At 43.2% G+C, this 40,597-nt stretch carries 35 protein-coding genes (1 of these 35 running past the window's edge); 27 read left to right on the top strand and 8 right to left on the bottom strand.

The genetic code is table 11. The features are described 5' to 3' along the window. Positions 1-188: the 5' portion of a nuclear transport factor 2 family protein gene (locus tag CWO08_RS10000; protein ID WP_017633307.1), read on the bottom strand. It extends 187 nt beyond the left edge of the window; only the first 188 of its 375 coding nucleotides appear in the window; the start codon lies at positions 186-188; its stop codon lies off the left edge, out of view. Between the two features lie 142 nt (positions 189-330). On the opposite strand from CWO08_RS10000, the gene CWO08_RS10005 reads away from it, so the two are divergent. Continuing rightward, positions 331-1,197, top strand: a complete 867-nt coding sequence (locus CWO08_RS10005) for a LysR family transcriptional regulator (protein ID WP_108020369.1) — start codon at positions 331-333, stop codon at positions 1,195-1,197. Between the two features lie 28 nt (positions 1,198-1,225). On the opposite strand, the gene CWO08_RS10010 is transcribed toward CWO08_RS10005, so the two are convergent. Continuing rightward, positions 1,226-3,085, bottom strand: a complete 1,860-nt coding sequence (locus tag CWO08_RS10010; protein ID WP_108020370.1) for a helix-turn-helix transcriptional regulator — start codon at positions 3,083-3,085, stop codon at positions 1,226-1,228. Positions 3,086-3,391: 306 nt separating this feature from the next. Between CWO08_RS10010 and CWO08_RS10015 the strand changes: the two genes are divergently transcribed. The 3 genes from CWO08_RS10015 to CWO08_RS10025 all read left to right on the top strand — a co-directional run bounded on the left by CWO08_RS10015 (position 3,392) and on the right by CWO08_RS10025 (position 18,363). Then, positions 3,392-13,783: a DUF11 domain-containing protein gene (locus CWO08_RS10015; protein WP_108020383.1), complete on the top strand. Its 10,392-nt coding sequence runs from the start codon at positions 3,392-3,394 to the stop codon at positions 13,781-13,783. 27 nt (positions 13,784-13,810) lie between these two features. Next, positions 13,811-17,326: a hypothetical protein gene (locus CWO08_RS10020; RefSeq protein ID WP_108020371.1), complete on the top strand. Its 3,516-nt coding sequence runs from the start codon at positions 13,811-13,813 to the stop codon at positions 17,324-17,326. A gap of 62 nt (positions 17,327-17,388) precedes the next feature. Next, positions 17,389-18,363 (top strand): OmpA family protein, encoded by a 975-nt coding sequence (locus CWO08_RS10025; RefSeq protein ID WP_102478576.1) that lies wholly within the window; start codon positions 17,389-17,391, stop codon positions 18,361-18,363. Positions 18,364-18,446: 83 nt separating this feature from the next. On the opposite strand, the gene CWO08_RS10030 is transcribed toward CWO08_RS10025, so the two are convergent. From CWO08_RS10030 to CWO08_RS10040, 3 genes are all read right to left on the bottom strand, one after another. Beyond that, on the bottom strand, positions 18,447-18,866 hold the full coding sequence (locus CWO08_RS10030) for a BLUF domain-containing protein (RefSeq protein WP_102478575.1): 420 nt from the start codon (positions 18,864-18,866) through the stop codon (positions 18,447-18,449). Between the two features lie 165 nt (positions 18,867-19,031). Further along, on the bottom strand, positions 19,032-19,772 hold the full coding sequence (locus CWO08_RS10035; protein ID WP_102478574.1) for a hypothetical protein: 741 nt from the start codon (positions 19,770-19,772) through the stop codon (positions 19,032-19,034). A 319-nt stretch (positions 19,773-20,091) separates the two neighbouring features. Further along, positions 20,092-20,283, bottom strand: coding sequence for a hypothetical protein (locus CWO08_RS10040; protein WP_240698015.1), 192 nt, complete (start codon positions 20,281-20,283; stop codon positions 20,092-20,094). 526 nt (positions 20,284-20,809) lie between these two features. Here CWO08_RS10040 and CWO08_RS10045 point away from each other — a divergent pair. From CWO08_RS10045 to CWO08_RS10085, 9 genes are all read left to right on the top strand, one after another. Continuing rightward, entirely contained in the window at positions 20,810-21,238 is a 429-nt protein-coding gene (locus CWO08_RS10045) for a hypothetical protein (protein ID WP_102431628.1), read from the top strand. Between the two features lie 106 nt (positions 21,239-21,344). Further along, the gene (locus tag CWO08_RS10050) at positions 21,345-22,130 is read left to right on the top strand and encodes a hypothetical protein (RefSeq protein WP_102431641.1); all 786 of its coding nucleotides are present in this window, start codon (positions 21,345-21,347) and stop codon (positions 22,128-22,130) included. A gap of 64 nt (positions 22,131-22,194) precedes the next feature. Beyond that, complete coding sequence (locus CWO08_RS10055; protein WP_102441929.1) at positions 22,195-22,716, top strand: GNAT family N-acetyltransferase; 522 nt, start codon at positions 22,195-22,197, stop codon at positions 22,714-22,716. Between the two features lie 113 nt (positions 22,717-22,829). Beyond that, entirely contained in the window at positions 22,830-23,081 is a 252-nt protein-coding gene (locus CWO08_RS10060) for a TIGR03643 family protein (RefSeq protein ID WP_063522405.1), read from the top strand. Positions 23,082-23,144: 63 nt separating this feature from the next. Beyond that, entirely contained in the window at positions 23,145-23,633 is a 489-nt protein-coding gene (locus CWO08_RS10065) for a hypothetical protein (RefSeq protein WP_102478300.1), read from the top strand. A gap of 201 nt (positions 23,634-23,834) precedes the next feature. Continuing rightward, positions 23,835-24,482, top strand: a complete 648-nt coding sequence (locus tag CWO08_RS10070) for an HAD-IA family hydrolase (protein ID WP_102478301.1) — start codon at positions 23,835-23,837, stop codon at positions 24,480-24,482. A gap of 39 nt (positions 24,483-24,521) precedes the next feature. Continuing rightward, complete coding sequence (locus tag CWO08_RS10075) at positions 24,522-25,040, top strand: GNAT family N-acetyltransferase (RefSeq protein ID WP_107898783.1); 519 nt, start codon at positions 24,522-24,524, stop codon at positions 25,038-25,040. Positions 25,041-25,078: 38 nt separating this feature from the next. Then, positions 25,079-25,627: a GNAT family N-acetyltransferase gene (locus CWO08_RS10080; protein WP_108020372.1), complete on the top strand. Its 549-nt coding sequence runs from the start codon at positions 25,079-25,081 to the stop codon at positions 25,625-25,627. Beyond that, positions 25,617-26,150 (top strand): GNAT family N-acetyltransferase, encoded by a 534-nt coding sequence (locus tag CWO08_RS10085; RefSeq protein ID WP_102478303.1) that lies wholly within the window; start codon positions 25,617-25,619, stop codon positions 26,148-26,150. Before CWO08_RS10080 ends, CWO08_RS10085 begins: the two co-directional genes overlap by 11 nt. A gap of 82 nt (positions 26,151-26,232) precedes the next feature. Here the strand turns inward: CWO08_RS10085 and CWO08_RS10090 are convergent, their stop codons facing one another. Further along, entirely contained in the window at positions 26,233-26,754 is a 522-nt protein-coding gene (locus CWO08_RS10090; RefSeq protein WP_102478304.1) for a prepilin-type N-terminal cleavage/methylation domain-containing protein, read from the bottom strand. Positions 26,755-27,005: 251 nt separating this feature from the next. Here CWO08_RS10090 and CWO08_RS10095 point away from each other — a divergent pair, with 251 nt between their 5' ends. The 5 genes from CWO08_RS10095 (at position 27,006) to CWO08_RS10115 (ending at position 30,830) form a co-directional block, all read left to right on the top strand. Beyond that, positions 27,006-27,770: a carbon-nitrogen hydrolase family protein gene (locus tag CWO08_RS10095; protein WP_102478305.1), complete on the top strand. Its 765-nt coding sequence runs from the start codon at positions 27,006-27,008 to the stop codon at positions 27,768-27,770. Continuing rightward, a complete protein-coding gene (locus CWO08_RS10100; protein WP_102478306.1) occupies positions 27,754-28,515 on the top strand; it encodes a nucleotidyltransferase domain-containing protein in 762 nt (253 codons plus the stop codon). The genes CWO08_RS10095 and CWO08_RS10100 overlap by 17 nt, the downstream gene beginning before the upstream one ends. A 61-nt stretch (positions 28,516-28,576) precedes the next feature. Beyond that, on the top strand, positions 28,577-28,969 hold the full coding sequence (locus CWO08_RS10105) for an NUDIX hydrolase (RefSeq protein WP_102431636.1): 393 nt from the start codon (positions 28,577-28,579) through the stop codon (positions 28,967-28,969). A 388-nt stretch (positions 28,970-29,357) separates the two neighbouring features. Continuing rightward, a complete protein-coding gene (locus tag CWO08_RS10110; RefSeq protein WP_010434910.1) occupies positions 29,358-29,567 on the top strand; it encodes a hypothetical protein in 210 nt (69 codons plus the stop codon). Next, positions 29,568-30,830, top strand: a complete 1,263-nt coding sequence (locus tag CWO08_RS10115; protein ID WP_052879911.1) for an integrase — start codon at positions 29,568-29,570, stop codon at positions 30,828-30,830. A 96-nt stretch (positions 30,831-30,926) separates the two neighbouring features. Here CWO08_RS10115 and CWO08_RS10120 read toward each other — a convergent pair whose 3' ends face one another. After that, complete coding sequence (locus tag CWO08_RS10120; RefSeq protein WP_017106003.1) at positions 30,927-31,886, bottom strand: nuclease-related domain-containing protein; 960 nt, start codon at positions 31,884-31,886, stop codon at positions 30,927-30,929. A gap of 427 nt (positions 31,887-32,313) precedes the next feature. Continuing rightward, complete coding sequence (locus CWO08_RS10125; protein ID WP_017106002.1) at positions 32,314-33,288, bottom strand: integron integrase; 975 nt, start codon at positions 33,286-33,288, stop codon at positions 32,314-32,316. Positions 33,289-33,587: 299 nt separating this feature from the next. Here CWO08_RS10125 and CWO08_RS10130 point away from each other — a divergent pair, with 299 nt between their 5' ends. The 9 genes from CWO08_RS10130 (at position 33,588) to CWO08_RS10175 (ending at position 40,301) form a co-directional block, all read left to right on the top strand. Beyond that, positions 33,588-34,445, top strand: a complete 858-nt coding sequence (locus CWO08_RS10130; RefSeq protein ID WP_108020373.1) for a tyrosine-type recombinase/integrase — start codon at positions 33,588-33,590, stop codon at positions 34,443-34,445. Beyond that, on the top strand, positions 34,442-35,533 hold the full coding sequence (locus CWO08_RS10135) for a transposase (protein ID WP_108020374.1): 1,092 nt from the start codon (positions 34,442-34,444) through the stop codon (positions 35,531-35,533). Before CWO08_RS10130 ends, CWO08_RS10135 begins: the two co-directional genes overlap by 4 nt. Positions 35,534-35,818: 285 nt before the next feature. Beyond that, the gene (locus CWO08_RS10140) at positions 35,819-36,280 is read left to right on the top strand and encodes a hypothetical protein (protein ID WP_017105999.1); all 462 of its coding nucleotides are present in this window, start codon (positions 35,819-35,821) and stop codon (positions 36,278-36,280) included. A 135-nt stretch (positions 36,281-36,415) separates the two neighbouring features. After that, positions 36,416-37,009, top strand: coding sequence for a hypothetical protein (locus tag CWO08_RS10145; protein WP_108020375.1), 594 nt, complete (start codon positions 36,416-36,418; stop codon positions 37,007-37,009). Positions 37,010-37,152: 143 nt separating this feature from the next. Further along, on the top strand, positions 37,153-37,575 hold the full coding sequence (locus CWO08_RS10150; protein ID WP_181360044.1) for a DUF6678 family protein: 423 nt from the start codon (positions 37,153-37,155) through the stop codon (positions 37,573-37,575). A gap of 135 nt (positions 37,576-37,710) precedes the next feature. Beyond that, positions 37,711-38,067, top strand: coding sequence for a hypothetical protein (locus tag CWO08_RS10155; protein ID WP_146161758.1), 357 nt, complete (start codon positions 37,711-37,713; stop codon positions 38,065-38,067). A 151-nt stretch (positions 38,068-38,218) separates the two neighbouring features. Then, entirely contained in the window at positions 38,219-39,049 is an 831-nt protein-coding gene (locus CWO08_RS10165; protein WP_108020378.1) for a hypothetical protein, read from the top strand. Positions 39,050-39,173: 124 nt separating this feature from the next. Then, positions 39,174-39,770 carry a hypothetical protein gene (locus CWO08_RS10170; RefSeq protein WP_046224727.1) on the top strand — a complete coding sequence of 199 codons (597 nt, stop codon included), beginning with the start codon at positions 39,174-39,176 and terminating at the stop codon, positions 39,768-39,770. A gap of 138 nt (positions 39,771-39,908) precedes the next feature. Then, positions 39,909-40,301 carry a hypothetical protein gene (locus CWO08_RS10175; protein ID WP_108020379.1) on the top strand — a complete coding sequence of 131 codons (393 nt, stop codon included), beginning with the start codon at positions 39,909-39,911 and terminating at the stop codon, positions 40,299-40,301. The last annotated feature ends 296 nt before the right edge of the window (positions 40,302-40,597 follow it).

The raw sequence follows: 40,597 nt of genomic DNA on the forward strand, positions 1-40,597 counted from the left end.
TGGTCAATGATGTTTTGCCAAAATGCTTGAATCGCTTCACGGCCTTCAAAAGTGCCGAATGGACGAGCTTCCATCACACAAGCCTCTGTGTATTGGTCGGCACAACCTTTAGCATCTTGGCTATTGAATGCTTTTTGCCACGCGTTAATGCCTTGCTTACATGCTTCTAATACTTGGTTGTTTAACATTGTTTTCTCTCCATAGCAGTCTTCTTTCAAACACTGTTTCTTTGATTAGGTATCTCGATAAGTTGGATTCAGTTTAGTCTTGGAAATTAATTTGAAAAACAGAGATAATAGAAAATACTGTTTGTAAAAAGAGAACAATAAAATGAGTAAGCTAAAGCAGATGTCGATTTTCGCTCATATTGTAGAGCAAGGCTCAGTATCGGCTGCGGCTGAAAAGTTAGAGTTGTCTAAATCTGTCGTCAGTCAGCACCTAAAAATTCTGGAACAAGAGCTTGGTGCTTCGCTTCTTAAACGAACAACGCGAAGACAAACCTTGACTAGTATGGGAGAGCGCTTCTATCTAAGTTGTAAGGATATTAACGTGATCGCTGAATCGGCATGGGATATGGCGAAATCGGAGTTGGAAGAGCCACAGGGACGGATTCGCATCACGGCTCCTAATGCGTTGATGGATTTGCTGGTTGCGCCTGTTATTGCCGATCTGATGAAACAGTATCCAAAATTAAAGCCGGAATTGATCAGTGATGATCAACACTTAGATTTCATGGAGCATGATATTGATCTTGCGGTACGAGTTGGCAGTTCACGTGACAGTAATCTAAAACAGAAGCGATTAGGTGAGTTTAAAGATGTGTTGTGTGGCGTCACAAGCATGCGGGAACGCGACCTTGAGTCAATCCCTTATATTGCAAACTCTTGGCAGGGAAAGCAGGTGACTCACCATTTTAGTTCCCAAACTGAAGAGGGCTTTGTCTATCAACAACAAGCTAACTGCGTCACCAATTCGTTTCACAGTTGTCTTGCTTTGATCAAATCTGGCGCTGGTATCGGTGTGATTCCAAATTTCTACCTCTCTCAGTTATCCAATGAAGTCGTCGACATGATGCCAAGCTTCCAACTACCGACTAACACGGTTTATGCGCTAAACCCATTCGCTTCAAATATGCCTATCGCCATTAAGCTATGTATTCAAGCGTTGGAAGAGAAGCTTAAGAAGAATTTAGTATAAGCTTTCTATAGTTAGTAAAATCAGGTGCTTAACCATGTTTACTAATAAAAGAAATAACATGTTTATTGCTAAGTAATTCAATCTTGTCGATAGTCAGTACGCAATAGCGGTAGTTTTTTTTCTTGAAGGTAATGTTCGATTTTTCTTTTGTTGGTTCTGAGAATTTATAGATTTCAAACCCAAGGTTTTTCATCAGCTCCAGTGCATTTGGATTTTTGATCATCATAGAGAATTTCTTGATCTTAGTATTTCTTGCAAGAAGCTTCATATCGGAAATCAGGTTCGCAATAGATTGTTCGCGTTTCTCAGAGTGACCGCTAACGACTAGATAATTTAAGTCCTGATTAGAATCTAAAGAGCAGGCTTGCTTAATATGCAGATGCTTATTTTGGTATTGCTCGAATACCTCTTCGTTGAAGAAAAAACCTAGGCTATGACTAACAATATCGCCATTAACATCGACCATTTTTCTGCCATGCGCCTTTTTTTCACTGCAATAGAGGAACAGGTCGATAGTATCAAGAGCTGAAGGATCCACCTTTGTATATTGCGAAATCAGCTTAATTCTATCTATTACTGCTTTGTCATTCTGATCTGTCATCAATGGCATGATCTGACAGTCGCAGCCTTCTTCTATCTCCCCTTTAGTGATAGACGATACTCGGCTTTGAAACGAAAAGAACCTCTCACGAAGGAAGTCTTCAAGTAGTGCACTGTCTTCGTTATCTTCTGAATCAAAGGATTTCAACGTTGTATACAAGTCCAGACCAAGGCAGTCCAATAGCTTTAGGGCTTTGTAATTACTTGGCTTTACTTTGCTATTTTCCCATCGATTTATCGTTACGACATCTACAGAGCTGAATTCATCATCTAAGTGATTAATGTATGCCGCAAAGTCCTTTTGCGTTAACTTCAATTTCTTGCGCGCTTCGCGCAGTAATTGCGGAAATTTCATCATGGTAGAATATTCATCTTTGATTAGTGACATTACGTTCCGATTCGTCAGATAGTCTATTTTATCAATCGTTAATATACAGTAGCTATAATGTTTATTTTTGAATGTGATATTACATTTTTTAGCAGAAGGTTCTGAAAATTTAAATACTTCAAACCCCACGCCCTTCAAGAGTTTCATCATGTTGGGGTCTTTAACTAAAACAGAATATTTTTTAATGTTTTTGTTCTGAGAAAGTAACTTTATATCTGAAACTATATGCTCAATAACATGATTTTTTGTCTCTGAGTGTGAGCTTATATTAAAATAATTTATGCTTTTGCTTGAATTTAAAGAGCTGGCCATTCTTAGATCTAGCTCTTGAGTTTTTAATGTCTCAAATTGATGGTCTTCAAAGAAAAAGCCTACGTTGTGACTCACAATGTCGCCATCTGTATTGATGAGCTTGTGACCATGTGCTTTTTTCTCACAGTAATAGAGATATAAATCAATTTGGTCCAGTGGCGAAATATCGACTTTTGTGAATTTAGAAAGTAGTTTGATTCTGTCGATAACGCCAGTGTCGCACGGCTCTGACATTAAAGGCAGTGACTTAAAGTTGCGTTCGCCTTGTTGTTGATTCAGGCCTGATAGAGCTGAAATTCTACTTTGAAATGAGCCATAGGATTCGTTTAAAAACAGTTCGATTAGTGTGTCTTTTTGTTCGGACTTAAAGCTCTTTATTGTCTCAAACAAATCTCCGCCAAGGTACCGTAAGATCTTGAGTGCTTTGTATGTACTAGGCTTTACCTTACTGTTTTCCCAACGATTTATCGTTACGACGTCAACCGCATTAAACTCATCGTCTAGCTGATTTAAGTAGGTTGCAAACTCTGTTTGTGTAAATTGAAGTTCCTTTCTGAAGTTACGTAACAACTGTGAAAACTCACTCATTAAAACATTAACCTTCTGATAATTAACTCAATGTCTTGATTCTAATTTAGACATCAGACTCTATATTTAACATCTTCAGTAATTTGTTTTTCACGGATGTTAATTGTTCGGGTTGATTGAACTGTATGTTGCGCATGTCCCTAATAGGCTAAGTGCCAAATTGGTGACGTCAAATCTATGGCATTTAGCCTGGAGACTTGTCAATCTACTGTGAAGTACGCGTTAATGTTCAGATACAACCTTGCCTTTTTCTTATCTATTTTATTGTTTCCATTCTCCGTCCAAGCTGAAACAGCGGGGCTAAAAATGGATCTGTCCGTTGATAGTGCGTCTTATGACAATGGGCAAAAGGTCGTTTATACGCTTGTTCTTACGAATGAGTCGGATAAAACCATTGCAGGGTTGGATGTTAAAGATGATCTGTTAAATATCTTAACGACAGACGATGAAGGGAATGATGTTAACGCCTTTACTCAAGCATCGATCCAAGCGGAGGCGACGATTCTTTCATCGCCGGGTACTTACAACCGTCTTGGTAGTTTAGAGGCGACTGACGTACGTATTACTGTGGGTGGCTCGGTGACCTATACCATGACCGCCAAAGTTTCTGGTGACGCAGCCGATACGATTGATAACGTCGCAAGCGCGAGCGCTGGGCCTCTTTCATCTGCTGAATCAAATACGGAATCTATTCAACGAGGTTTGTACGAACACGATATTCTGGTGTCGGTAGATAAGACAAACTACCAACTGAATAAAGAACTCACGTACTCGATTAAGGTATCAAATACTGGCGATATGGTGATTCGAAGCCTTGATGTTCAAGATGCTATTTCAGATATCAAGACACTCGACATTGATGGTGTTCTTCAACAGGCCTTCACAAACAATGTGAACTCAGCCGAGGTACAAGGCGGTGAAAGTGATGCAGGTAAATTCAACTCTTCAGGGGATTTGTCCGTCACTGATGCGTCGATAGATATTGGTGGATCTATCACCTACACAATTCGAACGACCGTTGCCGACAAACTCGTCGGCGATATTGTTAATGACAACATAACGGTAGAAACACGAGATGCGCAAGTCACTGGGAATGAAATCACTACGCCCCCCACAGCGTCTAATGTCACTCTTAAACATACCTTGAACCAAACAGAGAACTATGTTGTTGATGATGAGTTCTCTTACACGGTTACTGTAACCAACCAAGAAAATTCCGGTATCGCTTATCGCTATTCTGTTCAGCAGTTACTTGCTGACTTAGAGACCGACTTAGGTAACGACATCAGCAATGATAAAAATGCTACCGATACCAAGGGGAATCCTTACGAATCTTGGACCAATCAAGTTATTACTATTGGGCCTAACAGTACCTCTCAACTGGCTGATAGCGGCGTAGAATCCAACCATTCACTGGATGATGTAGTCTCTATTTACCCTGGCGAAGAGATCCTTTACTCGGTTGAAGTCGATGTAAGCCCTGTTTCAATTGGCGAAATTCCTAAAGTTATCGCACGTGTAGTGAATGCCGAAGGCACGGCTGATTCTGCTGATGTGGTGACTAACCCTCTAGATACACAAGAAGTCCTAAACTCTTCATCAAGCCAGATTACCCGCAACAAGAACACAACAGATACCACTTATGTACCTGGGATATCGGGTGAAAATGAAGTGGTCTACGACATTGTTATCTCCAACAAAGACACTGAATTTTTCGCGAACGATGTTGAAGTGATCGACAAATTCTCTTGTATCGTGACAGAGCAAGCCGATGGTACTACCGATTCTGCGTTTTCCGAGTGGAAGTTGGAAGTGGATGAAAGCAGCGGTGAGGGTTCTAACTATGGCTCATTTAATTATGGGGCTTGGACTACGAACGACATCAACCTAAAAGTCGATCTTGCTCCTGAGGGCTTTGTTCACTACAAACTGACAGCCAAAGTAGCAGATACCAGTGTGGGTCAAATTGTTGATGATGGTACCGATGCAGGTTTGTGTTTGGGAGATAACCTGGGTGAGGCGGGTTCTGGCGTGCAAATGCCAAACTCCAAGTTAAAAGTACAGAAGGAAGTGGATTCTCGCTACTACTCTGCAGGTGGCACACTCAACTATGAAATTACGGTAGAAAACAACGGTGACGGTTACGCGATTGATGTACCTGTTTATGATGACATTGCATCAATCATGACCAAATCAATCACGGATGAGCCAACTAAAGCGTACTTGAGCTGGGTTGTGACGGCAAAATCTTATGGCTCTGATGACTTAGTCTCAATAAACAGTGATCCCGGTTTTAGCGGTGAAATTTCAGGTAATCAGAGTAATAAGAACATCTTAGATGTGAAGGCGAAGCTAGCCCCGCACGACAAAATCATCTATAGCATTGCAGCGGTGGTAAACCCGATTGCCGATGATGAGATTCGAAATGAAGTGACGGTAGATAGCGTGCTTTATTCCGACAGAGGTTCATACCCACGAGATTACTACTTAGTATTGGATAAGCGTGTTGATGGTCATAACGAACAGAACGCGTATACCGACACCACAAATACTGTCACTTATACAATCAGCGTTACCAACCCTGAAGGGAATGGTTTCGCGTCTAACATCAATATTAAAGATGAAATCAGCACGATAGAGGCTGAGTTACTGCATGAGCCGGGTGAAACCAAGCCTGTGTTTAAATCTTGGACGATCACTGCTGACAGAGATGCGGCTTCTCCTTGGGTCAAAGCGGTCACCGATCCTGGAGAATTCTCAGATAATACTGACCTGAATGCCACGGCACAAATTCCACCAGGTGCAACTATCACCTATACCGTTGTTGGGACACTCGATCGCGACGTAGACAGTGAGATTCTTTGGGGAGCATTCACCAATACCGCAACAGTGACGGGACCAGATACTAATCTATCGGATACGGTACGTACCTATCCTAGCGAACCGAATCTTGTAGTCGCTAAGACTGCTCGACATACCGACTTTGTGGTCGGAGAGCGTGCTACGTTCGATATTGATATCTATAATCGCGGAGCTGGTTACGCGAACGACGCAACGGTAAAAGACAGCATTTCAGCACTCATGTTCTTCGATAGCTGGACGATTGTCGGATCGACTAACACCGATAAGCCGGGGTCTCGCTACGGTGATATTACTGATAATACAGACATCAACACTGATGTTGATATCACTCCAGGAGGTTGGGTTCGTTATGAGGTGAGTGGTATTGTTAATGCTGATTATCCACATGATCAAGTATCCAACCGTGTAGATGTCTATGACCCTATTACAGACAGAGAGCACAGTTCTTCCGCGCAAATTAATAACGCAGATAGCCTTTTTGATATCAATGTTTCCCTTACAAAGACGACGGATGTAGTCCGCTATACACCAGGTGAATACGTTGAATACACCATTTTGGTTAAGAACAATGATGAAGAAAGCTTCGCTGAAGTTGAGCTCAAAGACGAACTGACGAAGGTCTTCACAACACTTGCCAATGATAAAGATGCGTATGTTGAGGATGTCGAAAACCAGTCTGCATTCGAGCATTGGTTGATAGATACTGGGAGTGGCTATGGAAGTCAATCTACCCATGATGTAAGGATTCCGTTGTCACTTGCTCCCGGTGAATTGAAAACCATAAAGATTAAGGCCCTTGTTAAAGATAATGCGGTGTCAAATGGGGTTGACGCGGATGGGCTAAATGTTATTCGGAATGAAGCTTTACTCCTCGATAGTAGAGACTCTGGGTGTATGACAGATTGCGAATATTTTAAGCGTGCCGTGGCTGAAAACCATCAAGTTCACAATAACGGTACCGTGGTTCGTACAACCAACATCAACCGCTACTCTCCGGGCGATGAACTGACTTACACCATCAAATACAACTCTCAGGATGGTCACGGCTATCGCAACAACGTTGACGTTAATGAACTGATCAATGATATCTCTGTTGAGTTACAAGATGGCACATCAGGCAATCCATTCTTCGACGATGCGGTGGGTACCAACAAGTTTACGGTGGTAGTTGCTAAGAGCGATCCTGCAAACGCGGGTACAACCGATGGTACCAAAGACGGTGATGTTGCGAACGACACTGACATTGTGACTTCGATTGATATCGATGCTGGTGAAGACGTGATTTACACAGTAACAGGTACCGTAAGACCGGATGCGGTCGGTGATATTCATTACCGAGATACCGTCGTGATTCCCGATGATTACCATTTAGATTTTGATAAAACGACTGATGAAGTGGTGTACGAGCCAGCTCAAACCGTGACCTATCACTTGGTGATTGAGAATGACGGTAAAGGCAATGCTCACGACATTCCAATTGTCGATAACCTCAAAGATATTACCGTCGATCTCGTAGACGGTACAACTGGACCTGCGTATTCAACATGGACCATTACCTCTATCGCAACGGGCACTGATTCTGAGTATGTCGATGCAGGTGCGGGTGCAGGTAAGGTTTATACATCAACAGACAACAACCTAAACGAAGAAGCCGATATTCCGATGGGAGCAACGCTTGAGTACCAAGTAGTGGCAACCATTAACGATAAAGCCAATGGCGATATTATCAATGTACTGACTGTTGATGGAGATACGATCTCTCATGATATCTCGCAAGCTGGTCGTCAAATTGATTACGAAAAAAATATTCTGGACTACTACGATGCTGATGGAAACAAGATTCCGGGTGCAACGAGCTACATGCCTGGTGGTTACATCGAGTATGAAATCTATATCGAAAATATCGCAACTGCGCACGTTGATGATATCAGCCTTCGTGATGACATCGACCAGATAACGACTCAATACTACGACGGAACTCGCGGTCCGGCGTTTGATAGCTGGACTATTGAAACGTCTGAAGACAGTTTAGGGATCTCTGACCCTGATGTTGATAACTCGATCAAAGACAATCAACCGATCGATACGCACTTTGATATATCGGCAGATAACTTTGGCCGTGCAGTATCGTCACCGTTTGTACGTTATGTCATCAAAGCCAAAATCAGTCCCAAAGCAGTAGGTTCTTTCACTAACCGAGCGTATATCGATGAAGATGATGGCAACCAGTTAATTGCTGTTTCTCCCCCAACGTCGATGTCAGAGCCAGAGATAACATTCTCGAAAAAGGCGTTCTATGACGCAGGCTTCTCTTCGGCAAAGACAAAGTACTCTCAAGCTGCGGGTGAGAGTGAAGTTTATTACCGAGTTCAAATTAAGAACACGGGCAACGGAATTGAGTATGGTTCTCGCCTTGAAGATACCATTTCTGCAATTCAGACTCGCATTGCAGAAGATGCTTCGACGTCTGGCGCTGACCCTGTCGGGCAACCATTTTTATCTGGTTGGGAAGTGCAGCTAGAAAAAACGGCAGCGGTAGGTTCGATCACGGACGCGGTTGACTTTGTTTCTGGTAACAACGTTGATATTGATAACGACATTGTTATCGCGCCTCAAGAAAGCCTAACGTTCACCATCCATGCTGAGATTCGTGAGGATGCGTTGGGCGATATTCAAAACAAAGCGAATTATGACGGTATGGTTCGTACTGCGACTCTAATGCCACTAGGAAGTAATATCAGTGTTGAAAAACGCGTGGTGTCGATTAACGGCAACCCGTTCAATGATGGGGATACCTATCTGCCGGGTGACGAAGTCGAGTATGAATTCGTGGTCACTAACCCAGAAAACGGTTGGGCAAATGATATTCAGATCAAAGACACGGTAAAGGATATTCAAGTTGAGGCTATTGGTGGAACAATGGAATCCGCCTTTGTTTCGGGCGATATCACTCACGAAGTTAGCAATGGTATTGATGCTAACGTCGATACTTATGTTCCGAGCTATAACCCAAACAATAACCTGAATATCGAAACCGATATTGCCGCAGGTGAAGTGCTGACGTTCAACTTAACAGGTGTTATCCGTGATGATGCTTTGGGGACTATCGAAGCCAACCGAGTGACGGCAGGTAATCAGTCAGCAACATCAGAAACGATTCCGCCACAAGCGGCTGAACTCGACTACTTCAAAACCTTGGTATACACCGATGGTGAATCAGCTGGCTGTTCAGTGCCTTCAAACGATGGCAGCAGCTGTACCTATGCACCGCGTGGTGATGTTGAATATCAAGTTACGTTAGATAACACCGGCGATAGTATCGCCAATGATGTACGTGTTATTGATGCTATCCATACCCTCAAAACCGAAGATGGCGATGATGCTTTCTCTGATTGGGCAACAGCGATTGCGGTTGAACCGGTTGGAACTTATGACGTGCAAGGCAACTACAATGGCAGTGTGCCATTGAATGCGACTGTCGATCTTCGCCCAGGTGAACGCATCGTGTTCGATGTCAAAGGCACAGTTTCAACATCGGCAACAGGTACCATTACCAATACGGCACAAGTGAACGGTGATGACACCAACGACATCGTACTTGACCCTGGTCGTTCTAATATCCTAATCGATAAGTGGACAGATACACCTACTTACGTGCCGGGTGGCACGGTGAATTACTACATCGACATTACCAATGACGATGTGGATTCTGGCCTGTTCTCAATCCGCGACATCATCAGTGGCTTCGAAGTCGAAACTGTCGATGGTTCAATGCAAACCGCACTCACTGAGTGGAGCGTTGATTACGATGTCTTATACAACTCAGCACCATCGGATCCTGACGCGAATGATTTCTCAGAGTTAGACAAGCTCGTTGGGCAAAGCAGCCCAGACATCGATTTGCCTGCTGAGTCAGTCAAGATGGCAGGGCGTGATGATGCGGGTACTGGCGGCGGTGATAAGTACACGGTTGTTCGAATCCATGTTGAAGGCAAGGTCCGTAATGATGCGATTGGTCGCTTTACCAATACTGCATATCTACGACATGGCTTAGACGATTCGAAAATAGCTCGCTTAAGAGAGGGTTATATCACGCCTCAACCGGGACAGTTGGTGTTAACCAAAGAAGCTACCCCGATTGCCGAGCCTGATGCTAAGTACCAACCGGGCCAACCTATCTCCTACAAGATCACCGTGGCTAACACGGGTGAAGGTTACCTTGTGGATCAAGTCCTGACGGATCGTATCGATACCATCATGACCGAAGTGGCGAACAGCCCAGATCAAGAACAAGCCCTTACCGGCAACTGGATCATCAGCGATGAACAGATTGATGGTAGTGGTGACCCAGCATTGAATGCTCGTAAAGATGTGTCTAACACTGCTCAAGGTTACCGCGCCACTTACAGCATTCATCCCGGTGACAGCTATTCGTTTGTTGTCACAAATACCGTGAATGACAAAGCCAAAGGCGAGATCACTAACGTTGTTAAAGTGGTTGGCGATGATGGTGAATACACCGCAGACGCGACCTACATTCCAGAAGACGCACAAGTTGAGATCACAAAAGACGTTGATAAAGCGGAGTACCTTCCGGGAGAAACACTTCAATACACCGTGACCGTTAAAAATAACGGTTTAGGTTGGGCTGAAGATGTTGTGATTGAAGATGCGTTGAAATCGGTAGAAACCACGATTGCTGGTGGTGAGACGAAGCAAGCCTTTGACCCCGCTTCAATCCAAATATCAGCCGTCTCGACAACAGGTGAAACGCCCGTACCAGACGTAACCAGTGGTGAAGATCTAAACGAGACGCTCGATATCGCACCGGAAGACAGCATTGTTTTCACTATTCAAGTGACGACTAATCCGTTGGCGACAGGCGATATTACTAATATCGCATCAGCGATCTTTGACGGCACAACATTTGATGACAGTGCTACCAGTACACCAGTTTTGGCGATGGTTTCGGTCAAGAAGACGGTTGATACGCCATCGTATGAAGTAACCAAGCTGATTAACTACGACATCACCGTAACCAACAGCTCTGATGCTTTTGCATCTGGTGTTCAACTTCAAGACATCATCAGTGACATTCAAGTCGACACGACCGCGGATAAACAAGAGTCGGCATTCCTGATGTGGGAAGTGAGTATTGAAGCTTCAGATGACCGCACTGTAGTGACGCCGAAGACGTTTGAATTGAGTGAAGACATCGACGTCAATATGGATGTTGCGCCACAAAGTACCGTGACATTCCATGTTAAGGCGTTGATTCGTACTACGGCGATTGGCGATATCAGTAACACGGCAACCATCACTTACAACGGCGCACCACAAGACTCAACGGTAGTCATGACACCGAAAGACTCTGAGTTTGTTGCGACGAAAACCAACGTACAAACCGAGTATGAGCCGGGTGGTGAGCTGGAGTTCTTGATTACTATTGAGAACACCTCAAACAACTACATTAGTGACCTAAGTGTTGTCGATGATATGAGCACGATAGAGGTGAGCTATTACGATGGCACCACTGGCCCTGCCTTTGTTGCCGGAACCACTTCTTTGATTGTTGACTCAACCACGCTAGGCACGACGACAGAGCAAATTAGCCCGATTGAATACAGTGTGGATATTGCACCGCACGGTACGGTTGTATTCCGCTCAAAAGGCACCGTGGTCGATACTGCGACTGGACGTATCGTCAATACAGCGCAAGTTGACGGCGGCGATGTGGTTAGCCCTCCGGTTAACACTGTCGCGGCGGTTGTTCAAGCTGAGCTCTATACAGACGCACCTTATTACGTGCCGGGCGACCAAGTTGAGTATCACTTAGTGGTACAAAACATTGGCCGTGGTATCGCTAAAGATGTGGCGCTTTACACCCAGTTCTCTGAGTCAATGGGTGATTACATAGATGGCTCCCGCAGCAATGCTTTTGATGATTGGACCCTAACAGCATCATCGGAAGGGGCTGAAACGCAGCCGGGTACGTTTGATAACGATAAAGACCTCTTCACCTTGGTCGACATCGCGCCGGGTGGCAAGATTGACTACACCTTCACATTGACCGTCAACGAAGACATGTTGACCAACATCGATGTACTCGGCTACTACCTTGATCTAACGGGTAGCCCGACGATGCGTGCTCGATCTAAAGGTATGTTGGCATCAGAAACCTCGATGCAGGCAGTAGCAGACCAAGTATCAGCTCTGGATCTACCTCCAGTGGGCGCAGATCTGATTGTCGAAAAGCGTTCAGACAAACCTGAATACACCGAAGACGACGACAGTGTCACTTATTACCTAGCTGTGACCAACAATGGTTTAGGTAATGCAGCGAACGTGCGACTCACTGATGAGATCAGCGAACTGCAAAATAGCGTTGGCAACAAAGTGTTTACTGACTGGACGATTGAAGGTGTTGAAGTCGATGACACAGGCGCGGTGATTCAGCGTCATAGCTTCCCGTCGAGTAAAGATCTAGATACCACCGTTAACCTAAAATCCCAAAAGCGAAATGCCTATGCGTTCGAAGTGGTGGGTACATTAGGTAAAGGTTTAGATGACGACATCACCAATACCTTTACGGCGACTGAACCTGACGGTACTGAAACTAGCGACAGCGTAACCACTCACATCAAGAAGATTCCTGACAACTCTGGGGAATTGGAGCTGACCAAGTCGGCGCTGCAAGATACCGCGCAAGTCGGTGATGCGGTTGAGTACGAGATCATCGTTGAAAACAACAATGAATCTTACTTTAAGAACGTGACGGTAGAAGACCGTTACCCAGGTGGCTTGAAATACATCGTGGACACGTCAGAAATCGTGTTGAGTGGTATTGATGGTGAGTTTGGTACGGAAGACGATCAGGTTCTTTCTCAAGAGCCATCGGACACAGGCAAGCTTATGTTCACTTCGTTGAACTTTGACCCGGGCGAGAAACTGCGTATTCGTTACTTATTGCGAGTATCGGTAGGTGCGACCTTTGGTGACTACATCAACACCGCAGTCGCGAAAGTGGATGGCTCAGCGGTTTCTAATGAAGACACCGCCAAAGTGACCGTAGAACCGGACAAGGTGTTCGATACCTCATCGATCATCGGCAAAGTCTTTGAAGATCACAACAAAGATGGGTTCCAAGCGGATGCCACTGCGTTTGATGTTGAGTTAACTGCGAACCTAGCAACACAAGGCTACATCGCTGATTCGACACACATCATCCGTGATGGGCAAGACGTTGCTGTCGAAGATGGTGCAATAACCACTGCACTTGGGCAAGGTTTGGATCTTGGTGATCTTTGGGGTCACTCAGTGAACCGAACACTGCCAGAAACCAGCAAAGTGGTGATTCAATTCAGGACTCGAACACAGCAGAGCTTTGATTTCTATGTCACGACCGATGCGGGCTCTCGTATCGAGTTTGATGCACAAGGTCAGATTCAGTTTAAGCATGAATCCGATAAGAAGAAGGGACTGAGCGCGGAAAACCTCAACGTAACAAGAAACCTGTATCGCGATGGCGAGGATTACCTGTGGGAAATCGTTATCGAGAACAAAGGCATTTACGAAGATGGTATTCCGGGCGTTAAGTTGATGACGGTTGAGGGAATCGTTATTTACACAGACCAGTACGGTCGTTACCACGTGCCCGACCAATGGGTACTCAATAAGAAAGGTAAGAACTTCCTCGTGAAGTTGGACACTGACTCGCTATCCACCTCCATGGAAGTGGTGAGCGAAAACCCGAAAGTGTTGCGAATTACCCCGAATAAGCTCACCAAGTTCAACTTTAGCGTTCATCGCAAAGAGCAAGAAAGTGAACAGCAGTAAGCCATTGGAACCGTATCTGGAAATTGTATGAAAGTATTTAGTAAGTCTCGTTTAGCGACGTGTGTGTTGACTGCCATTCCTGTGATGGCGGTAGCGAAAGACACGGGTAAGCTGGAAAAGCTTGGTTCAGAGACAACGGGCATTGAAATCACTAAGCCGAACCAAGACCAAGACAGCTCGCGTATTTACCTTGAACAAGGTGCTATTTGGGCAAGCCGTGATATCACTCGCTTTGACCCTGTTCTAGATGTCAGTGTCAGTGACGAGCTGGAAGTCGAACAAGGTACACTGCGCGATAGCGTAGGTTTCACCATCACGACTAACTATGGTTATTACATCAAGAAGTATCAGCTAGAAGTGTACCGTGTCGGCGATTTTGGGCTGTCTGAACCCATCGCTGTACTTGGTGGCGAAAAGCTAGCAAACGATTCTGATATTAACTGGGATGGTCAAACCGATGTCGACTACCAGTTTGAGGTGGGTGAGCAGCTGATGTTCCGTCTAAAAGCGTGGGACAAAGATGGCAACATGGACGTGACCACCGTTGGTGTGACGGATTTGGTGAAGCCAGACTCTGAAGTCGATATCGATCGCAACGATAACGACGATGAAGAGAGCAAAGACAAAAGTTACGGCCAAGCTAAGTTGATGCGTCACAACATCCCGACCAATGCGGGCTTAGCCAAGTTCATTGGTACCGGTTTGAAAGGCGTCGATAAAGTCATCATCGGTGAAGACGAATTTGACGTTGAAGATGGCAACTTATACGCAGAACAGTATCTACCGACAGACTCTTACATTTTCCCAACCAAGGTTGTGTTTGATAACGGCGATGAGCGTCGTTATAAGCTTTACGTCCGTATTCCAGATACCTACTACGCTCAAACGGGTTTGGCTGATCTTTATGTTGGTAAGAACAATGTTTCTGGTAATAACAGTGCGCTGAGCGTCGATGACCAATATCAAGATGACATCTATAACCAAGGGCGTTTGGCGTACTTTGGTCAGGGTAAATTTGGCGATAAGCTTCGCGTTACGACTCACTTTGATACGCGAGAAAGTGAAATCAAAGACATGTTCAAACATCCGTTCGCCTCGGACGATTCGGATGTGTTCGATATCCTCGAAGACGACGATGAGCTTTATTACGGCAACTATGGCGATAGCTCAAACATCGAAAAAGTGGTCAACACCAAGGGCAAGGTTTACCTCAATGTCGAATACGATAAGTCTCAATACTTGTGGGGTAACTACAACACGGGTTTAACAGGCACCGAGAATAACGATTACAATCGTAGCCTCTATGGTTTCAAAGCCGATTATCGTACTCGCGATACTACACAATACGGTGAAGATCGCTTGAACGTGGTCGGTTTTGCTGCAGAAGCAGATTCGTTGTATGCACACGATGAGTTCTTGGGTACAGGCGGCTCTCTGTATTTCCTTCGCCACGGTGAAGCGGTACCGGGAAGCGACAAAGTTTACGTCAAAGTAAAAGATGAATCTGGCCTAGTACAAAATGAAATCCCGCTTGAGCCGGGCGTCGACTATGACTTTGACCCGTACCAAGGTCGAATTATTTTGACCAAGCCACTCGATAACATTCTATCCGACAGCTTTGGTAGCGTGATTGAAAACGGAGATGACTACGAAAACTTTCTGGTTGTCGATTATGAGTATGTTCCACAAGGTTCTGACTCATTAGATGCGATGTCTTACGGTGGTCGTGCCAAAGGCTGGATCAACGATTATATTGGCGTTGGCGTGACGTACGCGACCCAAGAGAAAGACAATCAAGATTACGAGTCTTACGGTACCGACTTAACGCTACGTGCTACTGAGGGGACCTACATTAAGGCTGAGTTCGCGCGCAGTGAAGGTAGGCAAACCGAGTCGAATTTCGTCTCTACTGATGGTGGTTTAACCTTTACGCCAATTGGCGATACATTGGAAGACCGTAAAGGTGACAGTGTCCAAATCACAGCTGTCACCAGCCTTTATGACCTTGCACCAACTATCTTTGGTGCAGTAGGTAATGACTTCAAGCTTTGGTATCGAGACAAAGACGCAGGATATAGCTACGCGAGCAGCAGCGATGACCTAGAGCAAGAAGCCTATGGCGCCGAACTTCGTTTGCAAGCGACCGATCGTTTGGCGGTTCTGTCTCGTTTCTCGACCAACGAAGAGCGCGATGTTGACGGCAATCTAGAAACAGACACCGAGACTATTGAGGTAGAGACTCAAGTTAAAATCACCGAGCACATCAAAGTTTCGGCGGCAGGGCAACAAACTGAAGAGCTTAACCAAAACGACGAGCACAGCGATGCGACCTTAGCGGGTGTACGTTTGGAATACATGTGGGACAGCGACAATAGCGTTTACGTTAAAGGGCAAAAGACTGTCGATCAGTCGGATGACTACGACGAAAACGATAGCGCCTCGATCGGTGCTGAATTCCAAGTTTTGGAAGATTTGTCTTTAGGTGGTGAATATACCGATGGTGATCGTGGGCAAGTTGCTGAAGCGACGGTGAGTTACGATGTATCGGATGATCATTCCACCTACATAACTTATGTTGATGACAACTATGAAGGCCAAAACAACGTGATTGTCGGTCAGCGTGCAGACCTCACCAGCAGTGTCGATTTCTACCAAGAGAACCAGTTCGTTGATGAAAATGATGGTCACGGCCGTATCGATTCGTATGGCTTTGGTTACGACGTGACGGAAGATGTTGAGATGGGCATCGGTTATCAGCTTGGTGAAATTGAAGATGACGAAAACATCACCACAGAGCGTGAGTCCATCAGCTTCAATGCGTCAATTGACCTAGATGACATCACTCTAAGCCACAAATTCGAATACCGATTGGATAAGAGTGAAGACGACCCAGAAATCGCTCGAAGGGAGCTGCAACAAATCGTGACCACCAACCGTTACACACACCATTTAACGGAGGAGTACACGCTGTTTGGCAAGTACAACTACTCAATCACAGAGAGTGAAACCACTGGCGAAACCATGGCTCAATTTACCGAAGCAACAGGTGGCCTAGCTTATCGTCCGATCTACAACGATCGATTAAACCTACTTAGCCGTTACACCTATATTGCGGACTTCGACCAACTGGATCGCGATGTGGATTATCAAGACGAAACCAGCCAGATCATTGAAGTTGAAGCGATCTATTCGATCGACCAACACTTGGACGTCGGTACTAAGTACGCCCATAAAGACAAACAGCAAGCTTTTGAACGAGCATCTGGTTCGAATGAGCTGGTTAAAAGCGATATCGACCTATACGGACTGAGCGCTTCTTACCGCGTGATGAAAGAGTGGGATATCACGGGTGAATATCACTGGAAAACGGACACACTCAACGATGAGTTAGAGCACGGCGCGTTAGTTTCGGTGAATAAGCACATCGGCGATAACTTCAAAATGGGCATTGGCTATAACTTCTCTGCGTTTGATAGCGATCTAACCAATGATGATGACTACGATGCATCCGGTGTGTTCATTAACTTAGTCGGTAAGATCTAAGCCTGCCCCAAAGTGGGTTGAAAGTTAAGAGTAGAGAATTCAAAGTGACAGTTAAGAGTAAGATGAAAACAATTATTTTCCTAATAAACGCAGTGATGAGTACTTTGTTGCTTTCTGGCTGTGCAACCGACACGTACGTGAGTCAGGAGAACCGAGACAAGTTTGCTGGCATAGACGTGTCTAAGTTTTTAATCAGCGAGTGTTTGGCGCCAGAGCGTGAGGTGCACATCGCCATCGCAGAGCATTTTGCCTTTGATAAATACCAATTACGCGACCTCGACAAGATCAACTTGGATACCTTTGTTAAAGAGATCAGAGGCCTCAAAGGGCGCATCACGATTGTCGGCCATACTGATTATAAAGGTTCTCTCGAATATAATGAGCACCTTTCACAGCGCCGTGCTAAATCGGTCGCGGACTATTTGAAAGCACACCTCGACCCAACGAATTACGATTGGGAAGTGAAGCACCTTGGTGAGACTCAACCTCTGTTGCTGGGTAAAACCGATAAAGACCGAGCAGAGAACCGCCGTGCGTTTATCGTGTTTGAAGAGGCACAGAAGTACGAAGAGATGCCTTTCTGTGAGCCACCAAAACCTGAGCGTAAGGTTTACATGGCGATGACGCCACACTTTGATTTTGATAAGTCAGTGCTAAAACCAGAGGACTTAACTCAGTTAGATGACTTTGCGGCTCAATTGAGTGACTTACAAGGCAGTATCATGGTGGCAGGGCATACAGACCAAGCCGGTTCGGTCTCTTACAACGAGAAATTAGCAGAGCGCCGCGCAGAAACGGTGGTTGAATACCTCAAAACCAAACTCGACCCTAAGCAGTTCATCTGGGAAGCGAAGTCATTTGGTAAGTTGCAGCCTGCGATTAATGAACGATCTGAAAAAGCCGATGCATTAAACCGCCGCGCGTTTATTGTGTTCAAAGAGTCGGATATTACTGCCGAGCAGGAACAGCAAACACTATCAGGTAGTGAGCAAGGTTTTCTTCGTAGTGAAAGCGATCAGAAGCATGGCGATGAATAAAGAGCAATCTTTTAAATAATGTGAAAAAGCCCCATCCGTTGGGGCTTTTTGATATGTCTTCTTCTGATAAAAGGGGCGTTAATCTACTCAGAAGGCAAATTCTGCTTCAATTCTAGAAGCATTTGATAAGCACTTTCACCGGACATCTCATATGGGTTGAATTGGTTGGATGTTGAAAACTGTAAGTTTACCAGCTCGGTTAGGCTCGACTGAGGAATGTCGCCCATAGACCAGTCTCCAAATTGCCGACAATCTATTTCCTTGAAATACAAGATCATGACGTTTTTGTGGCGCTTATCATTGAGAATATGATTGTAGGTATGGTTAACCGCAGTTCGTGAACCTTCGATACATTGTAGGAAATACTTATCGTTGTGACTAAGAAGGCCAGTTAAGTGGCTCTGCTTATTGCGATCGTGTGAGATCTTGAGAATTTCATCTAAAGCCTTCGAGTCGCAGCTTTCACAAAGCGTACTGACATAAATTAACCGAGTTAGGCGCATAGGCATCACTTCGAATTTTGTTCAAAAGGTACTAATAAATATAAGCCAAGCTCACGGAATTGCTAATTATTGGTGGGCGCGAAACGATTTAAAGTAAGATGAAAATGAAGGGGCTAAGTTATCGTTGGCCCCTCCGTTTTATCGTTTACACCGTGTTATGGTTAATTAATATTGCTCTGGAAATGTTGGATCAAATATTGGGAACAGCACTTGTAATTCATCTTGAGCAAGGTAGCCACGTTGAGTTTTGATTACCTCCCCATTCTCACGATATACCGCCATTGCACTAGAATAGGTGCCGGTTTCTAACCAAGACGTCTTGAATTCAGCGCAGTAGGCTTCAACACAATCGCGTGGACTTTGAGTTGCCCAGCTATCAAATCCAGTTTTCCAGCCTAGCAACGTTGAGTCTTCAATGATTACCTTTTCTGTGTCTACATGATGAAAAGTCGATGAAACGTGCTCAATTTCGATATCGGTATTTCCAATTAAATCGCTGTAAAACACGTAAGTAGGCCATAAATCTGCGTTGTTGTGAGAAAGAGTGAAGGTTACTTTACTGGTGCCTTCCAGCAATAGTGTTTCACGCTCAATCGTAAAAGTGATTCTCTCTTGCAGATCTGCAAGGTTACATGTCCATAATTGGCATGCATTGTACATTTGATCGTAAGTCGTTCCCCAGCGTTTTGCTGCTTCGGCGATCAAGTCAGTTTGAGGTGGATTTAAGCCAGTGTCTTCGTCTGGATTGGTTTGATCATCTCCTGAACCATCGCCCCCACCAGGCGGCAATATTGGATTACCCGGGTTGTGAGGTGCTGTACCTCCAGTGGTGTCTGAACTATCTGAACTGTTGCAACCGCTAAGTAATACTGCGACCAATGCGACAAATAAAGCTGATTTTTTCATTGTGAATTTACTCTCTACTCTTATTAAAAGCATCCTAATAGGTTGATAAGCTTTATTTTTCGATTGCTCATCGGCGCCTTTCCTTTGGTGAGAACATAATATTTGTGAACTGAATCATTGGCTAAGTAGCATTTTGAATATTTGTAATAAGTAATGCTTATCGTACTGGTTAGGTAGTTTGATAAATGTAACTTTTGTTATCAACAATTGAGGGATGCGCGGAGAAAGTCGATGTAATGTAGGGAGGGTGCAACGCTCATCTCTTAAATGGTGAATGATATTGGGATGTATTCACCATATAAGAGGTTAAAGTCAGTACTTAATTGTTCACTACCGAAATAGATTCAACGTTTGAAGAGGCATCAAATCGAACATTGACCAACACACTTTCACGTTCGAAAGTTACATCATCAAAGTCAGTAGCCGCGATTTTAAATCCATTCCTTGCAAATAAACTTGTTACCGTTGTCCGTTGTTTCTGTTCCATTGCGCATGTCAGTAGTTCGTTCATCGTTATCTCCATATTAGGTAACCGTGTGTATTTTTTAAGCGTACAGCCTCTTTTCTATGAGATCAATTGCCTAATAGATAAGCTGTATTGATGTGTTCAATTGAATGATTTTGATATTCAAAAATACAATGGGTAAGTGGGAGTGCGATTGCGTTAGTTATGATAAGTAGAGTGTTATGTGACCACAGTTCAGCATTAATCGAGAACTAAATTTTTTGTAATAATCGCGTTGAAATAAGTGGTTACAAAACAGGGGGAATCATACTCGCCGTTTAGTATGTTAGGTCGGTGATTGGAATCATTGTTGGTCTATATCCAGCTTAACTAAAGTACATCGATTTATGATATGTAGAGTTTTTAATGAACCTTTTTATTGAAATCTCGCATGCCAAAGCAGTGTTGTTATAAGTGTTATTAATTTCATATTCTTGCTTTTTACATTCTCTTGATTTATAAAATAAGCATTCACCGATAACTTCATGATTATATTAGTTTTTACTAACCTTTAATAACATGGAGAAAGGCGATGAATAAGAACCCAACATGCAATAGGTTAGCGAATTTATTGAGGCTGCGTAGACCATACAAAATATCTGACTTTCTAGTGAGTTCTGATGAACTTCGAGTCAAGAAAGATGTTTATAGTTTACGTAAAATCAAACAGCTAGAAACTCGACAACTGGGCATCAAAGAAAACGCAATCAACGTCATTTCATTGGCCTTGATGCTATCTGCAGCAACTTGGGCGTTCGTACCTCAGTTTGGGTTACCTATGCTCGCTCTGACCTTTATTTTGGCTTTTGTTTCGTGGCGAAAATACGAGCTTCGTGCAGAGTTTAAAGGATCAGACGAAACTGGTGATCACTGGGTATCTGTAGCTCGAGGTTGTACTCGTGAAGAGTTTAAGATCTTAAAAAGTGTCGAAGTGAATTTGCGAGAACAAGTTGTAAGCTAAGTGCGACCTCGCAGTTAGCATGGTTCAACCCTAAACAAGGCTCGTCATCATTGGCGAGCTTTTTATTTTTGGAAAGGAAGGACTTATTAAAAACGATATGAAGCAAATGCGAGTAGCCTTGGGTGTCATTTTTCTCGGCTTCAGCCTTTACACTAATGCCGACACTATTGAGTTCCCTGCTTGTGTTGAAGGTGAAGTGTTGAACACCGAGGTTCACCTTTACATTGACGAGTCTATGTTGTTGGAATACTCGAAGGCGTTTATCGCTAGTAAAGTTGCCACATGGGAAAGTTACTCCAACCTAGTTTTGAAAAACTCATGTATTCCTATGAGGAGAAAGGTAACCCAAATTACTTATACACCTGCTATCGATAGCCTTTGGTTTCAAGATTTGAGTGCGGCAGAGAGGCTACTCAAATTATCAATGAAAGAGCCAATTGAAGAAATCACAGAGGACGGTCGTCCTGTTTTCACAGGTGTTGTGTTTTCTAATTATCATTCTGCTTTCGAGTCTCGATATTGTGGTATCGCATCTCAGGTCTCTCGTTTTTTCTTTTTGGCTATAAATTGCCCAGACTCGACAATGGAACATGAAATTGGTCATTTGAGCGGTGCTAACCATGACTATAAAGAGGTGTTAAAAGATTACGCGACTATCGAACATTTTATCGCTGACAGGTACCCGAAAGCGCCCGCATATTCATTCGGTGCTACATGTGCAGAGAGAGGCACTGTAATGTCTTATGAGCGTGATATTATTCCTGCCTACTCTAGCCCTGAAATTAGAGTGAACGGACAGCAATGTGGAGATAACGCGCATCACAATAATGCGAGAGTGCTTAGAGAGTTCGCAAATACTCATTTAAAGCTAATAGACTCCAACAAAAATTAGTCGAGCTAATGCCGAGAATAATCAAATAGTACGATGGCGTTTGAAAACAGGATAAGGAAAGTGAATGGACATAACGATAAGACCAGCAATGCCGAGCGAATTGGCTACCATTTATGCTTTGGTTATCTCAAACGATGAGTGGACTAAGTTTAATGGCCCTTATTTTTCGTATTCTCATCCGTCATTAGAAAGTTTTGAAGCGCATTCGTTTAAACGACTGCTTGAGGGCGATGACCTGCAGCTGGTGGTCGTCGACGGTGTACCTGTTGGAACCGTGAGTTGCTACTGGGAGTGTGAAGAGACACGTTGGCTCGAAGCTGGCGTAGTCATTTATAACTCTGATTATTGGGGGAAGGGGATCGCAGCATTAGCACTTCCGCTCTGGATTACTTACTTATTCGAAAACAAACAAATTGAGCGTGTGGGGCTAACGACTTGGTCAGGTAACCCGCGCATGATGTCTCTCGCTTTGAAGCTAGGTTTCCAGCAAGAGGCGAGGCTGAGAAAGGTGCGATATTACCAAGGCGAGTATTATGACTCGTTGAAGTATGGGGTGCTGCGTAGCGAGTGGCTGGAGAGAGGATAGCGACAAATATCTGTTTTTTGTTTGATGATTCCTTATCGATTCAGTAGTAACACCCTGATCTAAAAAGTGAGAGTGAGCGTACTTCTACTCAGATTTTAAAGGATGAGTAGACAATGAAATTATCTAAAGAGAATGAATCAAGAATTATTGAAATGGCGTGGGAAGACCGAACGCCATTTGAGGCAATAGAACACCAATTTGGTTTAAATGAATCACAGGTAATTCGTTTTATGCGCAGCCATATGAAGCCGGGTAGCTTCAAATTGTGGCGCGCTCGCGTCGCAGGTCGTGCGACAAAACATGTAAAACTTCGTAGCTCTGAAGTGTCGAGAGGTTATTGCCCAACACAATATAAGCGGCAGTAGGTTTTCTACCAACCATTTACCTCTTTCTATCAGTGGCTATCGTTCTAAATAGGGAGATTGAGATTGAATAGTTTGATTGGATTAGCGATAGGCTTTTTGTTTGTGATGCCTATCGCCACCTTATTGCATGAATTGGGGCATGCAATCCCTCAGCTTATTGCGGGTCACAAAGCCGAGGTGACCCTCGGGAATAGCGAAAAGGCCAAGGTTGTTCAAATTGGCAATCTCACACTTTCAATTTCAAGCTTTTCAATGAATGTTGGCTTTGCCTCAATAACTCAGCAGGGCAGTAAATCCTTGCAAGCATGGTCTCTAGTTATGGGGCCACTTACCTCATTACTCCTGTGTCTATCTTTGTATTTTATTAATAGCAATCAACTCCCTTACATCGTTTCTTACGTCATTAACTTTGGTGTCTATTTTTCATTGGCTCAGTTTGTGATGACAGCATTGCCTATCTATTACCCTAGTGCGTTTGGTGCCTATGAAGGGATGCCTAGTGATGGTAGGCAACTACTGGAACTTTATGACGTAGTAAAGCGCCTAGAGTAGTGGTCGTTAATAGATTGGTTGAATCTTATGGCTTGGCATTTTTTAGTTCTAAATGTGGACTCTAATGCTGAGTTGAAAGACACTCATCACACCACGTTCGGGCGCACTAATTTTTTGAATCAAGCTACGTAAATCTATTAGTGCGTGCGACATCATTAATGAGCTTGAGTAAATTGAGTATTTTTATAGGTTGTAGAGTTCATGGTTGAATGTAAGAAGTTTATTTTTGATGTCGATGCAACACTGGTTGATACCCAAGTGGTTATCGACAATATTTGGAAAAAATGGTGCAAGACTGTTGGTGTTCGTTTTGAAACCATGAGTGAGTATATACACGGGCGAAAAATCGAAGAGACACTGAGCTGTATTGGCATGGAATTCTCCAATGTCACTGAGGTCAATAAAGTCAAAACTATTGCGACCCAAGAGATGAAGCGCGCCAAGGCTATACCAAATTCTCATGATTTTTTATCAAAATTAGGCCCGGATTGCTGGTCAATCGCAACGAGTGGACCTAGAGCGGTCGCAACAACAAGCTTGGAAGCCTCCGGTTTTACGTTGCCAAAGGTCATGATTTGTGCCGAAGATGTGGTACGAGGTAAGCCAGCACCGGATCCTTTCCTTAAAGCCGCAGAAGCTTTAGGCGCAAAACCAGAAGATTGCGTTGCAGTTGAAGATTCACCATCTGGCGTACTATCGGCCAAGAAGGCAGGATGTTTCACGATCGCTCTATTAACCAGCCATACCAGAGAAGAATTAAAATCAGCAGATTTGATCGTAAATGGGTTTGATGAGCTCAAACTTACCTGCAGTCCGATTGGAACCTATCAGATTCATCGTGCTTATTAGAAAGATCCTTTAATTTTATCTTAAGAGGAATAGATAACAATGAAACTAGTATCGCCCTCAAAAGAATTTGAGTCCGCTTTTAAGGTGTACTACCAAGACTTCTTGGAGCAAGACATCGATAACTCTGATTATTACAAAGACGGTGTTCTTGATTTTTCTCGTTATATTGAATGCTTAAATGATGAGGCTAGAGGCGTTAACTTACCCGATGGTTATGTGCCATGTAATCATTATTGGTTGGTAAATGATGAAGGAGAGATACTCGGCGCCATTCGTGTTCGTCATCGCATCGATAATGAGTTTCTGTCACTTGAAGCGGGGCACATTGGCTACGATATTGCTCCCTCAAAGAGAGGTTCTGGCTACGGCAAGGCAATGCTCAAATTCGCTATTCCAAAAGCGAGCTCTCTGGGTATTAAACACGCTTTGATTACCGCAGACGAAGACAATATATCTTCACGAAAAGTCATTGAGGCAAATGGGGGTAAGTTTGAAAAAATAGTTTTTGGTAAAGTCTTTCCTGGCCCAGTTGCTCGTTATTGGCTTGACTGTCAGTAACGCAATGCAGTTTAGGGGACAGATAAAAAGGAATTTTTATGTTCAAAATAGACACTGCCAGGTTGGTTCTAAGAGACATGACGTTTGAGGATCAAAGCGCGTTTGTGGCTATGTCACAGGACGCAAAATATCAGCGCTTCTATGATGAGACTGATTGTGAGCCTAGTAAATACTATCAACTCACCCAATCGTTTGTTGAACAGGCTGAGGAAGATCCTCGTCAGTCCTATCAATTAGCTGTTGAAAGTAAAGAGTCAGGGAAGTTTATCGGAACCGTGTGTTTACGCCTTGAAGATAACCAGCAAGCTTCAATGGGCTGCGCTTTTGCGAGAGAAATTCAGGGGAAAGGGCTACCCATAGCAGCGGCCAAAGCTCTGGCTGGTTTTGGGTTTTCAGAGTTAGGGGGTCATCGAATTTATGCAGAAACCATTGGTGAGAATCTAGCGGCGATAAGGCTGTGCAAGTCACTTGGAATGAGACAAGAAGCTTGCTTTAAAGAGCACCGATTCTTCAAAAATAAGTGGTGGGATACCGTTGTATTAGCGATGCTTCGCTCAGAGTGGGAAGGTGAGAGTAATGGAAAGTGAACGACTTAAATTAACGCCTCCTTCATTAATCTATACTGATGAAATGTTTAACGTTGTTCAGGAATGTATGGCTGAGTTGTCCGAATTCCTGCCTTGGGTTTCTGAATCCTTAACTCGGCAACAACTTGAACTCAATACTCAAGAGGCCGCCAGTAATTTCTCTAATTTTATGGGGGAGTTTTGGTTCAATATTATTGAAAAGAACACTGAGGCGTTCATTGGCGCCATTGGTTTTATTATCCGCGACGATTCTGTACCTTGTTTTGAAGTCGGTTATTGGTTACAAACTTCGAAAACTGGATTTGGTTATGTGAGCGAGGCCATTCAACTCGTCGAAGAGTTTGCCTTCCTTAATAAAAGGGCAAAGCGGGTTGAAATCAAAATGGCAGCAACGAATTTGAAAAGTCAAGCAGTGGCGAAGCGATGTGGCTACAAGCAAGAAGCATGTCTAGCTAATGCTAGGTGTTTACCTTCTGGAGAGTTAGACAGCACGCTGGTTTATGCCAAAACGTGCTTATCTTAATTTCTGGGATGGTTGAATATAGATGCGTGGCATTCTCTAAGTTTATTTGTGTGTACCAACACGTTGAGTATTAAACTAGAGCTTAGCTGTCTGGTTCGTCATCCACGGTGACATCGCCATTCATCGAGTTGTAGTAAATCGATATCCCCGGTACGACTCGATAATGATAACGGCATTGGTCGGTGTGGATGTACTCAGCGATGTAGTCAGTATCAGTCGGTGAGTTGAAGCTAGAAACGCTTGGTGGATCAAGCAGGAGAGCTCCCCATACCGAAATACAGTCTTCCGGATTATCCAACCTTGGAAAATCTTCTGCGTAAGGCCATTGCTGTACTGGGTATCCCCATTCATTGAAGTCAAGCTGGCCAGTGGCAGAGTCATCATAGATAGGGATGTTCGTAGATGGACCGCCACCGTTTAAGGTCAAATTTTTTGAGTAGGCAAGATCGACACCTGCTTTGAAAGCAGCGCCAGTACCTTTTACGGCTGCAATATGCGAATCTGTACTCACATTCAGGAATCTGGGCGCTGCCGTAACGGCGATTATTCCAAGAATCACAATAACGACAACAAGCTCAATAATTGTAAAACCGCTCTTTTTCATTATGCACCTCTTTTGAAGGCGGAAAGTATGCACCATAAGTGACTATTACCAAAGGAAATTACTATATTTCAGAGGTGATTTTATAAACCAATCATAAATGTTGTGATTTACATGGCCTTATTTTATAAAACCCAATCGAGAAATAACTTAAGAGCCGGATATCTCACTTCAATATTGAATTTAGATAGACAAGGAGTTTGTTGTAGTGAGTATGGTCGAAACGGTAAATTTGTTTTTGGGAGAAGTTTGAAATGAGTGTCACTATCAGTTTGGCCCAAATTCCTGTCGTAAGAGGCAACTGGAGAGAAAACCTTAAGCAACATCTAAAAATGATAGAGCAATCGTCAAAGTACAATGCGGATGTGGTTGTTTTCCCCGAGCTATCACTAACCGGCTATGAGCTTGATTTGGCGGAAGAACTTGCGTTGTCTCTTGAGCCATCAAACTTTGAAGAACTCTCCCGAGCTTCGGTTCAAAGTGAGACGATTATTGTGGCTGGTTGTCCCCTGCGAGTTCCAGACTTATCCCACCCCACCATAGGCGCCGTTGTTTGTTTTCCCGACGGCAGAGTCGAGTTCTACTCTAAACAGCACCTGCATGATGGAGAGGGCAACTACTGCTCCGCTGGCGATGTTGATTATATATTTGATGTGAATGGGCATAAAATCGCGCTAGCAATATGTGCTGACTTCATAGAGGCGGATCACTCCCAACGAGCCAAACATCTAGGCGCTGATATCTATTTAGCGAGCGCTTTAATCTCTGAGAATGGCTTTGATCCGGATTCTAAAATCTTAGCTGGAATTGCGTCGGAACACGGTATACCAGTATTACTGAGTAACCATATATCTTTGACGGGAGGCTGGGGAACGTGTGGTAAGAGTTCGGTTTGGAATTCGCAAGGAGAACGCGTGATCAGTGCAAAATCAAAAGAGAGTGGCATTGTTCTATGTACTATATCGGGCTGTGAAACGGATCTTAATATAGCTGGAAAGTGGCATGCTGAATCAAACTAGAGGCCTCGATAAAGACGGGTTTATCGAAAACCTATACTCACCTAAGAACATTGCTCCTGAATTTCAAGGTGTCGTGAATGCTTTTATTGATTCGTTGTTAAGTGAACTTCCGGAGCAAATTTATGGCATCTACTTGTATGGAAGTGTACCAAGAGGAACGGCCATTGTTGGTCGTTCAGATTTGGATGTTTCTATCGTACTGACTACGCCTATTGGCCCAAAAGAGAGGCGAGTATTTAAGCATCTCTCTGACACCATTCCTGAAGCATATCCCCAAGTCAGTAAGCTTGATATCGATCCCGGCTTCCTGCGCGATGTTCTGCAACCCACAGAAAAGTATCACTGGCACTTTTGGCTCAAGCACTGTTGCTGTTGTATTTGGGGTAAGGATTTATCTACAGAGTTCCCGCTATATAAGCCCAGTATTGAAATCGCCCAAGCTCTCAATGGCGACTTGCCTACTTTTCTTGAGCAAATGAGCCTGAGTTTTAAAACAATGGCTGACGGGGATATCGCTAAGGTGATTGGCAAGAAGTTAGTGCGAGCAGCGTATTATTTTGTTGCTGAGAAAGACGGAAGTTGGTACACAGACCTGAGCCAGTGTGCCTCAGTAGCCAAGCGCTATTATCCAAATCAAAGCGACGATATTGAGTTGGCGTATCAATATGCTCTTGGAAACTTGATATCTAAAACAGAGGCTTTTGAATTGTATGAAAGGCTAAGCAAAAAGCTTGTTGTAAATTAAGGATTAACACAAGCTAGAACAGCAAACTTAACTACCGTTGTAACGGTTTTAGGAAAATCAGATGGATGTACACGAGTGTGTTTCTTTTATCTTGCTCAGCGAATCACAAGTATTGCTGGAAAAGCGCAGTGAGTCTAAGGAGACGGATCCCGGCGTAATTACCATTCCAGGTGGTCATATTGAGCACGGTGAGAATCAGGTGCAGGCTTTGTTTCGTGAGCTCAAAGAAGAGCTCAACGTTACTCCAACTCATTACACCTTCTTATGTTCACTCTATCACCCAACATCAGAGCTACAGTTGATTCATTACTTTGTTGTGAGCCAATGGACAGGGAAGATAACCGCACAAGAAGCCGATAGCATTGAGTGGTATCCATTGAATACAGCGTCTGCCGGCATCACTGCCGATGGTGTCGCTTTGAAAGAAGTGGAGCGAGTGGGGATGTTTCTTTAGAGCTGTGGTGTTAAGAGGCTTTACGACGTTTTTGAGGGCTCAAAAACGGTGAAACCCCGATGTTGGTAGTAATCTTAGCTGTATGATATTGATTTATATGAATTTCATGTATTTAGAGCTGGTGGTTAAGCTCTAATTGGCCTAAAAAACGCTTAAAAAGGCCAATGAAATAGTCAAATAAAATCAATAAATTAGCAACTCGGTACTACTGTATTAGTCCACCCTAAAGTGGGCTTGAAATCGATTCGTTGAATCGTTTTACGCTTCGGGAATCCTTTTCGTTAATTGCTGCGCAAATAGAATGTCACTGAAAAAATCGTGCATAGTTTTTCTACCAGTAGATGAAAAATCTTAATTTTCATGTAGTGAGAAAGGTAAGGAGAACGACATGGCGACGCGTAAAATCAGACCTAGACAATTTATTGATGAGTTTTACCCTGATTCAGGGATATGCAATACCACCATCATAAACTGGATTAAACATGGCAAGCTCGAGGGCACTAGAACGCCAACGGGCCGATATTTAGTCTGTGTTGACGACGAGATAGGGAACCCAGCAGACAGGGTGAGTGAACTTCTAAGATTCTTGGAGTCATAAATGGTTGGTAGAGCTAGAAGCAAAGAAACGGCTCATTACCCTCCATTCTTGGTGAAAATGAGCCATAGGGGGCAATCTCGATTTCGGTTTACGACCGTGGATGGTGTGAAGAAGCTATTTCCTATCGGGACTGTAGAGCAAGAAGCGATACAAGCTGCGCATGTTTACAACTTGCAATATCGTCCTGAGTTAGGAAGCGCGTTTTCCCTTTCTGAGATGACCCCATTTCGCAAAGCTGTCTCCAAAGGCCGTAAGGACAAATTTAATCGGCCTTTAAAAGAGTGGCTTCCATTAGTGTTGTCTCGTGTGAAGAAAGAAGAACGGCTTTCCAAAGACGTTTATCGAAATTTGGAAAGGGACTGTTACCGCCTTGATGAGTTCATGGGGCGGTTGCCAACCAAATCGATCAAGTTACAGCACATCAATGAGTTCCTTTCGAAATACTATTCAGAGTTAAGTAATCGTCAGCTCAACAATAAGATCAGTAATCTTAAAAAGGTATTTTCCTACCTTGCCGATGAAAGTGCTATTGAGAGTAATTTTGTTCTCAATAAAAAACAGCGTCGATTAACCAGAGAGGATTACACCAAAGCTCGCCACGACCTAGATATCGAACACTACCAAAAGGTCTACGATGCAGCGCCACTGTTTCTTAAGGTCGCAATGAGCTTAACACTTGAGACGACTCATGCTGTGAGAGAGATCTATAGGCTTCGTTATCGGATATACAAACCACGGGAAGGCGTTTGTGGGATTCTTTGGAACCCTGACAAAGAGGTGGAGTATGTGGATGGGCATGCAGTGTATGGAATGCTTTATGTTCATCGAGAAAAGGTAAAAAAGTCTGATGCTTCCACTGTCGCCATTCCTGTCACTCAGACGATTAAAGACATTGTCGATCTTTCTAAAACATCGAGACTGATTTGTCCTTATATCGTTCATCGTAAACCCAAACAGCAGCAACGTGGCATTTCAAAAGAGACCGACCATCTTTACCAAGTCCATCACCACAATATAAGTAAAGAGTTCAGTAAGGTTCGAGACTCTTTAGGGCTTTATAGCCACCTAAAGAAATCGCTGAGGCCGACCTATCATGAAATTCGAGGGTTGGCTGCTCGAATGATTGAACAGCAAGGGCAGAGTGCTACCGAGCGAATGGCACATGCGAACGCTAAAACGACAAAAATCTATACAGGTACAAGTGACATTATTTGGCACCAAGTACCACCTGTTGAGGTGATGCCGAAAAGTGGCCAGAAGTGATTTGTGTTAGTTGTTTAGTTTTGGAGGAATTCGGAATCCGAATTTGAATCCGTATCGCTTTAAATTGCGTTGTAATTCGGATTCCGAATAATTGGGTTATGGAAATACGACTTGAGTTCCTTCACCACAAGAGCATGCAATTGAGTACGTGTTCTTTTTCTTACTGACTTTAGCTGAATTAGATTGGCAAGAATGGCAACTAATACGCATTGCAGTGTTCACCTTACATTGTGGGCAGTAGACGTAATACCCATACTTTCCATACCTCGGCTCGGTCTGAGGGCTTTGACACTTCTTACAATTAAAACCATGCCTTATTTGTGGAACTTTGGCCTCTTCAATTGTTTCTTGAGCTGGAATCAAGTCTACCTTTTCAGTTTCGCTCAATTCTGCGATATGTACTTTGGGAGCCGGAGAAGACGTAGGCACATGTTGTTCGTTTAGAAAGTGAACCAGGCGGTACAGTTCATCACGATTAAACGTAGGATTCGGATTTAGTATTGAACCTACGCGGTGCTTTTTGATGAGACCCTTAACGCAGCTACCAATAGATTCGGCTTTAATGAGCTTCTTCGATATATCTTTAGGGATAGAAGTTCGATCGATTAGCGCGTCGTTGGACGCGGCACAGAGTTGATCCCAACAGCGACCACCAAAGTAAGCTTGTACAAACGCAATTCGATCTAGCAACGACTTAGCGTTGTCATTTAACAGTGCTTTCAATAGTTTGGTTTGCAACTTAGCTTGCTCGATAGGCGAGGGCATTCCTGTCCAATTCCCTCTTACGGTTCGGCTCCATTCGAGTTGATTGTTGACCTTAACCTCACCACGAATTGATTTCGACTCAATAATGATAAATCCTTTGTTATAAAGGACTAAGTGATCGATCTGAGCAGTTTCATTTTTAAACTGTATGCGTAGGTCATTGATAATGAAAATGTCATTTGCATCTCCAAACTCTCTGCGTAAGTAAAACGCGACGTCTTGCTCTACTTTTGCGCCAGCTTTCTGTTGAAGACTGTTGTCGATTTTTGAATCTCTATCCTTAGTAATCATGCTTTATTCCTGCTTTTTTATAAAAGCAGTTTAACATGCAGTCTTATTCATATTGATGGTGTGTATGTTTTTGAGACATATGTTCTTTTTCGAACACTGTTATTGATGAAAATTGTGAAATATCTCTTTTCGAAAGCTCGAAGTAGAGAGTGGGAAACCTGCAACTCGCTGTTTAATAATGTGTTTGTTAGGCATCCCGTTATTGTGCGTGTTAGGGCGTTGTGAGCGCCATGAAAGTTGTAAATAGGTAATGGTGGCGCAACAATAAGAGGTGATACGTAGCCATTGCTGCAGAAAAAAACACACACATAAATTGTTATTGAGCTTTTGGAGTGACTAGAGGCCTCAGCCTTAAGAGCAGGTGATAGTGCCCTGTTTCGTGATTATGAAGTCATTTCAGAATTCGGAATCCGAATTTCATTTATCGTTATTTTACGAATATTCTTGATAATGGGCTAACAACGCCATTGGCGCCTCTATCAATGATGTGAGTATAGATTTGCGTTGTCTTCAAATCGGTGTGCCCAAGTTGTTCTTGAACGGTTCTGATATCTGCTCCGCTTTGAAGAAGGTGCGTAGCGAATGAGTGCCTTAAAGTATGACACGAGATGTTTTTCTCAATGTTGGCTTTTTGGCCTGCTACCTTAATGTGTTTTTGAAGCGCTGTTGGGTGAATATGGTGTCTACGTAGCTCGCCTGTTTGTAAATCTGGCGACAAACGACCGGAAGGAAAGAGGAATTGCCAATTTAGGTTCCTTTCTGCGCTTGGGTATTTTCTAGCGAGAGCTTCAGGTATGTATACACCAGAAAAAACTGTGTCATTCATGTCTTGATGATAGTAACTCGCGGATTTCTGTTGCTGTTGTTTGATGGCGGGGAAAAGCTCTGGCGCTATTGTCACTATGCGGTTTTTACCTCCTTTCCCTTGCCATACACGTACAGATTTATATGCATAATCGATATCTTGTATACGTAAGCGTAGACACTCCATTAAACGCAACCCTGATCCATACATTAATTGATAAGGTAATTTGTAGTTAGGTGAACAGTGATTGAATAGCCTTCCAATCTCTTCTGGAGTCATGACTGTTGGCAGTTTTCGTGATTTATCTGAGCGTCGAAACTGCATATCAAGTTCTATGGGTTCTTGAATAATTTCTTTGTATAAAAAGACTAACGCATTGAGAGCCAGACTTTGCGTTTTCCTCGCTGACTTTCTGTTAACTACCAGATGCGTTAGGAAATCCTCTACATGTCTAGAAGTTAAGCTCTTTGGGTGCTTTTTATCATGATAAAGAATGTATTGGTGAATCCAATAAATGTACGCCTCCGTTGTACGAAGGGCATAGTGCCGTCCAAGCATATATTCTTGTATATACGATAGAAATGGTGATTTTTTCATTAAACTTTAACTGGTTATGCATACATAGGTTTCAGTTTGGCACATCAATTCATGCTATATAGAAAAATTCTGTATTTTGGGATGTAGGAAGGGAGCTGTAGTGCTTAAGTTACTGTTAGTTTTCATAAAAACGGGGTATCGTTTACGTCATTGAGATACTAGACAGAATAATTCTGTATTTAAGTGCAGAATTTTTCTGTCTAATATAGCTGTTGAACTAAGCCGCTTCGCGGAGGACTTTCCTCTCCCTTATCCGATAGACCAAACTTATGATGTATCCATAGATTAAGGAATACATCATGACCCCATTAAGACAACAACTTATCGATGAAATGGCGGTTCGCCGTTTTTCTCCGAAAACCCATGCAAGCTATTTACGTTGGGTTAAAGATCTATCTACTACTTACGATCTGTCCCCCGATTTACTTACCGATCAACAGATTAGTGCGTATTTACGTACGCTCACCACAGAGCGGAACTTAAGTAGTAGTACTTGTGCTCAAGCTTTGAATGCCATCTTGTTCTTTTATCGTGCCGTTTTGAATAGAGAATTTGAAGAGCGACTGGTTCCCCCGATTAAACGCGCCAGTAAAATACCGGAGCTGCTTAATCGCGAGGAAATAAGAAGTATCATTAGTCATTGTCGAAGTCTTAAATATCAGACCGCACTTGAAATGTGTTATGGATGTGGCCTACGTGTCAGTGAGGTCGTGGGTTTGTACGTGAAAGACATTGATGGTACGGCGAAACGGCTGCACATTCATTGTGGTAAAGGCAAAAAAGATCGCTTTGTTCCACTGGGTGATAGCCAACTGAATCATCTTCGAAATTACTGGTGTCATTATCATCCCACCGTAGTGCTGTTTCCCAGCCTAGAGCCCGAAAAGCCATTGGGTATTAGCTCTTTGCAGAAGTGCTTCAAAGCAGCAAAAGTTGAGGCTAACGTCAGAAAATTAGGGGGAATACACGCCCTGAGACACGCCTATGCAACTCATCAGCTTGAATCGGGCATGCCTTTGAATGTTCTGCAGCGTTACCTTGGGCATTCGAATATTAAAACGACATTGAGGTACACCCATTGGATAGGTCATCACAACGAAAGCTCGGACGGAAGTAAGTTCGACTTAGTTGCTCAACTATGGGAGGAGAGCGAATGAACGCATTATCTCCTTACCAAGCCGTATTAACCCAAGGCTTAGAAGAGCTTGATAAAAGCAAAGTCACACCGAGGCAGTGGCAAGTACTCCATCATTTAAGAGACTGCCGAACAGAGCGTATGGGCAGTTACGACTGGCGTTGTCAGCAATGCGGTCATGAAACGCGTTGGTACTGCTCTTGTCGAGACCGCCATTGCCCCAATTGCCAAGAGCAGATGAGGCAGCAATGGTTAACAAAGCGAAACCAAGATATTTTACCCGTGGCCTATCATCATATGGTTTTTACCTTACCGCACGAGTTCAATGCTCTGGTTAAAGCGCATCCTAAGGTGGTTTATCAATGCTTGTTTCATTCCGTGTGGGCAACATTATGCGCGTTTGCTAATGAGCGGCATCACCTTGTCGGTCAACTTGGAGCATTAATGGTTCTTCACACTTGGGGAAGAAATCTGAGTCAACATACTCATATTCATTGCCTACTACCGAGTGGGGTGCTTACAAAAGATCGGCAATGGCAACCGACAAGAAAAGAGAGTTACCTGCTTCCGGTTAAAGCCTTATCCGTTCGCTTTAAGAAAGAGATGTTATGTCGAGTAAGCGAGTTGATAGCAACGCACAGTAATTTATTAGAGGAAGCCGCTAGTAAGAGATGGGTTGTGTACAGTAAACCTGTACTCCACGAGCCTACAGCGGTAGTGGGTTATCTATCTCGGTATTGCAATCGTATCGGGTTAAATCCCAACCAATTAAGTTATAACGTGGATGGCCGTATCACGATGAGTTACAAAGACTACCGAACCAATGGGACGCAAAGAATGTGTTGTAATGCGGGCGAGTTACTTCGACGCTTACTTTTACATGTGTTGCCTAAAGGGCTAATGCGAATACGCTACTATGGCTTTTTAGCTAATGCTGTACGGGTAAAAGCGATAGCGGAAATTAGGCAAAGCTTACGAAAGCGACCCGCAGAGAAATCGGAAGTGCTGAAAGAGAAACCTTGTTGTCCGAACTGCCATAGCAACAGCATGGTACTCGTGTGCATCAATATTAGACCTAGGATAGTCGTTTCAGAGTACCAACTGACCTAGTTGTCTGATTATAATGAATAAAATTATCGTTGTGTTATGGCGAGAGAGGGGCATTGTTCGCTTTTAAAAAGATTATGCAACGGGTATAGTCGCTGTAGATAAATTGGCGGCTAGAAGTGGAAAATGGACGGCTGACGGGGTACCGGTCTTAATGATAAGAGTGGAACGCAAGTCAGTCCTAAAAAGCAAATTCCATAGATAGAAGCAGCCAAGTCCAACAGGTATTTATCCATTGTGCTACGACAACGGATAAATACTTAAGCGTTATGCATATAAGGGCAAAAAATGGAATATTGCGTAAAAATAGAAAGAGTTCCTTATGAAGAACCATATCATCTGCAACTATTGTGGGACGTTTCAAATGGTATGCAGAGCACAAGATTTGAACTATATAATAATGCCTCTGACCTACTGAAAATCGCTAAAGGTCTAGAGGCTTTCCCTCGTCATCCAAAAGACGTTTTTCTGTATGAAATAGGTTCGGAAAGGGAAGAGGATGACTTTGCGCATTATTTTCGTCTGAGGGCATTTGTGGTGAGCCCACGAGGGCAATGTGCTCTTCAAATTAGGTTCTGCAATAATTCTCCTCTACCCTATAAACACATATCAGAGTTTTGTATACAACTTGAACCTAGAGATCTGAATCGACTGGGCGGTTTGTTTAATGGGTTCTCTAAACTACAAAGTAATTTCCTTGCATGGAATGCCAAGGGCGATTTTCTAGGTGATAAGTGGGAATATGCATAACAAGCATTTAAGAGTGATTCCCAACGCATGGCATTTTTTATTCCATCGTTGGGTTTTGTGTTTACGGTGGTATGGTCAAGTTTCGTGATAGCGTTGCTCACACCTTAATGCGGCGTTATGAGTATTGAGGAATCTATGAAACCTTCTATGGTTAATCAATCTGCGATAGCTGCAGAGTTACCTTTACGTATAAACGCTAAATGTGCGTTTTTTACCTGTTCGTGGCATTATGTGCTTCTTTTGTTTTCAGTTCTTTCACCACAATATGGTTATGCGAAAATAAATCTTGAGCCATTAGAAATTGAGGATGTGGGTCAGTATGTGGATGACTGCTCAACGTTAAGTTTAGCCGTATGTTTGAGCGGATTCTCATACCTAGAAGCTACTGATGAAATTGTACTAAGCCTAGTTATGAACAATTCGCTGATGAACAAAGAAAATCGGAAACCTCGCGTAAATTTGAGAATCGGAATGCTATTACACTTATTAGCATTTAACTCAGAATTGGCTCGTGAGCAGGGGATCGTTGATGACTTTGTTGACTTGGGTATTACCAAACACGACCAGAGTAAAGTGATTGTTGTTGGTGAGATCTACTCTGACGAGACGAAGTATGTTGGGTTTTATAAACGAGAGTTTGACACTGGATATTTAACCTATGATATTGCTCCTAGCAATGGGAATCCGGTTGACTTTTACATCGCTCGCTCGGTAGAGGAGCACTATTAGTTTTAGCAAAGGTAGTTTCCATAAACAAAACTCATAACAAAGCGTTCAAGAGCGATTCCTCAACGCTTGCCGGATTCGCTCCGCTCACAGTATAGCAAGCATTTCGTCACGCCTTAACGCGGCGTTATGTGTATTGGGGGTTTATGCGTTTAGATTTAAAGTCAAATATCATTAAACTAGTTGATAGTAATGGTCTTTTTGGTGTTATGAATAACACTAAGTGGAACAATTTACTTGCAGCGTTGAGCGGTATCGATGAGCTACTAAGCTACCGAGTTACCTACATTGATGGGTCAACATGGCCGGAAAGTGACTCTAGTTATCAATATACCAGTGAACTGGCACAAATAAGGGGAAACTTTCGAGCGATACATTTTATTGATATTGACGCTCGTATCTCTCATTCAAGAGGCCTTTTGCTGGAGCCAGAAGTTCTAGATCATAGGGATAAGGTCATTGCTATATGTAAAAAGCAAAATGCTAAAATATCTCTCACAGAGTGTGGTGTTAGAATTTGGGGCTATTTTCAGCACGGTAAAGATATAGAAATGTATAAATACACATAACAAAGCGTTCAAGAGCGACTCACAACGCGTGGCATTTTTGATATGCGTTGGGTTAAGTGATTACGGTGCATTGCAGAGGCTTCTGTATTGCGTTACTCGCACCTTAACGCGGCGTTAGGTGTCATGGAGAAACATGTGGAAATAAAAGGTATTGGGACTCTAATAAAGCGAGAGGGCTATTGGGAAATTGAGCCCATCAATTTAAACGGTGCAACTATTTATATAGAGAAAGAACATGTCATCGACGAGGATGTAGAAGCCATTAAGCGAATATCTGCCTCATGGTTGGAAACAATTAAAGAATGTTACGGCTATATCGAACAAAACCGAGAAAGCTATGGGATGGAAGCAAAAACGTTTTCTAATCCAAATGTGTTTTTAAATTCAACGCTTGAATGGGCTGTTTATTTTGATACCGAAAGTGAGTTGGAAGCGGTTGTTGGGGTAGAGTTTTTGGGCAACAAGCCAAATCAATTAGTCATTGGGGACTGAACACCTAACAAACTGTTCAAGAGTGATTCGCAACGCTTGGCATTTTTGCTATGGGTTGCGTTTAGTGTTTAAGGTGGTATGCGGTGGCATCGGTATTGCGTTGCTCACACCTTAACAGGGCGTTATACGATTAGTCGAAAGTAGAGGAATAATGGGAAAATATTCGGATCATTTGTCCAAAAGAATCAGTACGTGGGGGCCGAAAGAGGGCTACTGCGCTATTTGCAGAAAGCCAGCTAAACTCACTCGAGAGCATGTTCCACCTGCAAGCTGCGGGAATGTGAGTAAAGTTGTCGTCCGATCATTAACTAGCTATGGTGAATATGACAAAAGGTACACGACCACCTCTCAAGGGGGCTTGAACTATCGCACAACGTGTTCGAGTTGTAACAATGATTGGTTAGGACAAAAATACGATCCTGCTCTGGCAGATTTGTTCAACGAAGTTAAACTCTTGGCCGAGTCTGTTTCCAACGGAAACTTATCGCTACCGCCATGTAAAACCTACTTTATCAAGCCTCAAAGATTAGCAAGGTCAGTTATTGGCCATATTTTGGCTGGTAATGCTGTAGACATAGTTCAGCAAGATACACCGCATGCACCGATGTATCAGGTTATGGCCAATTACTTCTTTGACGAAACATCCCCTTTACCCGATGAACTGGAGATTTACTACTGGTTTTATCCTTTCAATGATATTCGTATTGCCCGAGCGTTTGGAAGCAAACTTGGCGCAGCAACACCAATAGTTGGCGACTTACTTAAATTCTTTCCATTTGCGTTTTGGGTGACTTGGAATCAACCAAAAGATATCAACTTGAACCTTGGTAAGCTATTGCCAATTCGGGATCTGTCTATTGATGAGTCTTCACAGCTAACTATTAACTTTGATAGTTACCCACCAAGACATTTTCCTGAGGCTCCTCAAGACAACGGGATGACAGTATTTAATTCAAAAATGGTCGCAGTGGGTACAAAGTAAAAATCGTATAACAAAGCATTTAAGAGTGATTCGCAACGCTTGGCAGTTTCGCTTCGCTCAAGTATAGCCAAGCGCCGCTCACACCTTAATGCGGCGTTAAGTTTTTAAGAGGTAGTATTCAGTAATGCAATTAGATTTCATGTTTTCATTGGAGATGCAACTTATATTCGGGGTTATGTTTCTTTTTTTAGCTATGGGTATTGCATCATTGGTTTCAGGAGAAAACCCATATGCTCTGACAGTATTTTTGGTTGGCTTAGTACTTATTGTTTTGTCTGCTGGTGCTGTCATGTACATAGAAAATATAAAATCGATAGCGGGGGGGTGGGTGGAATCTCAACGAATGTCTAAAGAAGTGTTTGACGACTTTGACCAGAAAAGTACTCTCTTTTTATTCATATTTCCTTTTGTTACAGCGGCTATAGGTACTAACCTTTTAACAGAAGTGATAACGAGAAATTTCAAGTTTGATCAAAGGTTAACTTTAGGCAAGGTACTGTTGGGTTTTGGGGACGGGATTAAGTTTATATTCGGGCTTGCTATTTTACCGATTACAATACCTCTGGTAATTGTTGTTGCAATACTATTTAGTGTCACCGCCACATCAAGGCGTTGGTATCCAAGGTTTGTTAGTATCGTCGGTAAAATCAGTCGTAGAACCGAATTAATTGTGCTGAAAGCGGATATCATCCTGCGCAGCATTTCTAAAGCCAAAACTTAACAAAGCATTTAAGACGGATTCTCAACGCTTGGCGCTTTCAGACTAGGTCAGCTTAAGTGCTAAATGTGGCAAGGTTTAGGCTTGGGTGGTCGCGTTGCTCACCACTTAATGCGGCGTTATGTGTAAAAGAGGATTATTATGTACTACCTTCCCAAGTTGTTGGCTGAGAAGTTTGCTTACTTTGGCAAATTCTCAATATTTGGTATCTGGGCGATATCATTCGCTTCAATGATCTTATTTGCATTTATTGCATCTGTTATCGCTTCTTTAAACGAGCTATTGGTTGCTCCAGCATTTAGTATCTACTTGATATTTGTTTTGGGAATCGTTTCGGCTAAGTTTTTTTCAAGAAAGAAAATCATCCTAACCGGCCCTGTTGCTGTAAGAATAGCTGCATCAGATGCAGGAGAATCGGCCGCGAAAGTTGGAAAAACGATTTCAGAAATAATTTTTTTGCTGTGCTTTTACTTTTTTCTGTTCGGGTGCGTATTTTTTGCGTTATCACCTTTATTGTTTTGGGCATACACATAACAAGTTGCTTAAGAGTGATTCGCAACGCGTGGCATTTTTACTATGCGTCGGTTTATGTGTTTAAGGTATTATGCGGAGGCTAAGGTATTGCGTTGCTCACACCTTAGCAAGGCGTTGATATGACCCCCACTGTCAATTAAAAACGTAGAAGTTTCTGCTCCCTCATTTCAGAGCCTTTGTTCATTTTGGGATAGTGTTACCGCATAGATGAAGCAAGTAATGTCGTCGGTTCTCATGCTGATATACGTGGATTGCTCATCGTTTGATGAGTAGAGCCTACCTTACTTGTTCCGTCG

Source organism: Vibrio sp. 10N.286.48.B8 (assembly GCF_003050085.1).
In the GTDB taxonomy this organism is placed as follows: Bacteria; Pseudomonadota; Gammaproteobacteria; order Enterobacterales; family Vibrionaceae; genus Vibrio; species Vibrio crassostreae.

What these genes read in the sequence shown, in the direction of transcription:
- CWO08_RS10120 (WP_017106003.1), bottom strand. Translation starts at nt 31,886, where the DNA reads ATGATTACTAAGGATAGAGATTCAAAAATCGACAACAGTCTTCAACAG.
- CWO08_RS10085 (WP_102478303.1), top strand. Translation starts at nt 25,617, where the DNA reads ATGGAAAGTGAACGACTTAAATTAACGCCTCCTTCATTAATCTATACT.
- CWO08_RS10145 (WP_108020375.1), top strand. Translation starts at nt 36,416, where the DNA reads ATGAAACCTTCTATGGTTAATCAATCTGCGATAGCTGCAGAGTTACCT.
- CWO08_RS10010 (WP_108020370.1), bottom strand. Translation starts at nt 3,085, where the DNA reads ATGAGTGAGTTTTCACAGTTGTTACGTAACTTCAGAAAGGAACTTCAA.
- CWO08_RS10070 (WP_102478301.1), top strand. Translation starts at nt 23,835, where the DNA reads ATGGTTGAATGTAAGAAGTTTATTTTTGATGTCGATGCAACACTGGTT.
- CWO08_RS10135 (WP_108020374.1), top strand. Translation starts at nt 34,442, where the DNA reads ATGAACGCATTATCTCCTTACCAAGCCGTATTAACCCAAGGCTTAGAA.
- CWO08_RS10030 (WP_102478575.1), bottom strand. Translation starts at nt 18,866, where the DNA reads ATGCGCCTAACTCGGTTAATTTATGTCAGTACGCTTTGTGAAAGCTGC.
- CWO08_RS10125 (WP_017106002.1), bottom strand. Translation starts at nt 33,288, where the DNA reads ATGAAAAAATCACCATTTCTATCGTATATACAAGAATATATGCTTGGA.
- CWO08_RS10040 (WP_240698015.1), bottom strand. Translation starts at nt 20,283, where the DNA reads ATGAACGAACTACTGACATGCGCAATGGAACAGAAACAACGGACAACG.
- CWO08_RS10045 (WP_102431628.1), top strand. Translation starts at nt 20,810, where the DNA reads ATGAATAAGAACCCAACATGCAATAGGTTAGCGAATTTATTGAGGCTG.
- CWO08_RS10075 (WP_107898783.1), top strand. Translation starts at nt 24,522, where the DNA reads ATGAAACTAGTATCGCCCTCAAAAGAATTTGAGTCCGCTTTTAAGGTG.
- CWO08_RS10025 (WP_102478576.1), top strand. Translation starts at nt 17,389, where the DNA reads ATGAAAACAATTATTTTCCTAATAAACGCAGTGATGAGTACTTTGTTG.
- CWO08_RS10020 (WP_108020371.1), top strand. Translation starts at nt 13,811, where the DNA reads ATGAAAGTATTTAGTAAGTCTCGTTTAGCGACGTGTGTGTTGACTGCC.
- CWO08_RS10015 (WP_108020383.1), top strand. Translation starts at nt 3,392, where the DNA reads ATGGATCTGTCCGTTGATAGTGCGTCTTATGACAATGGGCAAAAGGTC.
- CWO08_RS10105 (WP_102431636.1), top strand. Translation starts at nt 28,577, where the DNA reads ATGGATGTACACGAGTGTGTTTCTTTTATCTTGCTCAGCGAATCACAA.
- CWO08_RS10115 (WP_052879911.1), top strand. Translation starts at nt 29,568, where the DNA reads ATGGTTGGTAGAGCTAGAAGCAAAGAAACGGCTCATTACCCTCCATTC.
- CWO08_RS10095 (WP_102478305.1), top strand. Translation starts at nt 27,006, where the DNA reads ATGAGTGTCACTATCAGTTTGGCCCAAATTCCTGTCGTAAGAGGCAAC.
- CWO08_RS10110 (WP_010434910.1), top strand. Translation starts at nt 29,358, where the DNA reads ATGGCGACGCGTAAAATCAGACCTAGACAATTTATTGATGAGTTTTAC.
- CWO08_RS10035 (WP_102478574.1), bottom strand. Translation starts at nt 19,772, where the DNA reads ATGAAAAAATCAGCTTTATTTGTCGCATTGGTCGCAGTATTACTTAGC.
- CWO08_RS10090 (WP_102478304.1), bottom strand. Translation starts at nt 26,754, where the DNA reads ATGAAAAAGAGCGGTTTTACAATTATTGAGCTTGTTGTCGTTATTGTG.
- CWO08_RS10080 (WP_108020372.1), top strand. Translation starts at nt 25,079, where the DNA reads ATGTTCAAAATAGACACTGCCAGGTTGGTTCTAAGAGACATGACGTTT.
- CWO08_RS10055 (WP_102441929.1), top strand. Translation starts at nt 22,195, where the DNA reads ATGGACATAACGATAAGACCAGCAATGCCGAGCGAATTGGCTACCATT.
- CWO08_RS10165 (WP_108020378.1), top strand. Translation starts at nt 38,219, where the DNA reads ATGGGAAAATATTCGGATCATTTGTCCAAAAGAATCAGTACGTGGGGG.
- CWO08_RS10060 (WP_063522405.1), top strand. Translation starts at nt 22,830, where the DNA reads ATGAAATTATCTAAAGAGAATGAATCAAGAATTATTGAAATGGCGTGG.
- CWO08_RS10150 (WP_181360044.1), top strand. Translation starts at nt 37,153, where the DNA reads ATGCGTTTAGATTTAAAGTCAAATATCATTAAACTAGTTGATAGTAAT.
- CWO08_RS10100 (WP_102478306.1), top strand. Translation starts at nt 27,754, where the DNA reads ATGCTGAATCAAACTAGAGGCCTCGATAAAGACGGGTTTATCGAAAAC.
- CWO08_RS10175 (WP_108020379.1), top strand. Translation starts at nt 39,909, where the DNA reads ATGTACTACCTTCCCAAGTTGTTGGCTGAGAAGTTTGCTTACTTTGGC.
- CWO08_RS10050 (WP_102431641.1), top strand. Translation starts at nt 21,345, where the DNA reads ATGCGAGTAGCCTTGGGTGTCATTTTTCTCGGCTTCAGCCTTTACACT.
- CWO08_RS10170 (WP_046224727.1), top strand. Translation starts at nt 39,174, where the DNA reads ATGCAATTAGATTTCATGTTTTCATTGGAGATGCAACTTATATTCGGG.
- CWO08_RS10005 (WP_108020369.1), top strand. Translation starts at nt 331, where the DNA reads ATGAGTAAGCTAAAGCAGATGTCGATTTTCGCTCATATTGTAGAGCAA.
- CWO08_RS10140 (WP_017105999.1), top strand. Translation starts at nt 35,819, where the DNA reads ATGGAATATTGCGTAAAAATAGAAAGAGTTCCTTATGAAGAACCATAT.
- CWO08_RS10130 (WP_108020373.1), top strand. Translation starts at nt 33,588, where the DNA reads ATGACCCCATTAAGACAACAACTTATCGATGAAATGGCGGTTCGCCGT.